The sequence below is a fragment of the Cupriavidus sp. WS genome, from assembly GCF_000395345.1.
GTDB classification, from domain to species: domain Bacteria; phylum Pseudomonadota; class Gammaproteobacteria; order Burkholderiales; family Burkholderiaceae; genus Cupriavidus; species Cupriavidus basilensis_B.
The window spans coordinates 1-47,291 of sequence record NZ_AQPL01000219.1 but is presented as its reverse complement, the minus strand read 5'-3'; the positions used below and the strand labels follow the sequence as shown (position 1 = coordinate 47,291).

Here is a 47,291-nt window from a genome sequence, read left to right as displayed (position 1 = left end):
CAGCGCGCCGCGCCCGCCGCTGCAGGCGCTGGTGGACGCGGCGCGCGCCGCCAGGCCCGGCTGGGCGCCCAAGTCGGTCTCGTTCAGCGACGACGACCCCGACGCCGTGGGCGTGCGCGTCGGCCCGCCCGGCGAGCCCAGGCTGCGCAACGGCGCCACCGTCCAGTTCGACGCCGCCACCGGCGCCACGCGCAAGCCCGGCCCGCCCGGCGAGACCTTCAGCGGCTTCATCCTCAAGCTGCACCTGAACCTGTTCCTGGGCCTGCCGGGCCAGTTCTTCATCGGCTTCATCGGCGTGCTGCTGGTGGCCAGCCTGGTCAGCGGGCTGGTGCTGTACGGCCCGTTCATGCGCAAGCTGGCCTTCGGCCTGCTGCGCTTCGGCAAGCCGGTGCGCGTGGTGCAGGCCGACCTGCACAACCTGTTCGGCATCGTGGTGATGGTGTGGGCGCTGGTGGTCGGGCTGACCGGCACCTTCCTGTCGTTCTCGCCGCTCATCATCGGCCTGTGGCAGAAGACCGAGCTGCAGCACCTGATCGCCACCCTGCCCGGCCCCGCGCCGGGCGCGCTGGTGCCGGTGGACCGCGCGCTGGACGCGGCCCGCGCCGTGGTGCCTGGCAAGGACCCGGCCTTCGTGTTCTATCCCGGCACCGAGTTTTCCACGGGCCGCCACTACGGCGTGGTGCTGCGCGGCCATACCGAGCTGCAGAAGCGCGTGTACGCCATCGTGCTGGTCGATGCCGGCGACGGCAAGGTGGCCGCGGTGCGCGGCATGCCGTGGTACCTGCAGGTGCTGCTGCTGTCGGCGCCGTTCCATTTCGGCGACTACGCCGGGCGGCCGCTGCAGGTGCTGTGGGCGCTGCTCACGGCCATCACCGCCGGCGCCACCGTGACCGGCTTCATCTTCTGGCTCAAGCGGCCGCGCCGCGGCGCCGCCGGCGCGCGCGCACCGCAGCCGCAGCCGCCGCAGCTTTCGGGGGACCAGGCATGAAGGACACGGACGTGAACGACCGGAATGGCGGGCGCCTGATGCGCGACACCTGGCCGATGCCGGTCCTGCTCGGCCTGCTCTCGCTGGGCGGGCTGGCGGCGGGCATCTTCGGCGACGGCGCCTGGGACTGGCTGTGCTGGCTGGGGCTGGCCGTGCCGGTCGGCGTCACCGCGCGGCTGCTGTGGCGGCAGTGGCGCCAGTTCCGCGCCTGCCGCCGCGCGCCGGCAGGCGCATCGGCGCGCGGCGATGCCGGTGCCGATGAGGTGGAAGGATCCGAAATCTGAATAGCGCCGCTGAATAACGCCGGACAGGCGCGGCATCAGCGGGCCGCCACCGGGACCGTCTGCGCGACGGCTTCCATTTTCCCCGCGCGCGCCTGCGGCAGCGGACAGGTCCCGCAGTGCCCCTCGCCGGGCAGCCGGTGGTTCAGGCAGCAGATGCGCCGCAGCGGCGCCACGCCCGGCGTGCCGGGCTCCCTGCCCGGCCGGAAGGCGCCGTGGTACGGATTGGCGATGCCGCCGTCCGACACCGCCTGGCCGATCCACGCCGCCACTTCCGCGCGCGCCGGCGCGCCCAGCGCCGGATGCGCGGCCAGTTGCCGCGCCACGCCGGCCGCGGCGACCCCGCCCGTGCACCACAGCAGGCGCGGCGACACCTTCGCTACCGCCGACAGCGCCGCCACCACGCCGGGCAGATGCGCGTTCACCAATGGCGCCAGCAGGTCCGGCAGCGGCGCCTGCCGGCATTCGCCTTCGTCCGGCAGCAGCAGGCAGGCCAGCAGGCCGTCGGCCGCGCCGTGCCAGATTGCCTGCGGCGCGTCGAACGGCAGTTGCCGGCGCAGCAGCGCGGCCGCCACCAGCGCGCTGGGCAGCAGCGCCAGCGTGTAGTCGCGGAACCAGGCGGCGGCCAGCGCGCGCAGGTCGCCGCAGCCCAGCGCGCGCGCCTGCCGCGCGAGGCAGTCGCGCGCCTGCGGCTGGCCGAAGGCGCCCTGCCACGGCGCGCCGCCGGCCGGAGCTGCCGGCCGCGCGGCGGCGGCCACGCCCACGCGCTCGCCGAACGGGCGCAAGGCCCCGGCGAAGAACGGGGCCAGCGAAGCAATCATCGGATCTCCTGACGTGACGGCGCGGCCATGCCGGCAAGGCCGCCCACGTCACCGTGACGAAGCGCGCCGCCGGAAATTTAAGGCGCCGCCGCCGCGCGGGCGATGCGCGGCCGCCGCTAACTTTCGCCGCGCGCCGCGCGTCTATCCAGCAGTGCCCGCCACCTTCCGCCACCTCCGCGACCCCATGACGCTTCTCTCCTCCCTGCCGCGCAAGCTGCGCCTCACCATCGTCCTGGCCGCCGCGGCCAGTCTGGCCGCCGGCCTGTGCTCGGTGGGCATGATCGCGGTCATCAACCGCGTGCTGGCCACGCAGGGCGCCGAGGCCGCGCGGCTGGCGCTGCCGTTCGCGGCGCTGGCGCTGGCCGTGCTGGCGTGCCGCACGCTGGCCTCCACGCTGTTCGTGCAGGTCAGCCAGAGCGCGCTGGCGCGCATCCGCGCGCAGATCTGCGCGCGCTTCATCGGCGCGCCCTACGCGCATATCGAGCAGACCGGCAACGCGCGCGTGCAGGCCGCGCTGGCCGACGACAGCACCCACGTGGCCAACGGCCTGTCGGTGATCCCGGTGGTGCTGACCAACGCGATGGTGGTGCTGGGCTGCCTGGGCTACCTGGCGTGGCTGTCGTGGCAGACCTTCGCCGTGGCCTGCGCCATCATCCTGGCGGGCTCGTGGTTCTACCACCGCAACCACCGCCGCGCGCTGGTGCACCTGAAGCAGGCCAGCGCCGCGCAGGACGTGCTGCATGGCCAGTTCAAGGCGCTGGTGGCGGGCGCGCGCGAGCTCAAACTCAACCAGGACAAGCAGCACAGCTTCCTGCGCGACGGGCTGGAAGCCTCGCTGGAGGCGGTGCGCGGCGCGCGCACGCGCGGGCTGTCGATCTTCTTCGTGGCGCTGGGCTTCGGCAGCTTCCTGTTCTTCGCGGTGATCGGCGGCGTGCTGTTCATGCCGCGCGCCACGCCGCTGGCGCCGGCGGTGATGACCGGCTTCACCATCATGTTCCTGTACATCATGTCGCCGCTGGAGTCGCTGCTCAACGCGCTGCCGGCGCTGAGCATGGGGCGCCTGGCCTACGCGCGCATCGAGGCGCTGGGCGCCGACACCGAGCCGGAAGCGCCCGCGCGCGCTCTGCCCGCGGCGCCGTTCGTCTCGGTGGCGCTGGCCGGCGCCAGCCACCGCTATTTCCACGAGGCCGAGAACAGCTTCTTCGCGCTGGGCCCGCTCGACCTGGAGCTGCGCGCCGGCGAGATCGTGTTCCTGGTGGGCGGCAACGGCAGCGGCAAGACCACGCTGGCCAAGCTGCTGGCCGGGCTCTACCCGGCGCTGGCCGGCGAGGCGCGCCACAACGGCGCGGCGGTCGACCCGGCCCACCTGGCGGACTACCGCGCGCTGTTCTCCGCGGTGTTCTCCGATTTCCACCTGTTCGAGACCCTGCTGGCGCACGACCCGCGCGACGAGGCGCTGGCCAACCGCCTGATCGAGCGCTTCCAGCTCGGCCACAAGGTCAGCGTGCGCGCCGGGCGCTTCACCACGCAGGCGCTGTCGCAGGGCCAGCGCAAGCGGCTGGCGCTGATCGTGGCCTGCCTGGAGCGGCGCCCGGTGCTGGTGCTCGACGAATGGGCGGCCGACCAGGACCCGCTGTTCAAGGAGATCTTCTACCGCGAGGTGCTGCCCGAGCTGCGCGCGCAGGGCAAGGCGGTGCTGGTGATCTCGCACGACGACCGCTACTTCGGCGTGGCCGACCGCGTGATCAAGATCGAGAACGGCCAGATCGCGCGCGACGGCGGCACGCCCGCGCCGCAGGCCGCCCCGCCGGCGCATCGGCACGACGCCCTGGCGGCGCCGGCCGCCTGAGCGCCCGCGCCGCCGCTCCACCATTCCACGGACCCGATTTCCCATGCCACTGCATCCCGACCTCGAAGCGCTGCTCGACATGGTGGAAAGCGCCACCGCCAGCGGCAAGCGCCCCGCCATCCATCACCTGACGCCGGCCCGGGCGCGCCGCGAATTCGACGACGCGTCCGGCGCGCTCGACCTGCCGCCAGTGCCGCTGGCGCGCGTGGAAACGCTGACGCTGCCCACGCGCGACGGCGGCCATATCGGCGCGCGGCTGTTCGCGCCGCGCGCGGCGCACGCGGGGCCGCCGCTGCCGGTGCTGCTGCATTTCCACAGCGGCGGCTTCACCGTGGGCAGCCTGGACTCGCACGATTCGCTGTGCCGCTCGCTGGCCGCGCGCACGCCGTGCGCGGTGCTGTCGGTGGCCTACCGGCTGGCGCCCGAGCACCGCTTCCCGTGCGCCGCCGACGACGCAGTGGACGCGCTGGCCTGGCTCGGCGCGCACGGCGCGGCGCTCGGACTGGACACCGCGCGCATCGCCATCGGCGGCGACAGCGCCGGCGGCACCCTGGGCGCCATGCTGGCGCTGGCCGCGCGCGACGACCCGGCGCTGCCGCAGCCGTGCCTGCAAGTGCTGTGCTACCCGGGCCTGGGCGGGCGCCAGGACACGCCCTCGCACCAGCGCTATGGCCACGGCTACCTGCTCGACAGCGAGACCATCGACTGGTTCTACCGCCAGTACCTGCGCGACGAGCGCGACCGCCTCGACTGGCGTTTCGCGCCGCTGCTGGCGCCCGACCACCGCGGCGTGGCGCCGGCGCTGCTGGTGCTGCCCGAGTGCGATCCGCTGCTGGACGAAGGCCGCGCCTATGCGCGCAAGCTGGCCGAGGCCGGCGTGGCGGTGACGCTGCGCGAATACCCGGGCATGGTCCACGAGTTCCTGCGCATGGGCAATATCGTCGGCGAGGCCGAAGACGCGCACGACGACATCGCGCGGGCGCTGGCGCAGGCGTTCGGGCTGGCCGGCGCGGAGCCGGACGCCGTGGCGCGGGCGGCCTGACCGCGCCGGCCGCCGGACTGGCCGGACTAAATTCGCGCGCGCGCGCCTCGTCTCGGTAGGGAAGGCGCGCGCGGCATGCCGCCGCCGCGCGCCGGCCCCGACCGCATCGCACCGCATTCAATCGCATCGCCAGGATTCGCCATGTCGACCCCGACTTCCGCCGCAACGCCCGCTATTACTCCCGACGCCACGCCCGACGCCGTCAAACCCTTCGCGCGCTTCCGCTCCTTCGCCGCGCAGCCGGACGGCGGCTGCGAGAGCCGCTTCGACGGCGCGCGGCTCACGGTGTCGCGCGATGGCGCCACGCTGGCCAGCTTCGCCTTCGACGGCGGCACGCTGCGCCTGCGCGAAAGCGCGCTGGACGATGACGCGCTGGCGCGCGCCACGCTGGCCGCGCTGGATGCCTGCTTCGCCCACGGCGCGCCGCGCGCGCTGCCCGTGCAGCTGGAAGCGCGCGGCTGCGAGCGCGCGCTGCTTGAGCGCGGCGCGCTGGTGCGGGACGCCGCGCGCGGCACGGTGGCGCTGGCCGAGATGCTGTGGCAGTTGCCCGAACTGTGGATGGCGCCCACGCCCGGCGCCTACCCGCTGCGCTACGCGCTCACCGCCGGCCGCCGCCATCCGCTGCGCCCGCCCAAGCCGGGCGGCGTGGTCTACGCCCGCCACATCCCGTGGCTGGGCCGGACGCTGACGCTGCGCGCGGCCACGCTGGAACAGGACCTGCCGCTGCTGCACCGCTGGATGAACGACCCCGACGTGGCCTACTTCTGGCAGGAGGAAGGCGACGAGGCCAGGCACCGCGCCTACCTGCAGGGGCTGCTCGACGACCCGCACATGCTGCCGCTGATCGCCGCGTTCGACGACCAGCCGTTCGGCTACTTCGAGGTGTACTGGGCCAGGGAGAACCGCATCGCGCCGTTCTACGACGCGCAGGACCACGACCGCGGCTGGCACGTGCTGATCGGCGAGCCGGCGTTCCGCGGCAAGTCGTTCCTGACGGCGTGGTTCCCCGCCATCCAGCACTACCAGTTCCTGGACGACGCGCGCACCCAGCGCATCGTCGGCGAGCCGCGCGCCGACCACGCGCGCCAGATCGCCAACCTCGACAAAGCCGGCTTCTCCAAGATCAAGGAATTCGATTTCCCGCACAAGCGCGCCATGCTGGTGATGCTGCTGCGCGAACGTTTCTTCGGCGAGCACCTGCTGCTGCCCGCCGCCAACCCCGCCCCCGCCAGTGCCAGCACGCCCGGCGCCTGATCCGCGCCGCCACGCTGCGCTTTCCGTGACCCATCCATCAAGGACCGAACTCATGACGCTACGCGACGCATCCACCGCCGTCCACGACCTGGTCGGCATCGGCTTCGGGCCGTCCAACCTGGCGCTGGCCATCGCCCTGCAGGAACAGGCCGGCGCGGGCCGCCCGCTCGACGCGCATTTCCTGGAAAAGCAGCGCACCTACCACTGGCACGGCAACACGCTGGTGGCGCAGAGCGAGATGCAGATCTCCTTCCTCAAGGACCTGGTGTCGATGCGCAATCCCACCAGCCCGTACAGCTTCGTCAACTACCTGCACCGCCACGGGCGGCTGGTGGACTTCATCAACCTGCGCACGTTCTACCCGAGCCGGCTGGAGTACGACGACTACCTGCGCTGGGCCGCCGGCCACTTCGCCGAGCAGTGCAGCTACGGCGAGGAAGTGGCCCGCATCGAGCCCGAGCGCCACGGCGACGCCATCACGCGCGTGCGCGTGGTCTCCACCGACGCCGCGGGCCGCGAGCGCGCGCGCGACGCGCGCGCCATCGTGCTGTCCACCGGCGGCACGCCGCGCATTCCCGAGGTCTTCGCCGGCCTGCGGGGCGACGCGCGGCTGTGCCACCATTCCGGCTACCTCGACTGGATCGGCCGCCAGCCGTGCGCCGGCGGCAAGCCCATGCGCATCGCCGTGATCGGCGCCGGCCAGAGCGCGGCCGAGGCCTTCATCGACCTGCACGACAGCTACCCCGGCGTGAAGGCCGACCTGATCGTGCGCGGCGCCGCGCTCAAGCCGGCCGACGACAGCCCGTTCGTCAACGAGATCTTCGCGCCGACCTATACCGACGTGGTCTACGAGCAGGCCCAGGCCGGGCGCGACCGGCTGATCCAGGCATACCTGAACACCAACTACTCGGTGATCGACGCCGACCTGATCGAGCGCATCTACGCGCTGCTGTACCGGCAGAAGGTCAGCGGCCAGTTCCGCGTCAACCTGCTGACCTGCAAGACGGTGGTGGCCGCCCACGCGGCGCCGGCCGGCATCGAGCTGACCATCGCCGACACCGCGCCGGCCGGCAGCGAAGCCACCGAGACGCGCCGCTACGACGCGGTGGTGCTGGCCACCGGCTACGAGCGCGAGAACCACCGCCGCCTGCTGGCGCCGCTGGCGCCCTACCTGGGCGATTTCACCGTGGACCGCAGCTATCGCGTGCAGGCCGCGCCCGAGCTGGCGGTGCCGGTCTACCTGCAAGGCTTCTGCCAGAGCAGCCACGGCCTGAGCGACACGCTGCTCTCGGTGCTGCCGGCGCGCGCCGAGGAGATTGCCAGCGCGCTGTACGACGCGCTGACGCCGGGCCGCCAGGACGGCGCCGCCGCACGCCACGCGCGCGCGGCCGAGCTCGGCGCGCTGCGGGCCTAGGCCGCCGCGCCGTGCACCCCCGGCATGCCCGGGGGTGCCGCGGAACGGCCGGCCGGTCGCGGAAAGTCGCGGGAAATTGGTCGATGGCGGCGGCGCGGCGCATGGCCGGCTTCCGCACGCTATTCCCGCATCCCTCCGGCACCACTGCCGAAAGCGCTCACGACCTGGCGCAGGACCTCCGCGGATTCGTGCAGCGACGCCGCGGCCGAAGCCGCCTGCTCGACCAGCGCGGCATTGTGCTGCGTCATCTCGTCCATCTGGACGATGGTCTCGTGCACCTGCGCAATGCCCGTGGCCTGCTCACGGCTGGCGCCGGTGATGTCCCCCACGATGCGCGTCACGCGCCCGACGCTCTCCACCACGTCCCGCATGGTCGTGCCGGCCTGATCGACCAGCACGGTGCCGCTGTCCACGCGGCTGGTGGAACTCTCGATCAGATGCTTGATGTCGCGGGCGGCCGTGGCCGAGCGTTGCGCGAGGCCGCGCACTTCCGACGCCACGACGGCGAAACCGCGGCCGTGCTCGCCGGCGCGCGCCGCCTCCACCGCCGCGTTCAACGCGAGAATGTTGGTCTGGAACGCGATCCCTTCGATGACGCCGATGATGTCGACCACCTCCTTCGCGCTCTGCGCGATCCCCTGCATGGTATCGACGACCTGGGCGACCACGGCGCCGCCTTCGCGCGCCACGGTCGAAGCCGCGTCGGCGAGCCGGCTCGCGTCCTGGGCATGTTCGGCGTTCTGCTTCACGATGCGCGCGAGCGTTTCCATCGAGGCGGCGGTTTCCTGCAGGCTGCCGGCCTGGACTTCGGTTCTCCGGCTCAGGTCGGCGTTGCCGCTGGCGATCTCCATTGCCGCCCGTTCGACACCCGATGCGCTGGCGCCGACGTCCCGCATGGCGATTTCCATCTTCGCAATGGTGGACTTGAGCACGGTCGCGATCGGCGCGGTGACCGGGATGTGCCCGACGTCGAGGCAGATCCTGCCGCCGCGATCCACCTGGCCGACGATTGCCGACAGTTCCGCCGCCTCCAGGGCCGCGACGCGCAGCCGCCGGGCGAGAAACATCTCGACGGCGGTCTGCATGACGACATAGGCCGCATGCAGCAACGTGCGCGGCAGATTCGCGCTCTCGGTGCAGAACACCATGAAGTTCAGCGCCTGGAGCCGGTCGAACGCGAGATGATGCACCGCGAACAGCCCCGCCGCGAGCAGCAGCACGCCCACGTCGCGGTAGACCAGGAGCAGCCCGAGCAGCACGAATACCCCGAAATGGAATTCGGTGGCCCCGTGGGCAAGCTGGATATGCAGCGCCACGAGAACGACATTGCAGATGGTGAGCAGGCTGCGGGACAGCGCCGTGCCGCGCGCCTGGAAGAACGCGGCGCTGCCCACCAGCAGGGACAAGCCGCCGCCGGTCAGGGCCAGCCCCGTCTGCGCGTAGTACAGCCCGATCAGCCATGCCACCACGACGGAACAGACCAGCGTGAAGTACATGATGGCGTCGGCCTGCCGCGCCATGTCGCGCAGCGCCAGGCTCGGGACGCGCGCCTGAGGGCCGCAGGCGCGCGGCAGCGCGGCATGGGCCGGGGGAGTGATAAAGGCAATGCCGCTGTTCATGCGTATTCTTGATGGCCAGAAGGTAAAGGGGATGCCCTGACGAGCAAGTCCCCTTCCGTTATCAAGTTAACGGAAGGCTAAGTGGAAACCCTTAGAAGGCAATTGTGAAAAACTGTGAACGCGCATTCGCCGGGCGCGATGTCGGCGCCTGAGGTCGACGCCTGACATCGGCGCCTGACGCGAATCCGCGCGGGGCTTCCGGCGCCCCAGGCCGCCGCGCCGCCGTACACGGCGCCACGGCAACCGGGTACAGTGCTGGCTGGTTGCCTTTGTGCCCCGGACGTTATCGAACGACCCTCTTCCGGCAGTGACTTGCCCGCAACCCGCGGCATGCCCCGACGCGCGCCAGCCGGCGGCGGCCTTTGCGCCAGGCGAGCCGGCGGGCATTCGCCGGCCCGGACATAACGACGTTTTTCGACATGCTTCACGGAGGCCGATCATGGACGCTCCCGTCAAGGACGCTCCCGCCCCGCCTGCCGCATCGCCACGGCGCCATCCGCTGTCGCGGGCGATGGCCGGCGCGGCCCGGATGATCGGCAACCACCCGTATGCGGTGGGCATGGCGGGAACGCTGGCCGCCATCGTGGTGATGATCGTGCCGCTCGCGATGATGGCGGTCAGCCGCCATGAGGTCATCGATCACGCGCGCGAAACCTCGGAGAACCTGAATTCGATCATCGCGCTCGATCTCGAACGCAATTTCCGGTTCTACGACGTTCAGCTCCAGGATCTGGTCCGCAGCGTGGAAGCGCTGCGGGCGTGGCCACTGTCCACCGGCCTGCAAGACCGGGCGCTGTTCCGCAGCCTGCCCGACAGCGCCTATGTCGACGGCAAGTTCATTGTCGACGCGTCCGGCCGGATCCTCGCCTCATGGGACGGCAAGGAAACGGACCCCGCCTTGCGGCTGAGCGACCGCGACTATTTCTTCAGGCAACGGCACAACCCGTCGGCGGGCCTGGTCGTTTCGCATCCGTTCCGCTCGCGGATCAACGACGGCAAGCTGGCCATCGCGCTGACGCGCCGCATCAACGGCCCGGACGGATCGTTTGCGGGCATTGCCTTCTTCGAGGTACGCCTCGAATTCTTCCAGCGGCTGTTCGACAGGATAAACGTGGTGGCGCCGGGGATCGTCGAGATCCTGCTCGACGACGGCACGGTGCTGGCCGCAAAGCCGTTCTCGGAGAGTAGAGTCGGCACCAGCGTGGCCGGCTTGCCGGCGTTCAGGCCGATGGCCGCGCGCGGCAGCGGTTCGGTGATCGCGACCGGGACAGGCGCGATCGAGCGCCTGTATACGTACCGGCACGTTCCGGACTTGCCGCTCATTGCCGTGGTCGCCCCGTCGATGGAGGATGTGGCCGGGCGATGGCGCCGGCAATTCGTCGTGACGGCCTGTGTCGCCGGCCTGTGGGGCATGGTGCTGATCGCCGGGGCGTGGCTGCTTGCCTACACGCTGCGCGACAAGTTGCGCGCGGAGGCCGAGCTGACGCGTCTTGCCACCACCGATCCGCTCACCAGGCTGGACAACCGGCGCACGCTGGATGAGCGGCTTCAGGGCGAATGGGACCGCGCGGTGCGCGACAAGAACGAGATGTCCATCCTGTTCATCGACATCGACCGCTTCAAGCTGTTCAACGACACGTACGGGCACGCCGCGGGCGACGAGATTCTCGCCACCGTGGCGAAATGCATTGCCGAGTCTGTGAGGCGATCGGTGGACGTGGCGGCCCGGTACGGCGGCGAGGAGTTCACGGTCGTGCTGCCCGGCACCGGGCACGACGGCGCCGTGCGGGTGGCGGAAACGATCCGCGGCAATGTCGAGGCCCTCGACATCTCGAATCGCGGCAGCGAAACGGGACGGCTGACGCTCAGCATCGGATGCGCGAGCTGCCGGCCCATCGACGGCGGCAGCCCGGAGAAACTGGTTTCGATCGCGGACGAACAGTTGTACGAGGCCAAGTCCTCCGGCCGGAATCAGGTACGTGCGGTCGTCGCCAAGGCGATGACGGCGCAGCCGGCGCCGCAGGATTAGCGCGACCGGCCCCGAAGCTAAAGAATCCGCCCGGCCTGCCGTTGATATTTTTCACGGAGGAAGACGCCGCTTTTTTTTTGCATTACCGGAATTCCGGCCGTTCCCGACTCGCCTCGACATGGACGGCCGGGCCCGTTCAGCCCGTCATCGACCGTAGTGGAAAGGATTCCCGCACATGGGAGGATTCAAGCACATCTTTATCGACCCGTCCGCGGACATCCCGTTCCTGCACGGCACCTACGACGCGGGGCTGGTCGTGCTGTCGGTGCTGGTGGCGGCGTTCTCGTCCATCATGGCGCTGCAGATCGCCCACATCGCCCGCGGCGCCGAAATCCCCCTGCATCGCCACATCGCCATCGGCACCGGCGCGATCTCGCTGGGCGGCGGCATCTGGACCATGCACTTCATCGGCATGCTGTCGTTCCAGCTGTGCACCGCGGTTCACTACGGCACCGGCCTGACCCTGCTGTCCATCGTGCCCGCGCTTGCCGCGTCATGGGTCGCGCTGCGCAAGCTCTCGCTGCCCGAGGTCACGGCGCGGCAGGTATGCGTCTCCGGCACGCTGGTCGGCCTGGGCATCGCCGCGATGCACTACAGCGGCATGGCGGCCATGCAGATGAGCCCGCTGCTGCGCTATGACCCGCTCCGCTTCGCGCTGTCCGTCGTGCTGGCGGCCGGGCTGTCGATCCTGGCGATCTGGATCCGCTTCGGGCTCAACCGGTCGCGCCTCGGCGCGCTGCAGCGCCTCCTGGCCGGCGGCGGCGTCATGGGGCTGGCCATCGCGGGCACCCATTACGTGGGCATGTCGGCGGCCCGTTTCATCGGCCAGCCGGGCACGCCCGCCACGGGCATGATCCTCGACACCACGTTCGCGTCGCTGGCCCTGTCCACCTTCACGATCACCGTCACCGTCCTGGTGTTCGCCGCCAACGGCCTGATCCGCTATCGGCTGCTGTTCCGCAAGATGGGCGAGAGCGAGTCGCGCATCCGCGCCATCGTCGAGACCGCCGTGGACGGCATCATCACCATCGACAGCCGCGGCATCATCCAGGCGTTCAACCAGTCCGCCGAGCGCCTGTTCGGCTGGCAGGCGCACGAGGTCATCGGCCGCAACATCAAGATGCTGATGCCGGAGCCGGACCAGTCCCGCCACGACGAGTACCTGGACAATTACCTGACGTCCGGGGTGCCCAGGATCATCGGCTCGGGCCGCGAGGTCGAGGGCCTGCACAAGGACGGCACCCTGATCCCCATCCGGCTCGCCGTGGGACGGGTCGAGCTGCCCGGCGCGCCGCTGTTCGTCGGCTTCGTGACCAACATCGCCGAGCGCCGCAATCTCGAGAAATCGCTGCGCGAGGCGGCCGAGCGGGCCGAGCAGGCGGCCTCGGCCAAGAGCACCTTCCTCGCCAACATGAGCCACGAGATTCGCACGCCGATGAACGCCATCATCGGCTTCACCGAATTGCTCCTCAAGGGCGAGCTGACGCCGCTGCAGCGCAGCCACCTGACCACCATCCGGCAATCGTCCCGCTCCCTGCTGGGACTGCTCAACGATATCCTCGACACGACCCGGCTGGAGAAAGGCGCGCTCGAACTGGAGACCATCGACTTCTCGCTGAAGGAAGTCACCGAACACATCCTGGCCTCGCTGCGCCTGAGCGCCCAGGCCAAGAACCTGGCTCTGACGATGGTCTACCCGGAGGACATGGAGCGGTATTTCAAGGGCGACCCGCTGCGCATCCAGCAGGTGCTGACCAACCTGATCGGCAACGCCATCAAGTTCACCGAGCGCGGCGCGGTCACGGTCGAGTTCCGGCCCGAGAACGGCCTCGTGCACATCCGGGTCAGGGACACCGGCATCGGCATGAGCAGCCAGCAACTGCAGACCATCTTCGATCCGTTCTCCCAGGCCGATGCCAGCATCGGCCGCCGCTTCGGCGGCTCGGGACTCGGCACCACCATCGCCCGGCAGCTGGTGGAGCTGATGGCGGGCTCGATCTACGCCGACAGCGTGCCCGGCGAGGGCAGCGTGTTCCACGTGCTGCTGCCGCTGCGCCACGGCGCGAGGCCGGGCGCGCAGCCGGCGGACGCCGGCGCCGTCGCGCTGCCGCCGCTGGACATCCTGATTGCCGACGACGTGCCGCAGAACCTGGAGCTGCTGACGCTGATGCTGGCCGGGCGCGGCCACAAGGTCACGGCGGCCGGCGACGGCGACGAGGTGGTCCGCCTGGCGCTGTCGCGCCGCTTCGATCTCGTGCTGATGGACATGCACATGCCCGGCATGGACGGCCTGTCGGCAACCCGCCTGATCCGCCAGCGCGAGCAGGCCGCGAACGCCGCGCCCACCCCCGTCATCGCGCTGACCGCCAGCGTGATGGACTCCGACCGGCGCGCCGCGCGCGAAGCGGGCATGAACGGCTTCGCGGCGAAGCCGCTCGACCCGCCCAAGCTGCTGGCGGAGATCGCGCGCGCCCTCGGCCTGGACGCCACGCCGCCACACGCCGGGCCGGACCCGCAGAAGCCGGACGAGCACCGCCACCTGATCGACTGGACGCTGGGCGTTTCGCTGTGGGGCGGCAAGGCGCGCCTGGCGCAGGCGCTGCGCACGTTCCTGGCCGAGGCGGCGGCGCGGCATCCGCTGCCCGACGAGAATGCGCCGCACATCGACTGGGACGCCGCCATGTTCAGCCTGCACGGCATCCGCGGCGCCGCCGGCAACCTCGCCCTGCCGCGCGTCACCGAGCTGGCGAGCACGCTGGAGGACAAGATCCGTGGCGGCGCGCGGGAAGAGGTCCGGCCGCAGCTGACCCGGCTGCGCGACATGCTGGCCGACGCCGCGGAGGAATTGCGGCAGTCCGGCACGCTCGCGCCGGCGCCTTCCGTGGCACCTTCCCCGGCACCCTCCGCATCGCCCTCGGCGGCCGCGCCCGTGGCGCCGGCCCCCGGTCCCTGCGACGAGGCGGACGACGAGGAAACGTGCCGGCAGATGGAGGACCTGCTCGCCTGCCTGGAGCGCAGCGAGCTGAACGCGCCGGCCCTCGACGCCGTGAACGCGTGGCTGCGCCGGCGCGGCGAACACACCCGGTGCGAGGCGCTGAACGACGCCATCGACGCCTTCGACTTCGCGCAGGCCGCGGCCCTCGCGCGGCGAATCCTGGAGAGCCTGGCCAGGCGCCCGTCCGGCAGCACCATATGAGAAAACTCACCGACCCCCGCCAGACCCTGCTGCTGGTGGACGACGAACCCACCAACCTGCAGTTGCTGCGCCACACGCTCCAGGACGACTACCGCCTGTTCTTCGCCAGGGACGGGGAAAAGGCCATCGCGCTGGCCCGCGCCGAGCAGCCCGACCTGATCCTGCTGGACGTGATGATGCCGGGAATCTCGGGCTACGAAGCCTGCCAGGTGCTGAAGCAGTCGCCGGCGACCGCCTGCATCCCGGTCATCTTCGTCTCGGCCCTTTCCCGGGAGGCCGACGAGCAGCGCGGCTTCGACCTGGGCGCGGTGGACTACATCAACAAGCCGTTCAGCCCCGCCATCGTCAAGGCGCGCGTGCGCAACCACCTGTCGCTGATCCGGGTCCATGCGCTGCGCGAGACCCGGCTGCAGATCGTCCAGTGCCTGGGCGTGGCGGCCGAGTACAAGGACAACGAGACCGGGCGGCACGTCATCCGCATGAGCTACTACGCGCACACGCTCGCGCTCGCCGCCGGCTACAGCCAGGCGGCGGCCGACGACCTGCTGCATGCGGCGGCCATGCACGACGTCGGCAAGATCGGCATCCCCGACACCATCCTGCAAAAGCCGGGTAAGCTTACCGAGCAGGAATGGCAGGTCATGCGCGAGCACACCACGATCGGCGGCCGGATCATCGGCACGCACGAGGCGGGCGGCCTGTTGCACATGGCGCGCGTCATCGCCGAGAATCACCATGAGAAGTGGGACGGCAGCGGCTATCCGCGCGGCCTCAGGGGCGAGGAGATTCCCCACGTCGCGCGCATCGTCGCGCTGGCCGACGTGTTCGACGCGCTCACGAGCGTGCGCCCGTACAAGGCGGCGTGGCCGATCGGGGACGCGGTGGAGCACATCCGGCGCAGCAGCGGCTCGCACCTCGATCCCGAGCTGGTATCGCTGTTCCAGCAATGCCTGCCGGCGATCCTGGAGATCCGCGAACGCTGGGCCGACGCATCCCCGCCGGCGCCCGCCCCGGAACCGTAGCGCCGGGCATCCGGGGACGGCACGCAGAAGAAGCACAAGAGACGCGGCACGGGAGAGGAGCAAGATGATGCAACTGCAGTTGCTGGCAAGATTTCGGCGGCTCTGGTCGGTCGAGCGCGACAACCCGGCGTTGCTGAAGGCCCAGTACAGGGCGTTCTCCCGGAAGATCCCGCTGATGTATTTCGTCCTGCTGGTCAACAGCTGGGCGCTGGCCTTCACCCATCTCGACGCCGCGCCGCGCTGGCTGGCGGTCTACTGCCCCATCGCGCTCAGCGCGCTCTGCGTCGCGCGCTTCGCCTACTGGCACCGGATGCGGCACACCGAGCCGACCGCGGACATGGCCTGGCGGGCGCTGGTGCTCACCAACCGCTTCTCCGTCCCGGTGGCGGTCAGCTTCACGGTCTGGGCGGTATTGCTGTTCCCCTACGGCGACGACTACGCGCGCGCCCACGTCGCCTTCTACATGGGCATCACGGTGATCAGCTGCATCTTCAGCCTGATGTACCTGCGCTCGGCCGCGCTCACCACGGCCCTGATCGTCAACGGCACGTTCATCGTGTTCTTTCTCGCCACGGGCATCCCGACGTTCGTCGCGACCGCGGCCAACATCGTGCTGGTCACGGGGGCGATGCTGGCCATCGTCATGAGCCACTACCGGGACTTCACCCGCCTGATCGACGCGCAGGTGCGGGCCGAAGCGCTCGGCAACGAGAACCTGCTGCTGGCGAACCTGGACAGCCTGACCCAGCTCCCCAACCGGCGGAAGTTCTTCGCGCTCCTGAACGCCGCCTGCGACAAGGCGCGCGCCGGCGGCAACCGCTTTGCGGTCGCCATCATCGATCTCGACGGATTCAAGCCGGTCAACGACCTGTACGGCCACGCGCTGGGCGACCGGCTCCTGACGGAGGTCGGCCAGCGCCTGCGTTGCCTGTGCGACGAGCACAGCCACGTCGCCCGCCTGGGCGGCGACGAGTTCGCGCTGATCCTGGGCGACGCGCCGGATGACGCGCAGCTGCAGGCCTTCGGCCAGCGCGTCTGCGCCGTGCTGCACGCGCCGTTCCTGCTTGCCAACACCACCATCCACATCGCCGCGTCGGCCGGGCTCGCCACCTTCCCCGACATGGCGGCCGACGCGACCACGCTGTACGAATACGCGGACTACGCGCTCTACCACGGCAAGCGCAGCAACCGGGGCGCCGTCAGCCTGTTCTCCGCCAGCCACCGGGACCAGCTCCACCGGGACGCGAACATCGAGCAGGCGCTGCGCAAGGCCGATCTCCAGCAGGAACTCTCCGTCCACTTCCAGCCCATCGTCGACGTCCGCAGCGACACCACCATCGCCTTCGAGGCACTCGCGCGCTGGACCAGCCCGATGCTCGGGCGCGTGCCGCCGATGCACTTCATCCCGGTGGCCGAGCGCACGGGCATCGTCGGCCAGTTGACGCGCATCCTGGTGGCCAAGGCGCTGGCGGCGGCGGCGCGCTGGCCCGCCGACGTGCGGCTGTCGCTCAACCTGTCCGCGCACGATCTCGGCTCCGTCGAAAGCGTGCAGAATCTCGTCGCGCTGATCCAGGCGGCGGCGTTCGATCCGCGCCGCCTCGACCTGGAAATCACCGAGACCGCCATGATGTACGACCTCGACCAGACCCGCTGGGCCACCGACCGCCTGCGCCAGCTCGGCTGCGGCATCACGCTCGACGACTTCGGCACGGGGTACTCCAGCCTCAGGCAACTGCACGCCCTCGCGCTGACCAGCATCAAGATCGACCGGAGCTTCGTGACCGGCATCCAGGACAATCCGACCAGCTACAAGATCGTCAGGTCCCTGCTGGCATTGAGCCGCGACATGGGGCTGGGCTGCGTGGTCGAAGGCGTGGAAACCCGGGACGAGATGCGCGTCGTGAAGGAACTGGGCGGGTCGCTGGTGCAGGGCTACCTGTACTCGCGGCCCATGCCGGAATCAGAAACGGGCCCCTGGATTCTCGCCAGCCGCGACGGCGCCGCGATCGCTCCCTGCTGACCAGACCGCCGCCGGCCCGAATGCCGGCCCGAATCCCGGTCCGAACGCCGGCACCGACTCCGGCCCGGCGTCCGCGCCATCCGCGCCGTCCGCAAGCAGCGCTTCCTCCTGCGGCAGGCACAGGACCAGCAGCCAGCCGTTCGCCATCGAGATTTCCTCGACGCGATAGTGCCCGCCGTCATACATCTCGACCGAGATGCTCCGCTGCGGCTGGCTGCGCCGCAGCGTGTCGGCCACCGACAGCCACACCCGGATGTCGTCGGTCTCGATGCGCGGGCCGCACTTGCGCCGGTAGCAGCTATACAGGATGTCGCTGAACGTGCGCGTCTTGGGCAGCACCCCGTACAGCCGGCGGAATACTTCGTTGGCCCAGGCCAGGCGATCCGACGGATCGAAGATCGCCGCGGCGATGCCGCCCAGCTCCAGCCCGACCATCAGCCGCATCCCGGGCGGCAGCGACGGCTCGCCTTTCGCGCCCTTCTTGCGCGCGGACTGGGTATCGGCGAAGGCATGATGGCCGGCGACGACCACGCGGTTCCGGCCCTGCTCCTTGGCGCGGTACAGCATCTGGTCGGCCAGTTGTATCCACTCGTCGCGGCTCGCGAGATCCGGCGTCAGCCCCGCGATGCCGATGCTCACGGTCACGGCGCGCCCTTCCAGGATCGGCTTGTCGCGCAATTCCGCCTGCAGCCGCTTCATGAACAGGCCCGCGTCGTGCGCGGTCGTATGCGGCATCAGGACGACGAATTCCTCGCCGCCGTAGCGCCCGACCACGTCCGACCGGCGGAAGCCGCCCTTGAGCCTCGCCGCGAACCGGCGGATGACCTTGTCGCCGACCGGATGCCCCAGATCGTCGTTGATGCTCTTGAAATGATCGAAGTCGATCATGGCGAGCGCGGCCGGATCGCCGCCGCGCTGGAATCTCAGGTACTCGGTCTGGATGCTGGCGTCGACGTGCCGCCGGTTGTGCAGGCCCGACAGCGCATCGTGCAGGCTCAGCTGGGTCAGTTCCTCGCGCTGCGCCTGCAGGCCGCTGATCGCCCGGTAGGCCCGCTGCCCGACCAGCAGGAGATAAGCGAACAGCAGCAGCGCGCACGCCCACAGCACCGGCATGGAGGGCGCCGGCTGCCACGCCACGCCATAGACGAGCCCGCCCGCCGCGATGCCGCCGGCATGCGCGGCCATGCCGCGCGCGAACTGGCGCCAGCCTCCGGCGATCATGCTGTCCATCGCTTTCAGAGACAGCATCAGGACGCCGGGCAGGAGACTGAAGGCCGTCGCGGCGGTCCACATGCCCACGGCGAAATGGTCCACCAGCAGCGCGCGGCGCTCCGGGCTCACCTGGTCCGCGGCGCGGCCGCGCAGCCAGCGGGCGACGTGCGGCCACGCGACCCCGTGCAGGGCCGGCCCCAGCCAGAACCACCAGGGCGCGCGCCGCTCCAGCAGCACCAGCCCCACGCACAGAAACCCGAGCCCGCAGCCGAGCACGCGCGTGCCATAACTTCCGCGCAGGAAGCTATCCATCCATGTCCTGGGAGGCGCCGGGCGCGCGCCCGTTTTCAGGGCAGGCAACGGAGATGGCGGCCGGGGCCGCATGAGAAGGGGCGCGGGGCAGGCGCCGCCGCGCCGCCGGGGTACGCGCGCGCATCGGCACGCGCGCCGCTACCGGTTTCGCAAACCGAAACCCGTGCGCGCAATTTGCGCCAGACGTGCGGCATGATCCCTGTCCTTTCGATTGCTGGCCACGAACATACCGAGATATGCCGGCGCGCCTTTTTCCGCGCGACTCAAGCCCATGATTCGGGCCCGCGATTCGATTCGATTCGGGCCAGACCGGCCCGCGCGTGATTATACGTGAAGCCATCCCGGCATCCGGGCGCGCCCGGTCCGCCGCGTTGTAGGAAAGCCGACATTGCCGACGATGTCAGGTTTCTCCCAAACCCAGCGCTTCGGCGAACAGCGCCAGCGCCGCGCGCGCCCTGGCCGGATCGTGCGTGGCGGGCTTGAGCAGCAGGCGGTGCGGCCCCAGGCGCTCGCGCAGCCTGCGCGCCTGCGCGGCGCAGTGCGCGGGATCGCCGATCACGGCATTGGCCATGATGACGTCGTCGCTCGCGTCCGCGGCGAACATCGGCGGCAGGTTGCCCGCGGCGAACTGCACCTGCATCGCGCCGGGATAGGCGCGCACGCCGGCCACGCCATGCGCCACCGCGCGGCCGTGGTCGCTCTCGCAATGGAAGAAGCGCGCGATGGCGAACGGAAAGTCGCCGCGCCGCGCGCGCTCGGCCGCCACCAGCGCCGCCACGCTGGCCAGGTCCGACGACGGCGTCGCCATCAGGCCGTAGCCGTGCTGCGCGGCCACGCGCAGCGCATCGCCGCTCAGGCTGGCCAGCCATACGGGCACCGGCTGCTGCCAGGGCCGCGGCGACAGCGCCACGCCCTCGCAGCGATGGAAGCGTCCCGCGAAGCTCGTCACCGGCTCGCGCCACAGTTGCCGGATCAGCGCGAGCGCCTCGAGCATGCGCTCGCGCGCCTCGCCGGCCGACGCCAGCCCCGCCACCTGGTACTGCTGCGGAAACGGCCCGCCGCGCGCGACGCCGAACTCGACGCGCCCGCCGCTGAGCAGGTCGAGCGTGGCCACGTCCTCGGCCACGCGGACCGGGTCGTTCATGGCCAGCAGCGAGGCGCCGGTGCCCAGCCGGATCCGCGCCGTGCAGGCCGCGATGTGGGACAGCAGCACCAGCGGCGCGCTGCCGACGGCAAAGGGGCTGTAGTGATGCTCGGCCACCCAGGCTTCGTGAAAGCCCAGGGCCTCGGCCGCCACCGCGATGCGCACGGCCTGCGCCAGCGCGTCGCGCGCATCGTTGCCGGGATTCTCGACGTTGATGAAGACACCGTAGCGTTGTGGGAAGTCCGACATGGCGGGCAGTGGTTTGGTGGCCATGCCCGGTCGACGCAATTTCCAGGCCCGGCGGCGCGAGCGTTCGCGCTGGCCGCGGCACATGGTTCCGCGCATGGTTCCGTCAGCCGCGCCCGGGTCCCGCGCCGGCGGCCGGCCACCGGCCGCGTCACCCGCCGCCCGGCTGCGCCAGCCACGCCACCGCGGCGGCGTAGCCCGCCGGCGCCGGCAGCGCATGCAGCTCCGGCGCCATGCCGCCGCCCAGCAGGGCCGCCATCTCCGGCGTTTCCGGCGTCAGGCCGAAGCGCATCCCCTCCACGCCGGGCAATACCGACACCTGCTGCAGATGCGCGGCGATGCCCACGCCCAGCGCCTTGAGCAGCGCCTCCTTGGCGGTCCACAGCGCATGAAAGGCCGCCGGCCATCGCGCGGGGGCCAGCACCCTCAGCCATTCGCGCTCGCGCGGCGTGAAGCACATCTGCGCCATCCCGCGCAGCGCCGCATGGTCCAGCGCGGCATCGATGCGCTCCACGTCCACGCCTGCCTGCGCCACCGCCGAAGCCTCTCCCAGCGCCACCAGCCCGTGCGCGCCCGCATGCGAGACGTTGAAGGCCGGCGCGCCGGGCAGGTCGAGGCAAGGCTTGCCGTGCGCGGACGCGACCAGCGGCAGCACCCGCGGCGGCATGCCGAGCCGCTCGGCCAGCAGCATGCGCAGGCTGGCGCGCGTCACCGCGAAGCGCAGGCGGTCGGCCGGCTGGCGCAGCGCCGCGCAGCGGTCCCGCTCGGGGCCGCTCAGGCAGGGCAGCGCGTCGGCCAGCGCCATGCCGCGGCCGGACAGGTCGAGCCGCCACAGGTCCAGCGCCGGGCAAGGGCTGGCCACGCGGAGCGGCATGGCGGCTGGCGGGGTCATCGGCCTCCTGGGTAACGGGGCCGCGTGACGGGCCCGGAACTGGGGAGACGGATGGGACCCGCGCGAATTTAGGCGCCGGACAAACGGCCGGACAAACGGCCGGACAAGCGCCGGATGAGCGCCGGATGAGCATCGGAGGCGTGCCAGGGACGCTTGCCCGACGGCCTTCGCCCGCGCCGAAGCCGACACGAAACCGCCGCCGGATTGCCTCGCGACTGCCTCGCGGTTGCCGCCGAATCGCCCCCTGGAGCGACACGATTTCGTCATAGGAATGCTCCTAGACGAGTATCGCAGCGTGGAATTTAATGCTTTTCACACCACGAAATTGGAGCACGAAAATATAGGAATGCTAACTACAGCGTTACTTTTTTCTTAATTGACAACCATTCGCATTCTCATTAACTTGTCCTGCCCGTACCGCCAACGCTAACGTTCCAGGAGCTTCCCGTGAACCACGCTTCCGACCTGCGCGCCAATCTCGCCGATCTCGCCCCGCTGGGCTGGGACACTGGCAGCGACCTGCTGGGCCTGTTCCTGGAACATCGCGCAGCGCTGGTGGGCGCCGCCGCGCGCATCGTCGGCTCGCGCCACCAGGCCGAGGACGTGGTGCAGGACACGTTCCTGCGGCTGCGCGGCATGGACGGCGACACGCCCGCCATCCGCGCCAAGCTCAGCTACCTGTTCCAGATGGTGCGCAACCTCGCCATCGACGCCTACCGGCGCCAGAGCCTGGAGCAGAAATGGATGGCGCCCGAGGAAGACGGCATCCACGCGCCCTCGCCCGCCACGCTGCCGGAGACGATCGCGATGGACCGCCAGGCGCTGTGCGCGCTGTCGGGCGCGCTGGCCGAACTGCCCGAGCGCACCCAGCAGGCATTCGAGATGTGCCGGCTGCAGGGCATGACGCAGAAGGAGATCGCCGCGGTGCTGGGCGTGTCGCCGACGCTGGTGAACTTCATGGTGCGCGACGCCTGCATCCACTGCCGCGCGCGGCTGATCCGCCAGCAGGTGATCTGACCGGCCGGCCACGCGGGGCCGGCGTCGCCGGCATCATTCCCAGGCGGGAAACGGGTCGTCGTACCCGAGCCAGGCCGGCGGGCCCTCGGCCATCTCGGCGTCGCGCAGCAGGCAGTCGTCGAGGCGGCGCCGCAGTTCCGCCTCGGCCATGCCGATGCCGATCAGCACCAGTTCCTGGCGCGCGTCGCCGACGCGCTCGTCCCAGTTCCGGCGGATCGCCGCCACGGCTTCGGGGTCCGCCGGCCAGTGCTCGGGCGGCACCGCGGCCCACCAGTATCCCGCCTGCCCGTGGCGCCAGACGCCGCCCGCCTGCGACCACGAACCCGCATGAAGCGGCCTGCTGGCCAGCCAGAAGAATCCCTTGGAGCGGATCACGCCGGGCCATTCGCTGCCGATCAGGGCGAAGAAGCGCGCGGGATGGAACGGGCGGCGCGCGCGGTAGACGAAGTTGGCGATGCCGAATTCGGTGGTCTCGGGCGTATGCTCCCCGCGCAGTTCCTTGAGCCAGCCCGGCGCCCTGGAGGCGGCCTCGAAATCGAAGAGGCCGGTCCCGAGCACCTTGTCGAGCGCGATCTTGCCGAACTCCGAAACCTCGATCCTGGCGCGGGGATTGAGGCGCTGCAGGATCGCCATCAGCCGGCCCCGCTGCGCGTCCGTGACGAGGTCGACCTTGTTGAGCAGGATCACGTCGCAGAACTCCACCTGCTCGATCAGCAGGTCCACCACGGTGCGGCGGTCCTCCTCGCCAAGCGATTCGCCGCGCGACTGCAGGCTGTCGCGCGAACCGTAGTCCTTGAGGAAGTTGTAGGCATCGACCACCGTGATCATGGTGTCCAGCCGCGCCACGTCCGACAGGCTGCGCCCGTCCTCGCCGGTGAAGGTGAAGGTCTCGGCCACCGGCAGCGGCTCGGAAATCCCCGTGGACTCGATCACCAGCTGGTCGAACTTCCCTTCCCTCGCCAGGCGGCCGACTTCCAGCAGCAGGTCTTCGCGCAGCGTGCAGCAGATGCAGCCGTTACTCATCTCGACCAGCTTCTCGTCGGTGCGCGACAGCTCGGCGCCGCCGTCGCGCACCAGCGCCGCGTCGATGTTGACCTCCGACATGTCGTTGACGATGACGGCCACGCGGCGGCCTTCCCGGTTGTTCAGGATGTGATTGAGCAAGGTCGTCTTGCCCGCGCCGAGAAAACCGGACAGGACGGTGACGGGAAGGCGGGGGGTCGTATTCATGGGCTGTGCCTGCTGGTGCCTTTCGGACGGGGTCGATGCTGCGTGGCCGCCGCCGTGCGGCGCCTCCCTGCGGACCGGCAAGCCGCGTCCGCGCACCGGATTCCGGGTCCGCCGCCACCGCGTCGCCAGCCACGTTCTCTTGCAACTCAGTTGCACGGCAATCATAAATGCAACATAGTTGCATTGCAAGGGCAGAGCGCGAAGTCGATGCCGCCCTTGCGCGCCGACAGCGCAAACAAAAAGGCCGGCAGCAGGTCGGCAAGGCAGACCTCTGCACGCGGCAAGGCTGGTTCAGCTTGTCTGCTCGCGTGCCTGTCCGGCATCCGCGGGGCAGCGCGGAAATGGCGAGAATCGCGCGGAATCGCGCGGCCGTCAGCCGCGGCTGTCGGGCACGGCCAGCGCCGGGTAGCGCTCGGTAAGCCGGGCCGGGAATTCCACGTCGAGGATGAAGCGGTCGCCGCGGTACCAGAAGCAGCCCGCCGTGAGCACGTTGCCGTCGACGTCGAGCGTGGTGCGCACGATCTTGGCGACCGGCGCGGCGAAGCCGCAGGCCAGCTCGCGCGCGAGCGCGTAGTCGGCCGGCTCCACCGTCATGCTCTGGTGCAGCATGCCGAGGCGCTCGCCCACGGCCTCGCGCAGCAGGCGCGCGATCTTGCGCTGCTTCTCGGCGCCGCGCGGGAAGCGGTTGAACACCGCGGAGGCCACGTACAGCTCGATCAGACAGAACGGCTCGCCGTCGTGCAGGTGCAGCTTGCGCAGCAGCACGTATTTGTCCAGCGCCGCGCCGCGCGTGGGCAGGCCGTCGGGCAGGCGCACGTCCCGGTGTTTTTCCAGGATGCGGATCTCGAGCTCGCTGCTGCCGACCAGCTCGTCGTTGATGACCGAGCGCATGCCCGCGCTGGGCCCGGGCGGCTGGCCGGTGACGTGCGTGCCGCGCCCGCGCTGGCTGCTCACCAGCCCTTCCTCGGCCAGCACGGCGAAGGCCTGCCGCACCGTGACGCGGGCGATGCCGTAGCTCTGCGCGAGCTGCTCCACCGTGGGCAGGCGGTGGCCCAGCGGCCATTCGCCGCAGACGATGCGATGGCGCAGCACGCTGGCCAGCTGGCGGTAGCGCGCCACGCCGCCGCCGTCCTCGGGCAGTTGCGCGGGCGGTAGTGCCAGCGGCGATGCCGGCAGTGATGCCGACAATGATGCCGGCGCGGCGCGGTTCATGGCAGCAGCCCGCGCGGCACGCGCACCGGCATGGCCAGCAGGATCTGCGCCATGCCCTTGCCGAGCGGGTCGTTGCGCAGCGAGGCCATGCCGCCGCCGTCGAGCGCTTCCTCGCACACCAGGTTGACGGCGTGGATGCCGGGCAGGTCGTAGCGCGTGATCGGCCCCCTGACCAGATGGCCGAGCCATTGCGCCACGCGCTCCACGGTCGCGCCTGCGCGCAGCCACGGCAGGTACTCGGGCCGGCGCGCCATCAGGCCGATATTGGAGATGTCGCCCTTGTCGCCGCTGCGGCCATAGGCGAGGCGGATCAGCGGGACTTCCTCGAAGTCGCCGGCGGACGGCGGCGCATCGAGTCCATCGGGCGCGGGCTGCACGGAGGGAGACGCGGGCGCGGGCACCGCCACGGGCATGGCCACCGGCTTGCGCTCGCCGTCGATCAGCACCGTGGGCGACAGCTTGTCTTTCTCCAGCAGGAAGGCGTATTGCCGGATCGACGGCGAGGGGCTGGGCCGGCCGCCGCCCGAGCCGGTGGTGCCGGGCGACCAACTGGTGCCGGCCGCCGAGATCTCGCGCGCGAACAGTTCCAGCGCGGCCTTCTCCGGGTGCATCACGGCCAGCCGCATGATGGCCTCGCGCGTGTGGCGCGTTTGCGCGTGGGGGCCGTAGCACGACTCGGCGCCCAGCACTTCGACGTGCGTGCGGCTGTAGTCGCCGAAGCCGTGCGCGGCGAACAGCGCGCGCGTGCGCGCGAGGATGGCCTGCGCGGTGCGCTCGGCCTTGGCCACCGCGTCGAAGCCGACGATGGAGAGCTGCGCGTTGCAGCGGAAGCCGTCGACGTAGGTGGCCGAGACCTTGTAGCGGTCTCCCGGCGCGCGCCCGCGCGCGCCACGCACCTCGACCAGGTCGGGGCCGGCCTGCGCCAGCTTCACGCCGGTGAAGTCGCAGGTCACGTCGGGCAGCAGATAGGCGGCCGGGTCGCCGATCTCGTACAGGATCTGCTCGCCCACGGTGGCGGTGCTGACCAGCCCGCCGGTGCCGGGCGGCTTGCCCACCAGGAAGCTGCCGTCGGCGCGGCAGGCCACCACGGGGTAGCCGATGTTCGGCCAGTCCGGCACGCTGTCCCAGTCGGTGTGCAGGCCGCCGGTGGCCTGGCAGCCGCACTCGATGATGTGGCCGGCCAGGCTGCCCTGCGCCAGCAGGTCGTAGTCATCGGGCCGCCAGCCGAACTCGTGCATCAGCACGCCGAGCGTGACCGCGCTGTCCACGCAGCGCCCGGTGATGACGATCTGCGCGCCGTCGTCCAGCGCCTGCCGGATCGGCAGCGCGCCGAGGTAGGCGTTGGCGCTGACCAGCTTGTCCGGCAGCGGCTGGCCCTTCTGCATGTCCTCGACACCGCTCTCGCGCAGCGCCGGCAGCAGCGGCAACACGTCGTCGCCCTCCACCACGGCGATGCGCACGTCCACGCCCTGCTCCGCGGCGATCGCGGCCAGCGCCTGCGCGCAGCCCCGCGGGTTGATGCCGCCGGCATTGCTGACCACGCGGATGTTGCGCGCGGCGATTTCCTTGAGCAGGCCCTTCATGGTCACGGCGACGAAGTCGGTGGCGTAGCCGAGCTCCGGCTTGCGCAGGCGCGCGGCGGCCAGCACCGACATGGTCAGCTCGGCCAGGTAGTCGAACACCAGGTAGTCGATCTCGCCGTGGCGCACCAGCTGCGGCGCGCCCACGCTGCTGTCGCCCCAGAAGCCGGAGGCGCCGCCGATGCGCACGGTGCGGCCGGTCTTTGTCGTTGCATCCATCTGCTTTGTCTCCTCTGTCGTGTCCGGCTCAGGCCCGCGCGCGCCGCCGGCGGGTCATCTCAGCTGGCTGGCTCGGGCGCTGGTTTAGTTCTATTAATGGAACTATAGGCCAATGACTCCGCGCGGCACAAGAAAAAGCGCCACGGAAAAAGCCCGACACGATGCTTGACAAGCCCCTCAACGCTGTGCCGGACGACGGTTTTTCTGGGCCGTGTTATCCACAATTACTGTGGATAACAACCCCCTCGATACCCGCAAACCCGCTTGCCGACGCCAAACCGTTCGGACTGCCTAATGTTTCAGCAAGTTGACGATTCAATGTCATGACAAAGACAGCGGCGACCGGTCCGCGGACCGCAGCGCGCCGCCGCCGGCACCCGCCGCCGGCGTCCGGGACCGATGCCCCACGCCGGGACGCCTTCCGGGCGGGGACGGGCGGCGCTCAGGCCCAGGGGCGCAGGCGGCGCGCCGCGTGGGTATCGGGAAGATGGGCGGCGCGGCCGAACAGCTTCTCGCGCAGCGTGCCCTCGGCGTAGCCCGACTGCATCAGGCCGCGGCGGCGCAGCACCGGCACCACCGCGTCGGCGAATTCGTCGAACCACTCGGGCATAACGACCGGGATCAGGTTGAAGCCGTCCACGCCGGCCTCGACCCAGCCGGCGATGCTGTCGGCGATCTGCTCGGGCGTGCCCGCCACCGCCTTGTTCAGGCGCTGGCGCATCACGTCGCCGAAGCGGGCGCGCTTGTCGGGCGCGGCGTCGATGACCGCGCGGATGCCGCCCTGCATGTACTCGGTCTTCACTTCGTCGAGCGGGGTGTCGGGGTCGATCGCGGACAGGTCGAAGCCGATGGTGCCCGAGGCATGCGCGAGGTAGCCCGGCTCGCTGCGCCAGTGGAGGAATTCCTCGTAGCGCACGCGCGCCTCGGCCTCGGTGCTGCCGATGACCGGGTGCAGGCTCACCAGGTACTTGAGGTCGCCGGGCGCGCGGCCGTGCGCCGCCAGCCGCCGGTTCATCTCGGCGATGTCGTTGCGCGCCGAAGCCGGCGTGATGGCCGGCAGGAACGTCAGCTCGGCATGGCGCGCGGCAAAGCCGCGGCCGGCGGGCGAGGCGCCGGCCTGCGCCAGCAGCGGCGTGCGCTGCGGCGAAGGCTGCGGCAGGTGCGGCCCCGCCACGCGGTAGCGCGGCCCCTCGTGGTCGATGGCGTGGATGCGCTCCGGGTGGGCATAGATGCCGGCGGCCGCGTCCGCCGCCACGGCGTCGTCCTGCCAGCTCGCCTCCCACAGCTTGTAGACCACCTCGGCGTATTCCTCGGCCCAGGCATAACGCTCGTCATGGCCGGTCAGCGCCGGCTGGCCGAAGTTGCGCGCGGCGTTGTCCAGGTAGCTGGTGACGATGTTCCACCCGACCCTGCCGTCGGTCAGGTGATCGAGCGTGGAGAGCTTGCGCGCGAACGAGAACGGATGCTCCTGCAGGATCGAGCTGGTGACGATGAAGCCCAGGTGCTCGGTCACGTAGCCCAGCGCCGACACCAGGCTGGCCGGGTCGTTGGAGGGGAACTGCATGCCCTCGCGCGCGGCGGTGGCCCACCCTTGCCGGTATTTGTCATAGACCCCGACCGTATCGGCCAGGAAGATGGTGTCGAGCCCGGCGCGCTCGGCGGTGCGGGCCAGCTTCACCCACGGCTCGAGCCGCGAGAAATTCCGCTGCGCGCCGGCCTCGGGCCGGCGCCATTGCCCATGCGTCTGGTGCGACGGCGTGACGTGGGTGAACGCGTTGTAGATGATCTTCCGGCCTGTCATGTGCTGCATTTCCTTTTTTGCATCGTTCAGGCCGCGGCGGAGCGCCTGTCCTCGCCGGCGGACCGGCGCAGCGGCAATACCGCCTCCAGCAGCCGGCGCGTGACCGGGTGCCGCGTGTGCTCGTGCAGCGCGCCGGCGTTGAAGGTCTCGACGATGGTGCCGCGCTCCATCACCGCCACCCGGTCGCACAGCGACTCGATCACAGCGAGGTCGTGGCCGATGAACAGGAAGGTCAGGTTCAGCTCCGCGCGCAGTTCGCGCAGCAGGTCCAGCACCTGGGCCTGGATCGACACGTCGAGCGCGGACGTGGGCTCGTCCAGGATCACGAACTCGGGCTGCGCCGCCAGCGCGCGCGCGATGCCGATGCGCTGGCGCTGGCCGCCCGAGAACTCGTGCGGATAGCGCTCCAGGTGCGCCGCGGCCAGCCCCACGCGCTCGAGCGCCTGCACGGCGAGGTCGCGCGCGGCGCGCGCGCTGGCGGCCACGTCCAGCCGCGTCAGCGCGTCGGCCAGTTGCGCGCCGATCTGGCGGCGCGGGTTCAGCGAGGCGCCGCTGTCCTGGAACACGAACTGCACGCGCCGGCGGAACGCCTTCAGCGCCGGCCCGCGCAGCCGGGTCACGTCGACGCCGTGCGCGCGGATGGTGCCGCCGGAAGGGTCGACCAGCCGCGCGGCCAGGCGGGCCAGCGTCGACTTGCCGGAGCCCGACTCGCCGATCAGCCCGAGGATCTCGCCGCGCCGGATGCGCAGGTCCGTGGGCCGCACCGCCGCGACCTCGGTCCCCTTGCCCCAGAATCCGCCGCCCAGGCGGAAGCTGCGCGATACCTGCTCGAGCACCAGCACCGCGTCGGCATCGTCGCGCGCGTCCGCCGGCGCAATCGGGGACGCGACCGGGGACGCGGGAGTCGCGGCGCTCACGGGCGCCGCGGCCAGTTGCCGCTGCGCGCGCCGGATCTCGGCGGAATCGGGCACGGCCCGCACCAGCGCCGCCGTATACGGATGCGCGGGCGCCGCCAGCACGTCGCGGGTGGCGCCCTGCTCGACCACCACGCCGGCGCGCATCACGGCCACGCGGTCGCTCAAATACGACACCACGCCGAAATCGTGCGTGATGACCAGCAGCGCCGTGCCCTCCTCGCGGTTGATGTCGCGCAGCAGGTCCAGGATCTGCTTCTGGATGGTGGGGTCCAGCGCCGTGGTCGGCTCGTCGGCGATCAGCAGCTTCGGGCGTCCCATGACCGCCATCGCGATCATCACGCGCTGGCGCATGCCGCCCGACAATTCGTGCGGATAGGCGCGCAGCACGCGCTGCACGTCGCGGATGCCCACGCGATCCAGCCACCGCGCGGCCTCGGCCCGCGCCGCCGCCGCATCGAGCCGGCGGCGGAAGCGCAGGCCTTCGGTCATCTGCTCGCCGATGCGGAAGGACGGATCGAGCGAGCTCAGCGAGTTCTGGAAGATGATGCCGATGCCCGCCCCGCGCACGCCGTTGAGCGCCGCTTCGGGCAGGCCGAGCAGTTCGCGCCCCTCGAAGCGGACCGAGCCGCGCGCGCGGCTGTCGCGCTCCGGCAGCAGCCCGAGGATGGCGGCCGCGGTCACGCTCTTGCCCGAGCCCGATTCGCCAACCACCGCCAGCACCTCGCCCGCGCCGAGGTCCAGGCCGATGCCGTGGATCACGCGCTGCGGGCCGCCGGCGCCGTCGAACTCGACTTCGAGATTTCTGATGGAGAGTAGGTTCATCAACTTGTTCCCGGCGCCGGATCGGGGCGCCATGTCCGGTGCCATGTGTGGCGCAATATCCCGCGCCCTGCCGCGCCATGCCGCGCGCGTCAGCCGCGCGGGTCCAGCACGTCGCGCAGCCCGTTGCCCAGCCAGTTGAAGGCCAGCGCCAGCGCCACGATGACCAGCGCCGGCGCGGTGGCCACATGCGCCGCGCCCAGCACCAGCACCTGCGCGCCCTCGGCCACCATGCGGCCCCAGTCCGCGTCCGGCGGCTGCGTGCCCAGCCCGAGAAAACTCAGGCCGGCCTGGAACACGATCATGCCGCCCGCCAGCGTGGTGCCGTACACCACCGCGGCGGTCGCCACGTTGGGCAGGATCTCGCGCAGCAGCACGTCCGCCGTGGTCGCGCCGCAGGCGCGCGCCGCCTCCACGTATTCCTTGTCGCGCTCGGCGCGCACGCCGGCATAGACCACGCGCGTGAGGTAAGGCGTGGCCGAGAACACGATGGTCAGCGCCACGGCCCAGATGCCGGGCCCGAGCGCGGTGGCCAGCCCGATGGCCAGCAGCACCATCGGGAACGCGAACAGGATGTCGATCACGCGCATGATCAGCGCCGGCCAGCGGCCGCGGTGGTAGCCGGCCAGCAGGCCCAGCGCCAGGCTCAGCAGCACCGCCACCACCACCGGCGGGATGCTGGCGAGCAGCGCGCGGCGCCCGCCCCACAGCAGGCGGCTGAAGATGTCGCGCCCCTGCGCGTCCAGGCCCAGCCAGTAGCCGGGCGTGCCCGGCGGCGCCAGCCGCAGCTGCGGCTCGGCCACGTTCGGGTCGTGCGGCGCGAGCCACGGCGCCGCGGCGCTCACGACCAGCGCCAGCACGATCACGACCAGCCCGAGCAGCGCCAGCCGGTTGGCCCGCAGGCGGTGCCAGCGGCCACGCGCCGCGGAACGGAAAGCGTGCTGGCCGTCGTTGTCATTGTCGTTGTCGTCGGCGGCGACCGTGGTGGTGACGGCGTGGTTCATGCGGGTCCGCCTCCGTTGCGCAGGCGCGGATTGAGCAGGTCCAGCGCGACGTCGGTGGCGAGGTTCACGGCGATGAAGCAGCCCGTCACCAGCATCACGCCGGCCTGGATCATCGGGTAGTCCTTGCCGGCCGCCGCGTTGTAGAGCTGGGTGCCGATGCCGGGCCAGTTGAACACGTTCTCGACGAAGATCACGCCCGACAGCAGGTAGCCGACCTGCAGGCCGGTGACGTTGATCACCGGCGAGAGCAGGTTGCGCCCGAGGTGGCGGCGCAGCAGGAGGGACCTGGGCAGGCCCTGCGCGCGGAACGTGCGCAGGTAGTCCGAGCCCATGATGTCGATGACCTGGGCCCGCACCAGCTGCGCCAGGATCAGCATCGAGATCACCGCCGCGGCGATGGCCGGCAGCACCAGGTGGTGCAGCAGGTCGAGCCAGTCCTGGTCGCCGCGCATGTCGTACATGCCGGAGACCGGGAACCATTGCAGCCGCACGCCGAACACCCAGATCAGCAGCAGCCCCGACCAGAACACCGGGAAATTGTGGCCGACCTGGATCACCAGCATGGCCGCGCCGTCCATCCACGAGCCGCGCTTCAGGCCGCTGAGCACGCCCACCGCCACGCCGCCGGCCAGGCACACCACCACCGCGGCGGCGGCCAGCAGCAGCGTGTTGCCGAAGCTGCGCGCCAGCACCTCGAACACCGGCGTGCGCAGCACCAGCGAGGTGCCCCAGTCGCCCGCCATCAGGTGCTCCAGCCACAGCGCGTACTGCACCAGCACCGGCTGGTCGAGGCCGTACTCCTTGCGGATCGCGTCGATCGATTCCTGCGGCAGCGTGCTGGCCAGCGCGTTGGTGATGGGGTCGCCGTCGCCCGCGTGGGCGATCAGGAAGACCAGCACCGACACCACCAGGAAGATCGGGATGGCCTGCAGGAAGCGGTAGACGATCGCGCGCGTCATTTCTTCAGCCAGACCTTGGAGAGATCGTAGAAGTTCTGCGCCGGCACGTTGAAGCCCTGCACGTTCTGGCTGTTGGCGAAGTGGTTGCGGAACGTCACCAGCGGCAGGAACACCGCGTCGCGCTGCGCCAGCGCGTTGGCCGACTTCCACGCGGCGACCGCGGCGCGCTCGCTGGTCTGCGAGGCGGCCTTGGCGATGGCCGGTGCGATGGCCTGGTCCACCACCTTTTCGCCGCCGCCGCGCGTGATCACGTAGCCGTCGAAGGCGAGCTTGAGCCAGTACGGCGTGACGAAGCCCCACTCCATCGTGAACAGGCCGGTGTCGGGCGCGAGATTGGCCAGCTTGCTGGTGTAGGTCAGCCACTCCTGCGAGATCACGTTGACCTTGATGCCGACCTTGCCCAGGTCGCGCTGGATCCATTCGACCGAGGGCTGGTTGGCCACGTCGGTGATGATGGTGAAGTGGACGTCGCCCTCCTTGTAGCCGGCCTTCTTCAGCAGCTCGCGCGCGCGCGCCGGGTCGTAGGCGAAGTCCTTCTGCGCGGCGTCATAGGCGGTGTTGCCGATGTTGAAGATGCTGTAGGACGGCACCGCGCGGCCCTTGAAGATGGTGCGCGCCAGCCCTTCGCGGTCGATCGCCAGCAGGATCGCCTGGCGCACCGCCTGCTTGCTGGTGAATTCGTTGCGGAAGTTCCAGCCCAGGAAAAGCTGGCCGGCCGTGGTGCTGTCGCGCACCGTGTAGCCGCTGCCCTCCAGCCCGTCCGCGGCGTCGGCCGGCACGCGCGTGAGGATGTCGATCTCGCCCGAGCGCAGCGCCGCCAGGCGCGTGGCGTCGTCCGGGATCGGGCGGAAGATGATGCGGTCGAGATACGGCCTGGCGCCCCAGTACTTGTCGTTGCGCACCAGCACGGTCTTCTCGCCGTGCACGCGCTCGACGAACTTGAACGGTCCCGTGCCGGTCGGATGCAGCGCCAGCCCGTCCTGGCCGTATTTCTTCAGCGCGGCCGGGCTGAAGATGCCGGACACGTAGTTGCCCTGCGGCAGCAGCCGCGGGAAATCGACGAACGGGGCCTTGAAGACGAACTGCACGGTGTGGTCGTCGACGACCTTCACTTCCTGCAGGTTGCCGTAGACCGGCTTCATGGTGGCCGCGGCGCGCACGTCGTAGAACTCGAACGCCGGGTCCGTGTAGCGGCGCACGTTGAACTGCACCGCCTGCGCGTTGAAGTCGGTGCCGTCGTGGAACTTGACGCCCTGGCGCAGCTTGAAGGTGAAGGTGCGGGCGTCGTCGCTGACCTGCCAGCTCTCGGCCAGCGCGGGCACCAGCGGCGGCGGGCCGTCCTTGGCCGGGCGCGAGAGGTCCTCCGCCACCAGCGACTCGTAGATATGCTTGTCTACGCGGTAGGTCTCCCACGAGTACTGGCGGTTCGGGTCGTACACCGTCGGCTCCTGGTACTGCCCCACCACCAGCGTGCCGCCGGTGCGCGGCGTGCCCTGCGCCTGCGCGATGCCGTGCGCGCTCCAGGCCACCACGCCGGCGAGCAGCGCGGCGGCCAGCCGCAGGCCGGCATGCCGGCGGGTCTCCGCGCCTGAACGCGGAACAGAAGATGAAACACGTCCAGGCACCGTCATGGCAATCTCTTTATCTGAAAGCTTCGTCTGAAAGAACGGAAATTCTATTGGCGCGCCCGGCAAACGCGAACGACGCATTTCGCATGTCGTCATAGCAAACGGGAAAGCGCGCGGCGGCCCCGGCGCGCGCGCTCACGCGGCGTGGCGGCCGCCGAGATAGGCCGCCAGCACGGCGGGGTCGGACGCCACCTGCGGGCCGGTCCCCGCCAGCACGATGCGGCCCTGTTCCAGCACGTAGGCGCGGTCGGCCAGCGCCAGCGCCTCGCGCGCGTTCTGCTCGACCAGCAGGATGGTGGTGCCGGTCGAGCGGATGTCCGCGATGATGTCGAAGATCGCGGCGATGATGCGCGGCGCCAGGCCCATCGACGGCTCGTCGAGCAGCAGCAGCCGCGGGCGCGCCATCAGCGCGCGGCCGATGGCCAGCATCTGCTGCTCGCCGCCGGACAGCGATCCGGCCAGTTGCTTCTCGCGCTCCTCGAGGCGCGGGAACAGCGCGTAGATCCGCGCGATGTCGGCCTCCACCTGCGCGTCGCGGCGCAGGTAGGCGCCGATGCGCAGGTTCTCCGCCACGCTCAGGCCGGGCACCGTCTGGCGCCCTTCCTGCACCAGGCTGACGCCGCGCGCGACGCGCCGCTCGACCGCGAGGCCGTCGAAGCGCGCGCCGTCGAACGCGATGCGCCCGGCGGTGGCCGGCACCAGCCCCATCAGCGCCGACAGGATGGTGGTCTTGCCGGCGCCGTTGGCGCCGATCAGCGCCACGATCTCGCCCTCGCGCACCTCGAGGCTGACGTCATGGACCACCGCCAGCGCCCCGTAGGCCACCGACAGCCCCTGCACCGCGAGCATCGCCGCCGGCGCGGCGTCCCGCTCAACGCTTGGCATGGCGCACCCCCAGATAGGCTTCGATCACCGCCGGGTTGTCCTGCACCTGCGCGGGCAGCCCCGACGCGATGGCCTGCCCGGCGTTCATGACCACCACGAAATCGCTTACGCCCATGATCAGTTCCATATCGTGCTCCACCAGCAGCACCGTGATGCCCTGCCCGCGCACATCGCGCAGCAGGCTTTCCAGATCGCGTTTCTCGGTCGGGTTCATGCCGGCCGCGGGCTCGTCCAGGATCAGCAGCACGGGTTCGGCCGCCAGGCTGCGGGCGATCTCGAGGCGGCGCTGGTGCCCGTAGGACAGCGCCTGCGCCGGCCAGTCGCGCGCGCGCAGCAGGCCGAGCCGCTCGAGCAGGGCCTGCGCGCGCCGCCGCGCGTCCTTGCCGCGGCGGCGCTCGGCGCCGATCAGCACGTTGTCGAGCACGCTCAGGTCGGCGAACAGGCGGATCTGCTGGAAGGTGCGCCCGATGCCGAGCCGGGCGATGCGGTGCGGCGGCAGGCCGCGCAGCTCCACGCCGTTGAAGCGCAGGCTGCCGCCGTCGGCCTGGTAGAAGCCCGTCAGCAGGTTCATCAGGCTGGTCTTGCCCGAGCCGTTGGGCCCGATCACCGAGGTGATGGTCCCGGGCGCCACGTCGAACGACAGCCCGTCGAGCGCGGCGACGTTGCCGAAGCGCTTGCGCGCGTCGCGTACCGACAATACGGGGCTCATCGCGACGCCTCCGCGGTGGCCGGACGCGCCGCGCGCCTGCGCCCGCGCGGCGCCGCCAGCCCGCCGACCGACAGCATGCCGCGCGGCAGGAACACGATGGCCAGCAGCAGGATCAGCGCCATCAGGATCTCGCGCGCCTGCGCGGAGAAGCGCAGCACCTCGGGCAGCACGGTAAACACCGTCGCGCCCGCGATCGCGCCGGCGACGTGGCCCAGCCCGCCCAGCACCGCATAGGCCACGGCATCCAGGCTGCGCTGCAGGCCGAAGTCGTTGGGGCCGATGAACGAATTCATGTGCGCCGCCAGCGCCCCGCCCAGCCCGCACACCGCGCCGCTGAACACGAACACCGCCAGGCGCACGCGCGCCACGTCGATGCCCAGCGACTGCGCCGGCATGTCGTCCAGGCGCGTGGCTTCCATGATGCGCCCGAGGCGGCCGCCGCGCAGCGCCAGCACGGCGATCACCAGCGCCGCCAGCACGCCGGCGAGCTGCGGCAGCGTGGTGCGCACCGGAATCGCGTCCAGGCCCAGCGCGCCGCCGGTCACGCTGTCCCAGTTGAACGCGATCACGCGGAACACCTCGGTGAAGGCCAGCGTGCCCAGCGCGAAGTAGTCGCCTTCGAGCCGCAGCACCGGCGTGCCGAGCAGCAGCGCCACCAGCGCCGCGGCCAGCGTGCCCAGCGCGACGGCGGCCGCGAACGGCAGGCCGGTGTGCAGCGTGGCGAGGGCCGACACGTAGGCGCCCATGCCCACCAGCCCGCCGGTGGCCAGCGAGAAGCGGTTCACGCTGAGCATCAGGTACACGCCGATGCCGAGGATGGAATTGACGAAGACGAGCGCGATGACGTTCTCGTACGATTGCAGCCACTCGATCATGCGCGCTGCCTCGTCGCGGTGCCGAACAGGCCGGAGGGCCGGCACACCAGCACCAGGAAGATCGCGCCGAATGCCACCGCGTCGCGCAGCGACGACTGCAGGTAGGCCACGCTGTAGACCTCGGTCAGGCCCAGCACCAGGCCGCCGATGGCCGCGCCCGGCACGTGGCCGAGGCCGCCGAGGATCAGCGCCGAAAGTCCCTTGAGCAAGATGTTCTCTCCCATGAACGGGGATACGGCGTCGTAGAGCACGCCAAGCTGCACGCCGGCGGCGCCGGCCAGCGCGCCGGTGAGGAAATACGTCAGCAGCCGCAGCCGCGCCACCGGCACGCCGACCAGCTGCGCGACGCTGGGCCGGAACGCCATCGTGCGGATCGCCAGGCCTACGCGCGTGCGCCGCAGCACGTAGGCCAGCACCGCCATCAGCACCACCGCCGCGACGATCACCACCACCTGCAGGCTCTGCACCCGCACCGCGCCGAGCTGCCAGACGTGGCCGGTCCAGGGCGCCGGCGGGAAGCGCCGCACCTGGGTGCCGAACACCTCCTGCACGATGGCGATGAGCAGGCGCGACAGCGCCAGGCTGGCGACCAGCCCCATCCAGCGGTTGGCGCCGCGCCGCGCCAGCGGCCCGAACACGAGCAGCTCGCTGAGCAGCGCGATGCCGCCCGCGATGGCCATCGCCGCGAGGAACGACGGCAGCAGCGGCCAGTGCAGGGCCAGCGTCAGCTCCAGCCCGGCGAAGGCGCCCACCATCAGGATCGAGCCCTGCGCCAGGTTCAGGACGTTGAGCACGCCGAACAGCAGCGTGAAGCCGACCGCGAACACCGCGTAGGTCGCGCCGAGCGCCACGCCGTTGATGGTCTGCTGGAGGAATACGTTCATGCCGCGGCCTTACTTCGCCTCGAACGGCACGAACCGTCCGTTCCTGCCGACCAGGATCTTGGGCTGCACGGTCGGGTCGCGGTTGGCGTCGAAGCCGATCGGGCCGAGCACGCCCGGATAGTTCCTGATGCCGACCAGCTCCGCGCGGATGCGCTTGCTGTCGCCCGAGCGCGCGCGCCGGATGGCTTCCACCAGCAGCGACGCGGCATCGTGGCCATAGGCCGAATAGATGTCAGGCGGGTGCTTGTAGCGGCTGGCGTAGTTGGCGATGAAGGCCTTGCTGACCGGATTGTCCAGCTCGGCGAACCACGCCGTGCCGACGATCACGCCCTCGGCGCCGGCGCCGCCGAGCTCGAAGAACTTGGTCGAGATGGCGGACTGCGTGCCGACGAACACCACCTTCTGCGAGATGCCGAGCTGGCGCGCCTGCCGCACGATGCCCGCGGCTTCCTCGGCCAGCGCGCCGATCACGATCAGGTCCGGGTTCTGCGCCTTGATCTTGGTGAGCTGCGCGGCAAAGTCCACGTCGCCGCGCTGGAAGGTCTCGGTGGCGACGATGGGAATGCCGTTGTCTTCCAGCGCCTTCTTCTGCACGCCGTAGGCGGACTTGGTCAACTGGTCGTCGATGCCGTAGATCTGCGCGGCGCGCTTGACGCCGTAGCGGCCGATCACGGTCTTGAGCACGTTCGGCGTGACGTTGTCCTCGGGCGGGCTGACGCGGAAGATGTAGTCGCCCAGGCGCGTGGTCAGGCCCGCGGCGGTGTTCGACGACGCCACCACCGGGATGCCGGCCTTCTGCGCCAGCGGGTCGGCCGCGTAGGCGGAGGTCGCCAGCGTCGGCCCGAGGATGGCGGATACCTTGTCCTGCGCGATCAGGCGCTGGAAGATGTTGACGGTCTGGTTGCGGTCGGCGCCGTCGTCGTAGTGGATCAGCTCGAGCTTGAGGTCGCCCAGCTTGCCGCTGGCGTTGGCCTCGTCGACCACGAGCTGGATCGCGTTCTTCTGCTCGATGCCGTACAGCGCGGCGGAGCCGCCGGTGGTGGTCTGCACCAGGCCGATCTTGACGACTTCCGCGGCCGCGCCGGCCGGAATGGTCAAGACGGTCGAGATGGCCAGGCCCAGCACGCCGAGCGCGAGGAGATGTTTCTTGATGGGCAACATGGGAGTCTTGGTCTTGTAGCTTGTTGCGAAACGATGGAAAGGGAAAACGGGAAGCGGGAGCCCGCGGCCCGCGCCGGGCGTCACGACGCCTGCGTGCGCCAGCCCGCGTCGCGCTCGCTGGTCCAGGCGGATGTGGCGCCGGCGTCCGCGCGGCGGTCCACCGGCAGGTGCGGCAGGACCAGCTCGGCGAAGCGGTAGGCTTCCTCCAGCAGCGGCATGCCGGACACGATCAGCACGTCGATGCCGGCCTCGCGGTACTCGCGGATGCGCGCCAGCACCTGGGACGGGCTGCCGATCAGCGCGGTGCCCGGCCCGTGGCGCACCAGCCCGATGCCCGACCACAGGTTCGGCGCGATCTCGAGCTCGCGGATGTCCTTGGGCTTCTTGCCGCCGTGCAGCGCCGACATGCGCTGCTGGCCGACCGAATCGATGCCGGCGACATAGGCCTGCGCGCCCGCGATCGCCGCGTCGTCCATGTGGTCGTACAGGTCCTGCGCGGCGGCCCACGCCTCGGCCTCGGTCGGGCGCACGATGACGTAGAGGCGGATGCCGAAGCGGATCTTGTCGGCGCGGCCGTGCGCGCGCGCGAGTTCGCGCACCTCGCGGATCTTGCTGTCGGCCTGCTCCACCGTCTCGCCCCACGACAGGTAGGTGTCGATGTGCTTGGCGGCGACCTCGTGCGCCGCGCGCGACGAGCCGCCGAACCACAGCTCCGGCGTGCGGCCGCCGTAGGGCGGCAGCGGCAGGCCCGCGTCGACCACGTGGATGTGGCGCCCCTTGAACGTCACCGATTCGCCGCGCAGCAGGCCGCGCAGGACGGTGAGGTATTCGTCGGTATAGGCGTAGCGCTCGTCGTGGCTGAGGTGCACGCCGAACTGCGCCATCAGCTTGGCGTCGCCGTTGACGATGTTCACGCGCAGGCGCCCCTTGGAAAACTGGTCGAAGGTGGTGATCATCTTGCCCAGCAGCGTGGGCGAGAGCAGCGGCGGATGCGCGGCGATCAGATGCTGGAACTGGTCGGTGTAGGGAATCAGCGATGCCCCCTGCACCCACGCGTCGTGCGTGCCCGTGGCCAGCAGCGCGCCGGTGAAGCCGAGGTGGTCCACGGCGCGGGCCAGTTGCTGGAAATACGGATAACTCAGTGCGCGCGCGCCGTCGGCGCGCCACGGGTAGCGCCCGTCCGGGCCGGTCAGATACCACAAGACTTCCATGAAATTCGTCCTCGCTGTCATGCCGCCGCCAGGGCGGGATAGTTCTCCGTCACCGTGTCGGCGACGTCGATCGGTTCGGGAATGAGCCCGAAGCGGGCAAAGATGTCGGCATGGCGCTGCTGCTCGGCCAGGAACCCGGCGTCCGGCACGTGCACGCCCCACGGGCGCGCGGCGAGCGCGGGCAGCCATTGCGCGGCGCTGTTGCCGTTGACGCCGTCGAGCAGGCGCGCGGCCGCTTCCGGGTCGGCCGCCGTCAACCGGTCCGAGTCGGCCAGCGCGTCGACCAGGGCATGCACCGCGGCGGGCCGCTCGCGCAGCACGTCCTGGCGGCCCCAGTAGACCGAGCGGTTCGAGAAGGCGTGGCCCGGCCGCGCGAGGACGCGCACCGGCACGGCCTGCTCGATCTGCCCGAGCAGCGGATCGGTGGCGACGATGGCGTCGAGCAGCCCGGCGACGAACGCATCCCGGGCCGTGGCCGGGGTCAGCTCGACCGCGTTCACCTCGCGCCAGTCGAGGCCGGCCGCGTCGAGCTCGGCGGCCAGGAACTGCGTGTGCCAGGAAATCGGCATCAAGGCCACGCCGCGCCCGCGCAGATCGGCCAGCGTGCGCACCGGCGAATCGGCGCGCACCACCAGCCCGCCGCGCTCGTGGCGCGGCTCGGACATGCCGAAGGCGGCCACCGCCAGCCCCTGCGCCTTGGCCAGGATCGGCGGCGTCGCCCCGGTGCCGCCGAGGTGGATGACGCCGAGCCGGATCAGCGGAATCGTGACCGCGCCGGCGCCGTAGACAAAAAAGGAAAGTCCCTCCGCGCGCAGCGCGGCGACATGCGCCTGCCGCCTGGCAAGGATCGACAACGAAGGATTCTGGGGGTGCGCCCCCACGACCAAGGCCATCCGTGACACCTATCGAAAACAGCGGGAAGAAACGGCGCCACGGGCTGGCGCCGGCCGGGAAGCCATGACGCCAAGCGATTTTTGTCATGGGTTAAACTCATGACGGAAAGTCTACGCACAAGGTATCCGGCCAACAAGCGCGCATTTCGAATATGCATATCCGGTGCCGCCATTGGCGCCATCGCCGCTTCGGCAGGCGCGCGGACGGAACATGGGCCGGCACCTTTTTTTTCGGGGACGTAACTGCGATGATATGGGCCACATCCATAGCGACAACCTGCCATGAACGCACCTGAACTGCCCGCAGCGGGCACAGCGGGAGAAGCCGCCGCCGCGCCCGCGCGGCCGGTGACAAAGAAGGAACTGACCCTCAAGTTCCGCGGCGGCGTCGCCAGCCTCTATCTGGTGGAAACGCTGGGCGAGTGGACCGGCCGGCAATACGAGCGCATCCACAGCGCGCGCCGCTGGGACGAATGGCTGCGCGGCGCCAAGCTGCCGAAGCCGCCCCAGCGGGCGACCGAAGACGAGCTGGCGCAGATGCGCGAGCTGCGGCGCGCGATCTACGGCGTGGTGCAGGCGGTGCGCGCCGGCCACGCGCCGGCGCGCGGCGAGGTCGAGACCATCAACGCCTTCGCGCGCGAGATGCCGCCCCCGCCGCAGCTCTCCAGCACCGGGGACAAGAAGCGGCTGGGCAGCCCGATCCGCCATGCGCAGGTGCTGGGACTGATCGCGCAGGACGCGATCGACCTGCTGACCGGCGACCTGCGCCACAGGATCCGCGCGTGCGCGAGCCCGGTCTGTCCGGTGCTGTTCGTCGACAAGTCGCGCCGCGGCGACCGCCTGTGGTGCTCGGCGGCCTGCGGCGCGCGCAAGGCCACCGCCAAGTACCGGCTGCGCCTGGCCGGGCGGGAGCTCGACGAGGAAACCGCGTTCTGCGTCGAACAGCACTGAGGCGGCACCGAGGCAGAGCGGCGCGCGCCGGCCCCTACCGCGGGCCGGCCATCTGCCCGGCAAGCTCGCCGAGCCGCAGCAGGCCCTCGCGCGCCCTGGGCGAATCGGGCACGCCGCAGTTCATGCGGATGCAGTGCCCGTAGTCGCCGTGGGGCGAGAACAGGATGCCCGGCGCGACGCCGACGCCGAGGCTGACGGCGCGCTCCTGCAATGCGAGCGTGTCGACCTCGCCGGGCAGCTCGACCCAGAGCAGGAAGCCGCCGCTGGGCAGCGCGAACGAAGTGCCTTCCGGGAACACGCGCGCCACGTTCTCCGCCATGCGACAGACCTGCGCCTGCATGGCGCGGCGCGTGCGGCGCAGGCGCCGCGCCATGCCGCCGCTGGCGAGGTACTCTGCCAGGGCCAGCTCCAGCACCTGGGGCTGGCCGACGCTCGATACGCGCTTGAGAAACGCGATCTGCTCGCTGAAGCGCCCGCCGTCGACCCAGCCCACGCGCATGCCGGGCGCGATGGTCTTGGTCAGCGACGCGCACAGCATCACCAGGCCGGATTCGTCGAAGCCCTGCGCGGCGTGGCAATCGCCGGCGAAATGCAGGTCGGCGAAGGTGGCGTCTTCGATGACCGGGATGCGGCAGCGGTTGGCCAGCTCGACCAGCTGGCGCTTGCGCGCGAGCGGCATGGTGGCGCCGGACGGGTTGCTGACCGTCGTCGACAGCAGCACCGCCGCGATCTTGCTGCCCTCCGCGGCGCGCGCCAGCGCGTCGACATCCATGCCGTCGCGGTTCGCGCCGACGACCGGCAGCGCGCGCAGGCCCAGCATCTGCAGCGTCTGCAGGAAGCCGTAATAGGCCGGCGCCTCCACCGCCACCGTGTCGCCGGGTTTCGTGACCGCGCGCAGGCACAACTGGATCGCTTCCACCGCGCCGTTGGTGATGACCACGCGGCGCGGGTCCACGCTGGCGCCCCACTCCACCACGCGGCGCGCGACCTGCTGGCGCAGTTCCAGCGAGCCGGGCGCGAAGTTGTAGTTGCCGACCAGCGCCGGCTTGCGGCGCAGCAGGTTGGCGATGCCGGTGGCCAGCCGCTCGCACGGAAAGAACGAGGCGTCGGGGATGGCGGCGCCGAACGGAATCAGGTCCTCGCGGTAAGCCAGCGCCGAAGCCGGCCCGCTGCTGGCGAGATAGCGCGTGACGGCGCCGCCGCCGGGCACCGGCTCCGGCCGCGCGATCTCCGGCAGGCGCGGCGCGACGTAGCAGCCGCTCTGCGAGCGCACGACGACCCACTGCTCGTCTTCAAGCTGCCGGTAGGCTTCCTGCACGGTGCTGATGGAAAGCTGCTTCGAGCGGCTGAGCGCGCGCACAGAAGGCAGCTTCTGCCCCGCCACGAACACGCCCTCGAGGATCTGCTGCTTCAGCTCCGCGGCCAGGCGCGCGTACAGCGTGGTGCGCACCGCGCCGACCGGCCTCGCCGCCGCCGCGGGCTGGTCCGCGCTCCCGGCCGTGGGTTCGGCCACGGGCTCGGCCTCGGGTCCGGCCACCGCGGCGGGTTTCTGCCTGGCACTGGCGTTCATGCTGCGTTCCTCGCATTGCGTTCACTGGCCGGCGCCGACCCGCATCCACGCCGGGGCCGCGCCAGCAGCGATTATCCTCGACCGGGCCGCAAGCGCGCGCGGCATCTCAGGCGCCCGCGGCCACGGCGCGCGCCACCGCCACCATCGCATGCGCGGCCTGCTCGGCCTCCTGTGGCGCCACGTCGAGATGCGTGGTGGCGCGGATGAAGTTGCCGCCGATCGCGCGCACGCGCACGCCTTCGGCCAGGCAGCGTTCGGCAAACGCCTCGGCGCGCACGGCGGGCGCGTCGAAGGTGAAGCGCAGGATGTTGGAGTCAGGCCGCGGCGGATCGAAGCGGAACAGCCCGCACGCGGACAGGATGCGCCAGATCGCCAGCGCGTTGGCGTGGTCGGCCGCCAGTCGGGCGACGTGGTGTTCCAGCGCGTACAGGCCGGCGGCGGCCAGCACGCCCGACTGCCGCATGGCGCCGCCGAGGCGGTATTTCCATTGCCAGGCGTCGCGCACGAACGCCGCGCTGCCGCACAGCACCGCGCCGACCGGGCAGCCCAGCCCCTTGCTGAGGTCGATCCAGGCGCTGTCCCAGCCGGCGGCGTAGTCGGCCGCGGCGATGCCGGTGGCCGCGCTCGCGTTGAGCAGCCGCGCGCCGTCCAGATGGCAGCGCAGGCCGTGCCCGCGGGCGGCGTCGCGCACCTCGCGCAGCTGCGCCAGCGGCCACACCGCGCCGCCCGAGAAATTGGTGGTCTGCTCGACGCACAGCAGCGCCGAGCGCGGCGCGGTGCGCGCGCGCGGGCGGATGCCGTCGGCCACCTGCCGCGCCGTGAAGATGCCGTGCGGGCTCGGCAGCGAGCGGATCGACACGCCGGCCAGCGCGGCGGCGCCCGCGGCTTCGGTGCCGTAGATATGCGATTGATGGTCGCAGATCACTTCGTCGCCGGGCGACGTGTGCACCAGGATGGCCACGAGGTTGCACATGGTCCCCGACGGCATGAACACGCCCGCCTCCTGCCCCAGCAGCGCGGCCACCTCGGCGCACAGCCGCAGCGTGGTCGGGTCGTCGCCGGACTGCTCGTCGCCGACTTCCGCCGCCGCCATCGCCGCGCGCATGCCGGCGGTCGGCCGGGTCTGGGTGTCGCTGTAGAGATCGATCAGGCGCGGCTTCATGCGGCGCCCCCGGGAATGGCGTCGCCCGGCGCGAAATCGGCGCCGGCCGGCGGCAGCGCCGCGAGGTCGTGCAAGGCGTCGTGGAACGCGGCCGGCTCCAGCGCCGCGCGGTTCACGTGCAGCGTGAAGACGTCGAAGCGGTTGTAGGCGCCCACCACGTCGTGGAACTGCTTGGGCACGATGCAGTCGTCGAGGTCGATGTCGGCATAGACGATGCCTTCCTCGTCCTGCAGCGTGTCGCTGATGACCGCGCCGGTCGGGCCGATGATCATCGACACGCTGCGCGGCGCGCTCTCCACCAGCGCGCGCGCGGCGGGCTCGCCGCGGCACACCAGCTCGGCGGCGGCGTCGCTGAAGAAGCCGGAGGCCACGATGGTGAAGCACTTGGCCTCGAAGCTGTGCGCGCCCGAGCGGATGCGGATCGCCGCGGCGAGGTCGTAGCGCTCCTTGCTGGCGGCCGGATGGGTCGGCCAGCACGGCGAATAGGAAGCGATGTGGATCTGCTCGCCCTGCGCCATCAGGCTGTAGCGCGCCAGCGGGTTGGTGTTCTCGCCGCACACCAGCGCGCCGACCTTGCCGACCGGCGTGTCGACCACGCGCAGGCCGCTGCCGTCGCCATTGGCCCAGGTCAGCTTTTCCCAGTAGGTCGGCACCAGCTTGCGGTGGCGGTTGAGCAGGCTGCCGTCGGCGCCGATCAGCAGGTTGGTGTCCCAGATGCAGCCGACGCTGGCCTTCGAGGCCTCGTTGATGCCGAGCGAGACCACGATGCCGTGCGCGCGCGCGGCGCGGCGGATGCGGTCGATGGCCGGGTGGTCGATGGTCACGGCGCTCCTGGCCATGCGCACGAAGAACTCGTGGTTCTCCACCGGCGCGCGCACGCCGGACCACACCGGGAACGCGCACAGGTGGGCTTCCGGGAACGCCACGATCCTGGCGCCGTGGCCGGCGGCCTCGGCGATCAGCGCGCAGGTCTTGTCGACCGTGGCGTCCAGGTCGAAGTAGATCGGGCAGACGTGGCAGGCGGCGGCCTTGAACCGGGTGGCAGAAGACATCGGGGAGACTCCGGGGAAAGCGCCCAAGTTTGCCGGCGGCCCCGCCGCCCGGGTAGACGCAGTTGGGGCCATCGGCGTGCCGTACAGTTGGCTGCCGGGCCGGCCCGGCGGTGGCGCGGCGGCGTGGCAGGCACTTCTTGCGGCGCCGGGCGGCCCGAGGCGCGCGGCCCGGACCCACATATCGTCCGAACTTAATAATCCATCTTTATTTTTCATTGGCCATTGTTAATGGCCATTTTTATCATGCCGTCATGAACCTCGAAACCTCGAACACGCCGGGAGCGTCTTGTGACAACTTGGGCAATTGGTATTGATATTGGCGGCACCTTCACCGACGTGGTGGCGCTGGACTACGGCGCCGGCAAGCTGCATAGCCTGAAGGTGCTGACCACGCACGGCGACCCCGCCCAGGGCGTCGCCGACGGCGTGAGCCAGCTGATCCGCTCGTGCGGCATCCGCGCCGAGCGCGTGGCGCGCGTGGTGCACGCGACCACGCTGTTTACCAACGCGCTGATCGAACGGCGCGGCAGCACCACCGGCCTGCTGGCCACGCGCGGCTTCAAGGACGTGCTGGAGATCGGCCACGAGCGCAAGTACGATCTCTACGACCTCGCCATCGAGGCCGCGCCGGCGCTGGTGCCGCGCAGCCTGCGCGCCGAGATCGGCGCCCGCATGGACGCGCGCGGCAACGAGATCGAGGCGCCCGACGCCGACGAGGTGCGCCGCGTGGTGGCGGGCCTGGCCGAGAAGGGCGTGGAATCGGTCGCGGTATGCCTGCTGCACGCGTATGCCAGCGCCGCCCACGAGCAACTGGTGCGCCAGTGGATCGAGCGCGATTTCCCCGCCCTGCACGTGACGCTGTCGTCCGACGTGGCGCCGGTGATCCGCGAGTTCGAGCGCAACTCCACCACCGTGGCGAACGCCTACATCAAGCCGCTGGCCGAGCGCTACCTCGATGCGCTGGAAGCGCGCCTGAGCGCGCTCGGGCTGCCCGCGGGCGTGCTCATGATGCTGTCCAACGGCGGGCTGTCCCACATCGAGGAAGCCAAGCGCAACCCCATCGAACTGCTGGAGTCGGGCCCCGCGGCCGGCGCGATTTCCGCGGCCCACTACAGCCTGCGCGACCAGCAGGCCAACCTGCTCGCGTTCGACATGGGCGGCACCACCGCCAAGCTCTGCCTGGTCGAGCGCGGCAAGCCGTCGATCGCGTTCGGCTTCGAGGCGGCGCGCCGCAAGCGCTTCGCCGAGGGCAGCGGGCTGCCGATCCGCATCACCACCATCGACCTGATCGAGATCGGCGCGGGCGGCGGCAGCATCGCGCACCAGGACCAGCTCGGCCTGCTCAAGGTCGGCCCGCAGAGCGCGGGCTCGGAACCGGGGCCGGCCTGCTACGGCCTGGGCGGCACCGAGCCGACCGTCACCGACGCCAACCTCGTGCTCGGCTACCTGAACCCGGACTACTTCGCCGGCGGCACCATGTCGATCGACCGCGACAAGGCCGCCGCGGCGCTGGGCCGCATCGGCGAGCACCTGGGCCGCGACGTGACCGGCGTGGCCTGGGGCATGCACGACATCGTGGCCGAGAACATGGCCGGCGCGGCGCGCGTGCACGTGGCCGAGCGCGGCCGCGACGCGCGCGACTTCGTGCTGCTGTGCACGGGCGGCGGCGGCCCGCTGCATGCCTACTACGTGGCGCAGAAGATCGGCGTGCGCACCATCATCTGCCCGCCCGCGGCGGGCGTGGCCTCGGCCTACGGCCTGCTGGTCGCGCCGGCGCGCGCGGACCGCTCGCGCACGGTGAGCTTCCGCCCGGCGACCGATTCGCTGGCGACGCTGGAAGAGGCCTTCGCCGCGCTGGAAGCGCAGGCGCGCGGCGCGCTCGACCAGCTCGCCGAAACCTTCGGCCCGATCGCGCTGGTGCGCCACGCGGACGGGCGCTTCGCCGGCCAGGGCTTCAACCTGTCGGTGGCGCTGCCCGCCGGGCCTTACACGGCGACGGCGGCGGCCGGCGGCCAGACCGAGCAGGAGGTGCGCGCGGCGCTGGTGGCGGCCTTCGAATCCGGCTACCGCGAGAAATTCGGCCGCACCCCGCCGGACGTGCCGGTGGAGCTGGTCAACCTGCGCGTGACCGGCGAGGCGCCGCCGCGGCAGGCGTTCGACGCCGAGACGCTGGCAGGCGGCGAGCCGGCCCGGCCCAAGGGCTCGCGCCTG

Annotated in this window: 36 protein-coding genes; 13 read left to right on the top strand and 23 right to left on the bottom strand. The window is 71.1% G+C overall.

The features are described 5' to 3' along the window. Positions 1–988 (top strand): PepSY domain-containing protein (locus tag K206_RS38660; protein ID WP_020203902.1); only part of this gene is annotated, 988 nt, incomplete at its 5' end. Between the two features lie 11 nt (positions 989–999). Then, entirely contained in the window at positions 1,000–1,272 is a 273-nt protein-coding gene (locus tag K206_RS38655; protein WP_155888128.1) for a hypothetical protein, read from the top strand. 35 nt (positions 1,273–1,307) lie between these two features. Here the strand turns inward: K206_RS38655 and fhuF are convergent, their stop codons facing one another. Beyond that, a complete protein-coding gene (gene fhuF / locus K206_RS0118615) occupies positions 1,308–2,090 on the bottom strand; it encodes a siderophore-iron reductase FhuF (RefSeq protein ID WP_020203900.1) in 783 nt (260 codons plus the stop codon). Positions 2,091–2,274: 184 nt separating this feature from the next. On the opposite strand from fhuF, the gene K206_RS0118610 reads away from it, so the two are divergent. The 4 genes from K206_RS0118610 (at position 2,275) to K206_RS0118595 (ending at position 7,649) form a co-directional block, all read left to right on the top strand. After that, positions 2,275–3,939 carry a cyclic peptide export ABC transporter gene (locus K206_RS0118610; protein ID WP_020203899.1) on the top strand — a complete coding sequence of 555 codons (1,665 nt, stop codon included), beginning with the start codon at positions 2,275–2,277 and terminating at the stop codon, positions 3,937–3,939. A gap of 43 nt (positions 3,940–3,982) precedes the next feature. Then, positions 3,983–4,981, top strand: a complete 999-nt coding sequence (locus K206_RS0118605) for an alpha/beta hydrolase (RefSeq protein WP_020203898.1) — start codon at positions 3,983–3,985, stop codon at positions 4,979–4,981. A gap of 141 nt (positions 4,982–5,122) precedes the next feature. Next, the gene (locus tag K206_RS0118600; RefSeq protein WP_155888127.1) at positions 5,123–6,235 is read left to right on the top strand and encodes a GNAT family N-acetyltransferase; all 1,113 of its coding nucleotides are present in this window, start codon (positions 5,123–5,125) and stop codon (positions 6,233–6,235) included. A gap of 52 nt (positions 6,236–6,287) precedes the next feature. Continuing rightward, positions 6,288–7,649 carry a lysine N(6)-hydroxylase/L-ornithine N(5)-oxygenase family protein gene (locus K206_RS0118595; RefSeq protein ID WP_020203896.1) on the top strand — a complete coding sequence of 454 codons (1,362 nt, stop codon included), beginning with the start codon at positions 6,288–6,290 and terminating at the stop codon, positions 7,647–7,649. A gap of 119 nt (positions 7,650–7,768) precedes the next feature. Here K206_RS0118595 and K206_RS44710 read toward each other — a convergent pair whose 3' ends face one another. Beyond that, a complete protein-coding gene (locus tag K206_RS44710) occupies positions 7,769–9,268 on the bottom strand; it encodes a methyl-accepting chemotaxis protein (RefSeq protein WP_020203895.1) in 1,500 nt (499 codons plus the stop codon). A 439-nt stretch (positions 9,269–9,707) separates the two neighbouring features. On the opposite strand from K206_RS44710, the gene K206_RS38645 reads away from it, so the two are divergent. The 4 genes from K206_RS38645 to K206_RS0118570 all read left to right on the top strand — a co-directional run bounded on the left by K206_RS38645 (position 9,708) and on the right by K206_RS0118570 (position 17,535). Continuing rightward, positions 9,708–11,297, top strand: a complete 1,590-nt coding sequence (locus K206_RS38645) for a diguanylate cyclase (protein ID WP_081651442.1) — start codon at positions 9,708–9,710, stop codon at positions 11,295–11,297. A gap of 175 nt (positions 11,298–11,472) precedes the next feature. Then, the gene (locus K206_RS38640) at positions 11,473–14,493 is read left to right on the top strand and encodes an MHYT domain-containing protein (protein ID WP_020203893.1); all 3,021 of its coding nucleotides are present in this window, start codon (positions 11,473–11,475) and stop codon (positions 14,491–14,493) included. After that, positions 14,490–15,515, top strand: a complete 1,026-nt coding sequence (locus tag K206_RS0118575; RefSeq protein ID WP_020203892.1) for a two-component system response regulator — start codon at positions 14,490–14,492, stop codon at positions 15,513–15,515. Before K206_RS38640 ends, K206_RS0118575 begins: the two co-directional genes overlap by 4 nt. Before the next feature lie 64 nt (positions 15,516–15,579). Further along, positions 15,580–17,535, top strand: coding sequence for a bifunctional diguanylate cyclase/phosphodiesterase (locus K206_RS0118570; RefSeq protein ID WP_020203891.1), 1,956 nt, complete (start codon positions 15,580–15,582; stop codon positions 17,533–17,535). Here K206_RS0118570 and K206_RS40935 read toward each other — a convergent pair. The 3 genes from K206_RS40935 to K206_RS0118555 all read right to left on the bottom strand — a co-directional run bounded on the left by K206_RS40935 (position 17,476) and on the right by K206_RS0118555 (position 21,341). Further along, complete coding sequence (locus tag K206_RS40935; protein ID WP_020203890.1) at positions 17,476–19,059, bottom strand: sensor domain-containing diguanylate cyclase; 1,584 nt, start codon at positions 19,057–19,059, stop codon at positions 17,476–17,478. The two genes, K206_RS0118570 and K206_RS40935, sit on opposite strands and share 60 nt — an antisense overlap. Positions 19,060–19,459: 400 nt before the next feature. Further along, on the bottom strand, positions 19,460–20,476 hold the full coding sequence (locus K206_RS0118560; RefSeq protein WP_020203889.1) for an LLM class flavin-dependent oxidoreductase: 1,017 nt from the start codon (positions 20,474–20,476) through the stop codon (positions 19,460–19,462). Between the two features lie 124 nt (positions 20,477–20,600). Further along, positions 20,601–21,341, bottom strand: a complete 741-nt coding sequence (locus tag K206_RS0118555; protein ID WP_231401629.1) for a 4'-phosphopantetheinyl transferase superfamily protein — start codon at positions 21,339–21,341, stop codon at positions 20,601–20,603. 495 nt (positions 21,342–21,836) lie between these two features. Between K206_RS0118555 and K206_RS0118550 the strand changes: the two genes are divergently transcribed. Next, complete coding sequence (locus tag K206_RS0118550; RefSeq protein ID WP_029043801.1) at positions 21,837–22,358, top strand: RNA polymerase factor sigma-70; 522 nt, start codon at positions 21,837–21,839, stop codon at positions 22,356–22,358. A 33-nt stretch (positions 22,359–22,391) separates the two neighbouring features. Here the strand turns inward: K206_RS0118550 and zigA are convergent, their stop codons facing one another. From zigA to K206_RS0118475, 15 genes are all read right to left on the bottom strand, one after another. Continuing rightward, complete coding sequence (zigA, locus tag K206_RS0118545; protein ID WP_020203886.1) at positions 22,392–23,588, bottom strand: zinc metallochaperone GTPase ZigA; 1,197 nt, start codon at positions 23,586–23,588, stop codon at positions 22,392–22,394. Between the two features lie 372 nt (positions 23,589–23,960). Next, positions 23,961–24,800: a GntR family transcriptional regulator gene (locus K206_RS0118540; protein WP_029043800.1), complete on the bottom strand. Its 840-nt coding sequence runs from the start codon at positions 24,798–24,800 to the stop codon at positions 23,961–23,963. After that, the gene (locus K206_RS0118535) at positions 24,797–26,599 is read right to left on the bottom strand and encodes an acyclic terpene utilization AtuA family protein (protein WP_020203884.1); all 1,803 of its coding nucleotides are present in this window, start codon (positions 26,597–26,599) and stop codon (positions 24,797–24,799) included. Before K206_RS0118535 ends, K206_RS0118540 begins: the two co-directional genes overlap by 4 nt. Before the next feature lie 442 nt (positions 26,600–27,041). Next, positions 27,042–28,400: an NtaA/DmoA family FMN-dependent monooxygenase gene (locus tag K206_RS0118530; RefSeq protein ID WP_020203883.1), complete on the bottom strand. Its 1,359-nt coding sequence runs from the start codon at positions 28,398–28,400 to the stop codon at positions 27,042–27,044. A 26-nt stretch (positions 28,401–28,426) separates the two neighbouring features. Next, complete coding sequence (locus K206_RS38630) at positions 28,427–30,139, bottom strand: ABC transporter ATP-binding protein (RefSeq protein WP_020203882.1); 1,713 nt, start codon at positions 30,137–30,139, stop codon at positions 28,427–28,429. 89 nt (positions 30,140–30,228) lie between these two features. Beyond that, positions 30,229–31,140, bottom strand: coding sequence for an ABC transporter permease (locus K206_RS0118520; RefSeq protein ID WP_020203881.1), 912 nt, complete (start codon positions 31,138–31,140; stop codon positions 30,229–30,231). After that, positions 31,137–32,099: an ABC transporter permease gene (locus K206_RS0118515; protein WP_020203880.1), complete on the bottom strand. Its 963-nt coding sequence runs from the start codon at positions 32,097–32,099 to the stop codon at positions 31,137–31,139. The genes K206_RS0118520 and K206_RS0118515 overlap by 4 nt, the downstream gene beginning before the upstream one ends. Then, positions 32,096–33,730, bottom strand: coding sequence for an ABC transporter substrate-binding protein (locus K206_RS0118510; protein ID WP_155888126.1), 1,635 nt, complete (start codon positions 33,728–33,730; stop codon positions 32,096–32,098). Before K206_RS0118510 ends, K206_RS0118515 begins: the two co-directional genes overlap by 4 nt. A gap of 132 nt (positions 33,731–33,862) precedes the next feature. After that, positions 33,863–34,576 (bottom strand): ATP-binding cassette domain-containing protein, encoded by a 714-nt coding sequence (locus K206_RS0118505; protein WP_020203878.1) that lies wholly within the window; start codon positions 34,574–34,576, stop codon positions 33,863–33,865. A gap of 22 nt (positions 34,577–34,598) precedes the next feature. Beyond that, positions 34,599–35,321, bottom strand: coding sequence for an ABC transporter ATP-binding protein (locus K206_RS0118500; RefSeq protein ID WP_043366871.1), 723 nt, complete (start codon positions 35,319–35,321; stop codon positions 34,599–34,601). Continuing rightward, positions 35,318–36,196, bottom strand: coding sequence for a branched-chain amino acid ABC transporter permease (locus K206_RS38625; protein WP_020203876.1), 879 nt, complete (start codon positions 36,194–36,196; stop codon positions 35,318–35,320). The genes K206_RS0118500 and K206_RS38625 overlap by 4 nt, the downstream gene beginning before the upstream one ends. Beyond that, on the bottom strand, positions 36,193–37,080 hold the full coding sequence (locus K206_RS0118490; protein WP_020203875.1) for a branched-chain amino acid ABC transporter permease: 888 nt from the start codon (positions 37,078–37,080) through the stop codon (positions 36,193–36,195). The genes K206_RS38625 and K206_RS0118490 overlap by 4 nt, the downstream gene beginning before the upstream one ends. A gap of 9 nt (positions 37,081–37,089) precedes the next feature. Further along, positions 37,090–38,241: an ABC transporter substrate-binding protein gene (locus tag K206_RS0118485; protein ID WP_020203874.1), complete on the bottom strand. Its 1,152-nt coding sequence runs from the start codon at positions 38,239–38,241 to the stop codon at positions 37,090–37,092. A gap of 80 nt (positions 38,242–38,321) precedes the next feature. Then, positions 38,322–39,452: an LLM class flavin-dependent oxidoreductase gene (locus K206_RS38620; protein ID WP_020423830.1), complete on the bottom strand. Its 1,131-nt coding sequence runs from the start codon at positions 39,450–39,452 to the stop codon at positions 38,322–38,324. A gap of 17 nt (positions 39,453–39,469) precedes the next feature. After that, on the bottom strand, positions 39,470–40,306 hold the full coding sequence (locus K206_RS0118475) for an ABC transporter substrate-binding protein (RefSeq protein ID WP_020203872.1): 837 nt from the start codon (positions 40,304–40,306) through the stop codon (positions 39,470–39,472). A gap of 321 nt (positions 40,307–40,627) precedes the next feature. On the opposite strand from K206_RS0118475, the gene K206_RS38615 reads away from it, so the two are divergent. Continuing rightward, positions 40,628–41,296, top strand: a complete 669-nt coding sequence (locus tag K206_RS38615; protein WP_081651440.1) for an ABATE domain-containing protein — start codon at positions 40,628–40,630, stop codon at positions 41,294–41,296. A gap of 34 nt (positions 41,297–41,330) precedes the next feature. Here the strand turns inward: K206_RS38615 and K206_RS0118465 are convergent, their stop codons facing one another. The 3 genes from K206_RS0118465 to K206_RS0118455 form a co-directional block, all read right to left on the bottom strand. Beyond that, a complete protein-coding gene (locus tag K206_RS0118465; RefSeq protein ID WP_020203870.1) occupies positions 41,331–42,866 on the bottom strand; it encodes a PLP-dependent aminotransferase family protein in 1,536 nt (511 codons plus the stop codon). A 106-nt stretch (positions 42,867–42,972) separates the two neighbouring features. Next, positions 42,973–44,028 carry a low specificity L-threonine aldolase gene (locus tag K206_RS0118460; protein ID WP_020203869.1) on the bottom strand — a complete coding sequence of 352 codons (1,056 nt, stop codon included), beginning with the start codon at positions 44,026–44,028 and terminating at the stop codon, positions 42,973–42,975. After that, positions 44,025–45,080 carry a carbon-nitrogen hydrolase family protein gene (locus K206_RS0118455; protein WP_020203868.1) on the bottom strand — a complete coding sequence of 352 codons (1,056 nt, stop codon included), beginning with the start codon at positions 45,078–45,080 and terminating at the stop codon, positions 44,025–44,027. Before K206_RS0118455 ends, K206_RS0118460 begins: the two co-directional genes overlap by 4 nt. A 288-nt stretch (positions 45,081–45,368) precedes the next feature. Between K206_RS0118455 and K206_RS0118450 the strand changes: the two genes are divergently transcribed. Continuing rightward, a partial coding sequence (locus K206_RS0118450) for a hydantoinase/oxoprolinase family protein (RefSeq protein WP_029043794.1) occupies positions 45,369–47,291 on the top strand: 1,923 nt, incomplete at its 3' end.

Bases quoted from the DNA above. Each gene is read 5' to 3' on its own strand.
- fhuF (WP_020203900.1), bottom strand. From the start codon at position 2,090: ATGATTGCTTCGCTGGCCCCGTTCTTCGCCGGGGCCTTGCGCCCGTTC.
- K206_RS0118610 (WP_020203899.1), top strand. From the start codon at position 2,275: ATGACGCTTCTCTCCTCCCTGCCGCGCAAGCTGCGCCTCACCATCGTC.
- K206_RS0118605 (WP_020203898.1), top strand. From the start codon at position 3,983: ATGCCACTGCATCCCGACCTCGAAGCGCTGCTCGACATGGTGGAAAGC.
- K206_RS0118600 (WP_155888127.1), top strand. From the start codon at position 5,123: ATGTCGACCCCGACTTCCGCCGCAACGCCCGCTATTACTCCCGACGCC.
- K206_RS0118595 (WP_020203896.1), top strand. From the start codon at position 6,288: ATGACGCTACGCGACGCATCCACCGCCGTCCACGACCTGGTCGGCATC.
- K206_RS44710 (WP_020203895.1), bottom strand. From the start codon at position 9,268: ATGAACAGCGGCATTGCCTTTATCACTCCCCCGGCCCATGCCGCGCTG.
- K206_RS38645 (WP_081651442.1), top strand. From the start codon at position 9,708: ATGGACGCTCCCGTCAAGGACGCTCCCGCCCCGCCTGCCGCATCGCCA.
- K206_RS38640 (WP_020203893.1), top strand. From the start codon at position 11,473: ATGGGAGGATTCAAGCACATCTTTATCGACCCGTCCGCGGACATCCCG.
- K206_RS0118575 (WP_020203892.1), top strand. From the start codon at position 14,490: ATGAGAAAACTCACCGACCCCCGCCAGACCCTGCTGCTGGTGGACGAC.
- K206_RS0118570 (WP_020203891.1), top strand. From the start codon at position 15,580: ATGATGCAACTGCAGTTGCTGGCAAGATTTCGGCGGCTCTGGTCGGTC.
- K206_RS40935 (WP_020203890.1), bottom strand. From the start codon at position 19,059: ATGGATAGCTTCCTGCGCGGAAGTTATGGCACGCGCGTGCTCGGCTGC.
- K206_RS0118560 (WP_020203889.1), bottom strand. From the start codon at position 20,476: ATGGCCACCAAACCACTGCCCGCCATGTCGGACTTCCCACAACGCTAC.
- K206_RS0118555 (WP_231401629.1), bottom strand. From the start codon at position 21,341: ATGACCCCGCCAGCCGCCATGCCGCTCCGCGTGGCCAGCCCTTGCCCG.
- zigA (WP_020203886.1), bottom strand. From the start codon at position 23,588: ATGAATACGACCCCCCGCCTTCCCGTCACCGTCCTGTCCGGTTTTCTC.
- K206_RS0118540 (WP_029043800.1), bottom strand. From the start codon at position 24,800: ATGAACCGCGCCGCGCCGGCATCATTGTCGGCATCACTGCCGGCATCG.
- K206_RS0118535 (WP_020203884.1), bottom strand. From the start codon at position 26,599: ATGGATGCAACGACAAAGACCGGCCGCACCGTGCGCATCGGCGGCGCC.
- K206_RS0118530 (WP_020203883.1), bottom strand. From the start codon at position 28,400: ATGACAGGCCGGAAGATCATCTACAACGCGTTCACCCACGTCACGCCG.
- K206_RS38630 (WP_020203882.1), bottom strand. From the start codon at position 30,139: ATGAACCTACTCTCCATCAGAAATCTCGAAGTCGAGTTCGACGGCGCC.
- K206_RS0118520 (WP_020203881.1), bottom strand. From the start codon at position 31,140: ATGAACCACGCCGTCACCACCACGGTCGCCGCCGACGACAACGACAAT.
- K206_RS0118515 (WP_020203880.1), bottom strand. From the start codon at position 32,099: ATGACGCGCGCGATCGTCTACCGCTTCCTGCAGGCCATCCCGATCTTC.
- K206_RS0118510 (WP_155888126.1), bottom strand. From the start codon at position 33,730: ATGACGGTGCCTGGACGTGTTTCATCTTCTGTTCCGCGTTCAGGCGCG.
- K206_RS0118505 (WP_020203878.1), bottom strand. From the start codon at position 34,576: ATGCTCGCGGTGCAGGGGCTGTCGGTGGCCTACGGGGCGCTGGCGGTG.
- K206_RS0118500 (WP_043366871.1), bottom strand. From the start codon at position 35,321: ATGAGCCCCGTATTGTCGGTACGCGACGCGCGCAAGCGCTTCGGCAAC.
- K206_RS38625 (WP_020203876.1), bottom strand. From the start codon at position 36,196: ATGATCGAGTGGCTGCAATCGTACGAGAACGTCATCGCGCTCGTCTTC.
- K206_RS0118490 (WP_020203875.1), bottom strand. From the start codon at position 37,080: ATGAACGTATTCCTCCAGCAGACCATCAACGGCGTGGCGCTCGGCGCG.
- K206_RS0118485 (WP_020203874.1), bottom strand. From the start codon at position 38,241: ATGTTGCCCATCAAGAAACATCTCCTCGCGCTCGGCGTGCTGGGCCTG.
- K206_RS38620 (WP_020423830.1), bottom strand. From the start codon at position 39,452: ATGGAAGTCTTGTGGTATCTGACCGGCCCGGACGGGCGCTACCCGTGG.
- K206_RS38615 (WP_081651440.1), top strand. From the start codon at position 40,628: ATGAACGCACCTGAACTGCCCGCAGCGGGCACAGCGGGAGAAGCCGCC.
- K206_RS0118465 (WP_020203870.1), bottom strand. From the start codon at position 42,866: ATGAACGCCAGTGCCAGGCAGAAACCCGCCGCGGTGGCCGGACCCGAG.
- K206_RS0118460 (WP_020203869.1), bottom strand. From the start codon at position 44,028: ATGAAGCCGCGCCTGATCGATCTCTACAGCGACACCCAGACCCGGCCG.
- K206_RS0118455 (WP_020203868.1), bottom strand. From the start codon at position 45,080: ATGTCTTCTGCCACCCGGTTCAAGGCCGCCGCCTGCCACGTCTGCCCG.